Genomic DNA, 56,583 nt, shown 5'->3' on the forward strand with positions numbered 1-56,583 from the left:
GCCGCCCGCGCGGCCACCCCCCCCCCCCCCCCCCCCCCCCCGCCCGCCGCCGCCCCCCCCCCCCCCCCCCCCCCCCCCCCCCCCACGGGCGGCGGCGGGGAGCCGGTTGCGCCGTCCGCAGGCCCGGCAGGTGGTCAGAGCAGGCCGTGCCGTGTCAGCGCCCATTCCAGCTCCCTCACGGTCGGTTGCTCCAGCCACTGGCCGCCCACGTCGACGACCGGGTTCCTCAGGACGCCGCCGGTCATCCAGCGCAGCCGGCGTTCCGCCTCCGGATGGAGGTCGAGATCGACGTACTGGTAGGGCACCCCGGCGCGGTCGAGCAGTCGGCGGGTCATCTGGGTGATCCCGCACCACCGATTGCCGTACACGGTGACCGGTGCTGTCCCGACGGCCGGCCGCACCCGGACGGCCGGCTGCTTCGGGACCATGTACGTGGTCGCCATCGAGGCCTCCTTCGCACGTGTCGGCGCTCGATCGGTTCAGGCCGCCTCGCGGCGGCCGGTGAGCTCGTCGAGCGCGGTGAACAGCTCGTAGATGTCGGGCAGGTGGTCGACGCGCGGCGAGACGTGGGCCCACCGGATGACCCCGTCGGCGTCCACCACGTACAGCGCCCGGTCGCTGAAGCCGTCGGATTCGCGCCAGACGCCGTACCGGCGGGCCACCTCGCCCCGCGGGTGGAAGTCCGACAGGAGCGGGAAGCTGATCCCCCGGACGGCGGCCCACGCGCCGTGGCTGTACAGCGAGTCGACGGAGATCCCCACCAGCTCGGCGTCCCGGCTCTCGAATTCCGCGAGCTCCTGCTGGTACAGCTCCAGCTGCCGGCTGCACCCGGGGCTCCAGTCGAGCGGGTAGAACACCAGAACGACCGGTCGGCCCCGGAAGTCCGACAGGCTCACCGGCCGGCCCTCGGCGTCGGGCAGGGTGAACTCAGGCGCCCGGGTGCCCACGGTCAAGCCGGTCGATTCGGCAGGGCCGCCCATCGGCGGCGCGGTCAGGTACAGGTCGGCGACGTCCCCGAGGGCCGTTTCCGCTCGCCGGTCACGGCTGTCCCCGGCCGTCGGCGTCCGGTTCGCCACCTCCTGCACCATCGCGTGCAGCACGGAGAGTGCCTCCGACACCGGCGAGTCGTCGAGCTGCTCACCGAGCTCGGCGAAGCGCTCCTCCAGTCGGGGCAGGCGGGCGGGCTCCGCCGCCCGCGTGGAGTACGTGGTCCCCATCGAACCCCCTCGTCGACAGTCCCGGTCCCACCCGGGCACGTTGTACCTACTACCGACGGACTATAAAACTTACAGTGGCTGAGGGAATATTTCAGGAGCGTGGCACGTCGGTCGGAACGCTGCCCGGGGCGCCGGCACGGCGTCCCGGCCACGTCCCGACGTGAGGAGAGTCAGGGAGGTTCGGACATGTCACGTGCGGTCGGTATCGACCTGGGCACCACGAACTCGGCCGTCGCCGTCCTCGAGGGCGGCGACCCCACCGTCATCCCCAACAGCGAGGGAGGGCGCACGACACCGTCGGTCGTCGCCTTCAGCCGGAACGGCGAGGTCCTGGTGGGTGAGGTCGCCAAGCGTCAGGCGGTGACGAACGCGGCCCGCACGATCCGGTCGGTGAAGCGGCACATGGGCACCGACTGGGCCACCGACGTCGACGGCAAGCGGTACACCGCCCAGGAGATCAGCGCCCGCGTCCTGCAGAAGCTCAAGCGTGACGCGGAGGCGTACCTGGGCGAGCCGGTCACGCAGGCGGTGATCACCGTCCCCGCCTACTTCGACGACGCGCAGCGGACCGCGACGAAGGAAGCGGGCACCATCGCGGGCCTGGAGGTGCTGCGCATCATCAACGAGCCGACGGCTGCGGCGCTGGCCTACGGGCTGGACAAGGACGCCAAGGACGAGACCGTGCTCGTCTTCGACCTCGGCGGCGGCACCTTCGACGTCTCGGTGCTGGAGATCGGCGACGGCGTCTTCGAGGTGAAGTCCACGGCCGGCGACACGCGGCTCGGCGGTGACGACTGGGACCAGAAGGTCATCGACTGGCTCGTGGACACGTTCCGCACCGCGGAAGGGGTCGACCTGTCGAAGGACCCGATGGCGATGCAGCGGCTCAAGGAGGCCGCCGAGCGCGCCAAGATCGACCTCTCCGGCGCCACGCAGACCCAGATCACCCTGCCCTACATCACCGCTACCGCGGAGGGGCCCAGGCACCTGGACGTCTCGCTGACCCGCGCGAAGTTCCAGGAGCTGACCGAGGACCTGCTGCAGCGGTGTCGCGGGCCGTTCGAGCAGGCGCTGCGGGACGCCGGACTCGGTCCGCGGGACATCGACCACGTGGTCCTGGTCGGTGGCTCCACCCGGATGCCGGCGGTCGTGGAGCTCGTCCGCGAGCTCAGCGGCAAGGACCCGCACCAGGGTGTGAACCCCGACGAGGTGGTCGCCGTCGGGGCTGCCGTCCAGGCCGGTGTGCTCCGCGGCGACGTCAAGGACGTGCTGCTGCTCGACGTCACGCCGCTCTCCCTGGGCGTCGAGACGCAGGGCGGCGTGATGACCACGATCATCGAGCGGAACACGACCATCCCCACCCGCCGCACCGAGGTCTTCAGCACGGCGACGGACAACCAGCCCTCCGTCGAGGTGCACGTCCTGCAGGGCGAACGGGAGATGGCCGCCGGCAACAAGACCCTGGGCCGGTTCCACCTGACCGACCTGCCCCCGGCGCCGCGTGGTGTGCCGCAGATCGAGGTCACCTTCGACATCGACGCCAACGGCATCGTGCACGTCTCGGCCACCGACCGGGCGACGGGCAAGGAGCAGTCGATCACCATCACCGGGCAGTCGTCCCTCAGCCGCGAGGACATCGACCGGATGGTCCGCGACGCCGAGGCGCACGCCGAGGAGGACCGCCGACGGCGGGAGGAGGCCGAGGCCCGCAACGACGCGGACGCCCTGCTCTACCGGAGCGAGAAGCTGCTGGCCGAGCACCGCGACGTGACCGGCCCCGAACGCGACCAGCTGGAGGCGGCGGTCAGCGAGGTGAGGGGCCTCGTCGAGCACGGCGAGGTCACTGCTCTCCGCGCGGCGACCGAGCGGCTGACCGCGGCGGGCACCGCCTTCGCCGCCCGGCTCCAGGAGCAGCAGGCTCCCGACGGTGGCGCGGCGACGGCCGCCGGTGACGACGACGTGATCGACGCCGAGGTGGTCGACGAGGGCAGCCGGGCGTGAGCCCGGCTGCCCTCTGATGGGAAGGAGGTGGACGACCGTGGCGATGACCGCCGAGTGGCTGGACAAGGACTACTACCGCGTGCTCGGCGTCGCGGAGTCCGCGTCGGACAAGGAGATCACCCGCGCCTACCGCCGCCTGGTCCGGGGACTGCACCCCGACACCAACCCCGACGCCGGGGCCGGTGAGCGGTTCCGGGAGGTCACGTCGGCCTACGAGGTGCTGCACGACCCCGTGCGCCGGCGCGAGTACGACGAGGTCCGCCGGCTTGCTCCCGCCGGTCGGTCGACGGGCGGGCCGGGCTGGCCGCACGGTCGGTCCGTGCGGGTCAACCGGCGCGGTCCCCGGGCCGGGGGGCACCGGGTCACGGTCGAGGACCTGTTCGGCATGTCCGCCGACGACGGCGGGTGGGGGACCGGTCTACCCCGCCGCGGGGCCGACCTGGAGGTGGCGGTGGAGCTGCCGTTCGACCAGGCGGTGCGCGGCACCACTCGCCGGCTCCGGCTGGGGTCGCGGACCGTCACGGCGCGCATCCCGCCGGGGATCGCGGACGGGCAGACGCTGCGGCTGGCCGGACGCGGGGAGCCGGGTGAGAACGGCGGGCCGGCCGGTGACCTCGTCCTGCGGGTCCGGGTGGCATCGCACCCGTTCTTCCGGCGGGACGGCCGTGACCTCGCGGTCACCGTGCCGGTGACCTTCGCCGAGGCGGCCCTGGGCGCCGACGTCCGGGTGCCCACGCTCGACCGCCCGGTCAGGGTCCGGATCCCGGCCGGGACGCGGAGCGGGACGACCCTGCGGGTGCCGGGCCGGGGTGTGCCGGCCGCCGACGGCGCGGGCGACCTGCTGGTCACCGTCGAGGTCGACGTGCCGAGGGAGCTGGACGAGCGCCAGCGGGCTGCCGTGCAGGCACTGGCGGCGGCGACCCCCGGGGCGCCGCGAGCCCACCTCGGGGTGTGAGGCACCGGCCGACACCCCGCCACCGACAGATCAACGACAGTGAGGAGGTGTTCCACCGTGGCCGGCGCATTCGACCCGAACCGCTGGACACGCAGGACCCAGGAAGCAGTCCAGGCCGCCGTGGAGCGGGCACGGCAGGAGTCGCACCCCGAGGTCACGCCCGATCACCTGGTCGCGGCGCTCCTCGGGCAGGAGGACGGCGTCGTCCTGCCGCTGCTGCAGAAGGCCGGTATCGGCATCCCCGGACTGCGGGACCGCGTCACCGAGGCCCTCGACCGGCTGCCGCACGCCTACGGGTCCGAACCGCAGGTCGGTCGCGAGCTGCGTGCCGCGATCGAGGAGGCCGACCGGGTGCGCCAGCAGTTGCACGACGAGTACGTCTCCACCGAGCACCTGCTGCTGGCGGTCGCCGGCCACCTGCAGGTGTCGCGTGAGCAGCTGCTCGCCGGGCTCCAGCAGGTCCGCGGCAGCCACCGCGTGACCTCCCCGGACGCCGAGGAGCAGTACCAGGCGCTGGAGAAGTACGGGCGCGACCTGACCGAGGAGGCCCGCAAGGGCAAGCTCGACCCGGTCATCGGCCGGGACGAGGAGATCCGCCGCGTCGTCCAGGTGCTGTCCCGCCGGACCAAGAACAACCCGGTCCTCATCGGTGAACCCGGCGTCGGCAAGACCGCCATCGCCGAGGGGCTGGCCCGCCGGATCGTCGAGGGCGACGTCCCGGAGAGCCTGAAGAACAAGCGGCTGGTGGCGCTCGACCTGGCGTCGATGGTCGCGGGTGCGAAGTACCGCGGCGAGTTCGAGGAACGGCTCAAGTCGGTCCTGCAGGAGATCGCCGACGCCGAGGGCCAGGTGATCACCTTCCTCGACGAGATGCACACAGTCATCGGCGCCGGCTCGGCCGAGGGCTCGATGGACGCCGGCAACATGCTCAAGCCGATGCTCGCCCGCGGCCAGCTCCGGATGATCGGCGCCACGACGCTCGACGAGTACCGCAAGCACATCGAGAAGGACCCGGCTCTCGAGCGCCGCTTCCAGCAGGTCTTCGTCGGCGAGCCGTCGGTGCAGGACGCGATCGCCATCCTCCGCGGCCTCAAGGAGCGCTACGAAGTCCACCACGGGGTCCGCATCCAGGACGCCGCGCTGGTGGCCTCCGCGGTGCTCTCCGACCGGTACGTCACCGGCCGGTTCCTGCCCGACAAGGCGATCGACCTGATCGACGAGGCGGCCAGCCGGCTGCGGATCGAGATCGACTCACTGCCCACGGAGATCGACGTCATCGAGCGGCGGATCCGGCAGCTGGAGATCGAGCGGGTGGCCCTGGCCAAGGAGACCGACGACGCCAGCCGCGACCGGCTCGCGGCGCTCGACCAGGAGCTCTCCGACCTGCGCGAGCAGTCGGCGGGGATGAAGGCGCACTGGCAGGCCGAGAAGGAGGCGATCGGGCGCATCCGGGAGCTCAAGGAGGAGCTGGAGGCTCTGCGCGGCGAGGTCGAGCGCGCGGTCGACCTGACCCGGGCCGCGGAGATCCGGTACGGGCGGATCCCCTCGGTCGAGCGTGAGGTGGAGCAGGCGACCGAGCGGCTGGCCGAGCTGCAGTCCACCCAGAAGATGCTCAAGGAGGAGGTCGACGAGGAGGACGTCGCCGAGGTGGTCAGCCGCTGGACCGGCATCCCCGTCGCCCGGCTGATGCAGGGCGAGGTGGCGAAACTGGTCCGGATGGAGGACGTGCTGCACGCCCGCGTGGTCGGGCAGGACGCCGCCGTCCGCGCCGTCGCCAACGCCATCCGGCGCAGCCGGTCCGGGCTGGCGGACCGCAACCGGCCGATCGGCAGCTTCCTGTTCCTCGGCCCGACGGGCGTGGGCAAGACCGAGCTCGCCCGCAGCCTGGCGGAGTTCCTGTTCGACGACGAGCGGGCGATGGTCCGGATCGACATGAGCGAGTACATGGAGAAGCACTCCGTGTCCCGCCTGGTCGGTGCGCCGCCGGGCTACGTCGGCTACGACGAGGGCGGGCAGCTCACCGAGACGGTCCGCCGGCGTCCGTACGCCGTCGTCCTGCTCGACGAGATCGAGAAGGCCCACCCGGACGTCTTCAACGTCCTGCTGCAGGTCCTCGACGACGGCCGGCTGACCGACGGTCAAGGCCGCACGGTGGACTTCACCAACACCGTGCTGATCATGACGTCGAACCTCCCCGGCGACCCGGCGGACTTCTTCAAGCCGGAGTTCATCAACCGGGTCGACGAGATCGTGCGGTTCCGGTCGCTCACCGAGGACGACATCGAGCAGGTCCTCGAGATCCAGCTGCGGCAGCTGGAGACGCGGATGGCCGAGCGGAAGCTGACGCTGGAGGTCAGCGACGACGCCCGGCGCTGGCTCGCCCGTCGCGGGTACGACCCCGACTACGGCGCGCGGCCGCTGAAGCGGCTCATCCAGCACGCGATCGTCGACCCGCTGGCGCTGGAGCTGCTCTCGGGCGTCTATCGGGACGGCGACACCGTGCACGTCGACGTCGCCGGTGACGACATCGTCCTGAAGTGAGCCCACCGCCACGGCCCTGTCGCAGGGACGTGGCACCCATCCCTACGACCGCTGGAGGAGGAACCGCCCATGACCGAGATGAGGAGCCGGCTGCCCGAGGACGTCCGGAAGACCGTCGGGGAGGCGCTGCAGGGCGCCGTCGTCGACCTGGTCGACCTGGGGCTGGTCGCCAAGCAGGTGCACTGGACGGTGGTGGGGCCCCACTTCCGCAGCGTGCACCTGCACCTGGACGACGTCGTCGCCACCACCCGGCAGTACTCGGACGCGCTCGCCGAGCGTGCGGTCGCGATCGGCGTGCTGCCCGACGGCCGGTCGACGGCCCTGCAGGAGCAGTCGGCGCTGTCGCAGCCGCCGCTCGCCTGGATCCCGGCCGATGAGGCGATCAGCTTTCTCGTCCACGCGCTCGACGAGGTCGTGGCGCGGATGCGGGCACGCATCGACGACACACGGGACGACCCGGTGTCGCAGGACCTGCTGATCGAGACGACCGGTGCCCTCGAGAAGCAGCTCTGGATGTGGCGGGCGGAGAGCCTGCCCCGGTGAGGCGGACCGGGGAGGCGGCGGGCCGGCCGCTCGCGTCGGCCCGCCCCTGGCCGCCAGGTCCGGGATGTCGACGACGTCGAGGACCCCGGGCCCGCCGGGGGTCCTCGGCACCGCACGCATGCAGGGAGGCTGGGGCAGCGGACCGCAGCATCCCGGCGAGGTGCGCCGGACGACCCCGGGAGCGGCGCCAGGTGCGGCTAGGCCGCGACGGTGGGGTGCACGGCGTCCGCCAGCCAGGCCACGACCTCGTCGCGGTAGGGCGCGATCCCCTTGTACTCGGCGATGTCGGCCGGGAGCTCGGCGACGATCGCGGAGAGCTGCTCGCCCCAGCCCGGGACCGTGACGATCTCGGCCAACGGCGCCATGTACGTGCGGATGTTGAACGTCAGCGTTCCCGTCAACGGCAGCCGGGTGAGGTGCTCCAGCTCGATGCGCAGCTGCAGCCGGCCGAAGTCGCCGTCCCGCACCAGCTGGGGGATGTCGGCGTCCCACTCCGGCTTGGCCTCCAGGCTGATGTCGCGCCGCGGTGAGCCGTGGGCGGAGAAGGTCCAGTTGACCCGGCGGTAGGTCTGGTCGGCCGTGATGCCCCGCATGAACCGGGTGGCGCGGCTGGTCACGCCGTCCTCGTTGAGCCGGGGCACGGGGCCGTGGATCTCGTCGAGGTGCATGCCGATGTCGAACTTGACCGACCACGCGGCGGCCCAGGTGACCAGCGCGGCGTCGAACCACAGCCGGCCGCCGCGCTCGCTGACCATGAGGATGTCGTCGGGCACCTGGCAGCCGATCCAGGTGAGCGGATCGGTCGGCAGCGTGGCGGCATCGCCCAGGACGAACGACTGCTCGATGCCGAGGAGGTCGTTCCGCCAGGAGAAGGCCCCGGACCCGAGGTCGGTCAGGTGCATGGCGTCCGGGCGGGCGGTCACGAGTTCCCGGAGCAGGTACAGGAGCATGTCCCAGCACGCCGGCTCCATGTGCGGGAGCACCTGCCGCCGCCCGGGGTCGCGGGCCAGCACGTCGCGGCGCAGCGCCATCTGCTCGGCGTAGTCGTCGCCCAGGTCGACGACGTGCTCGCCCCAGGACCCGGCGGGCGTCGCCACGCGCCGGCGGGCGGGCTCGACGTTGACCGTGTACCGGAAGGACCGGTCGGTGGGGGCGAAGGGCCAGGGCAGCCGGGGCAGATCGCTCACAGGTCCAGCTCCAGGTGGGTGTCGGCCGCCCGCGACACGCAGGCGAGCATGTGGGTCGAGGACTGCCGGTCGGAGTCATCGAGAACCAGGTCCCGGTGCTCCACGCGGCCGGCGGCCACGGGGACCAGGCACTGGCCGCAGACGCCCTGGCGGCACATGTGGGGGACGTCGACGCCGGCGCCGAGCACCGCGTCGAGCAGGCTGGTGCCGCTGGGCACCGGGAGCTCCCGGCCGCTGTGCCGCGGCCGGGCGGTGAACGGCCGGCCGGGGGAGAGCTCCCGGGCCTGGAAGTGCTCGAGGTGCACGCGGGCCGGTGGCCAGCCGGCCGCGCGCGCCGTCGCGGTGAACAGGTCCAGGAGGGGGGTCGGGCCGCAGGCGTAGGCGTGCGTGCCCCAGGGCTGGACCGCCATGCGTTCGCGCAGCGCACCGGCCAGGGCCACCCGGCCCTGCGCCTCCACCAGGTCGTGACCGGCGAGTTCGCGGACCTCCTCGAGGTGGGCGGCCTCGCCCCGGCGGTATCCGTAGACGACCTCCACGGGGCGTCCCCACGCACGGGCGGCGGCCAGGTGCGACAGGATCGGCGTGACCCCGATGCCCGCCGCGACGAGGAAAGCCTTCCGCGCGGCCAGCTCCGGCCGGAACGCCGACCGGGGCGGCTCCACCGGCAGCAGGTCGCCGACCCGCAGCACGTCGTGCAGCCAGGCCGAGCCCCCGCCGTCCCCGGTGCGGAGGACGGAGATCCGGTAGTCGCCCGGGGCGATCCCGGAGCCGGTGAGCGAGTACGCGTTGCGGGTGCCGCCGGCGGTCACGACCACGTGGCTGCCGGGCGCGTACCCGGCCAGCGACCGGCCCTCCGGGTCGGTCAGCACGATGTGCCGCACCCGGTCGGTCACCGCCTCGATCCGCGTCACCCGCAGCAGCTGCGTCGCCGGAACGCTCATCCCGCCTCCCCAGGTGCCGTCACCGCGGAGGCCAGGTAGCTGCCCCGGTGCCCCGACGCGTGCTCGTGCACCTCGAGCCGCAGGCCGCACCCGGGGCAGTCGACCTCCGCGCCGGGAGCCACCGGGAGCCGTGCGGTGGTCTCGCAGTGGGCGCAGAACACCGGGATCGGCCCCCGGGCGACGGCGAAGGCGGTGATCTCCTCGGGCAGCAAGCCCAGCCCGCGGGCCAGGGCGACCAGGGCGAGGACGTCGGCCTCGGGCCCGGCCACCAGCACCCGGTCGCCGACGTGCATCCCGTCGAGGCGGCGGGCGAGCGAGGCAGCCGACGACCCGTCCACGCCCGGAAGCCCCCAGCGCCGCACCGGCCGGCCGTGCTCGCGCGCCTCGGCCGCCCACCGGTCGACGACCTCCGCGGCCCGGCCGCCGACCTGCACGAGGAGGAATGCGCGGCCGGTGAGGTCCAGCGAGGGGGGCTGCGCCGGCCACGAGGGGACGCTCGTGCGGCGCGGCCGGAGCTGCTCTCCCGTCAGGACGGCGGTCATGCCGCACCGCGCAGCCAGGCGACGGCGGCGGAGCGGAAGCGGGTGAGGCCCTTGTAGTCGGCCATGTCCTCCGGCAGCTCCTCGAGGACGGCGGCGAAGCGGTCGCGCCACGCGGGCACCCGCGCCAGGTCCTCCAGCGGCAGCAGGTAGGTGCGGATGAGGAACAGCACCGCCCCGGAGCTGGGCAGCCGGACCAGGTGCTGGATCTCGACGCGCAGGTGCAGCCGGGAGCCGAGGTCCTGCTCGAGGACCAGACGCCGGTCGGGGCCCCACTCGGGATAGGTCTCGGTCGCGGTGTCCAGCCGCCGGCCGACGGTCATCGTCCAGTTCGTGCGGCGGTAGGCCTCCCCGGGCTGGAGCCGCATGAGGAACTGGTGGGCGCGGTCGATGACGCCCTCGGGGTGCACACGGGGGACGGGCCCGTGGATCTCGGGGAAGCTCATGCCGACGTCGAAGCGCATCGACCAGTCCGCGGCCGCCGTGACGACGCCGGCGTCGGCCCACAGCGCTCCCTCGCGCTGGTCGAGGAGCACGAGGTCGTCCTGGACCTGCGGTGCGATGAACTCGAGCGGACCGGACGGCAGCGTCGCGTCGTCACCGAAGGTGAACTGCTGCCCGATGCCCAGCAGTTCGTTGCGCCAGCGCCAGCGGTCCCCGCCGAGGCGGTCGAGCGCGAACACCTCCGGGCGGGCCCGCTGCAGCTCGCCCATCACGTAGAGCATCGCGTCCCAGGCGGCCGGCCTCATGTGCGGCAGCTCCTGCAGCCGTGTGGGGTCCGCGGCCAGCAGGGCGGCGCACTCGGCGCTGTCGGAGGCGTAGTACTCGTCGACGTGCAGGACGTGCTCGCCCCAGCTGCCGGCGGCGGTCGGCCGTGGCGCGACCGCCGGCTCCACGTTGGCGCTGTACCGGTAGGTGTCGGTCGGGAAGGGGAAGGGGAACGAGGTGATGCGGGCGGGCAGGGCCCGGTCGCGGATGTCGGTGGCTGTCACAGGTCGAGCTCCAGGGTGGGGCCGGTGCTGCGGGAGACGCAGCACATGACGCTGTCGGCGGCGGCCTTCTCGGCCTCGCCGAGGAAGAGGTCGCGGTGCAGGGGGGAGCCGGAGACGACGGGGACGCGGCACTCGCCGCAGACCCCCTGCCGGCACAGGTTGGGCACGGGGACGCCGGCGTCCTCGAGGGCCTCCAGCAGGCTCACCCCGGACGGGACCCCGACCCGCCGTCCGGACCGCACGAGGGTCACCTCGAACGGATCCCCCGGGTCGAGCGCGGCGGCGGAGAAGCGCTCGGTGTGCACCCGCGCCTCCGGCCAGCCCAGCCACTCCGCCGTCCCGAGGACCGTGTCGAGGAGGGCGGCCGGCCCGCAGGCGTAGAGGTGGGTGCCGAGCGGGGCGGAGGCGAGCGCGGCCTCGATGCGGGCGACGAAGCCGGCCACCTCCGGGTGCTCCTCCAGGCGCGGGCCGCAGAGCTCGCGCAGCTCGTCCAGGTGCGCTCCAGCGCCCGGGCGGTAGCCGTAGAGCAGCGTGAAGTCCCGCTTCCAGCGGACCGCGGCGCGGGCGTGCGAGAGCAGCGGGGTGATGCCGATGCCGCCGGCGACGAGCAGGTGGTGCCGTGCGGTGGCGACCGGGGCGAACGCGCTGCGCGGCCCGTCGGCCGCCACGACGTCCCCGGCCACGAGCTCGTGCACCCAGCGCGAGCCGCCGGACCCGTCGGGGCAGAGCAGCACCGAGATCGAGTAGCGCACCGGGGCTGTCCCGGAGCCGGTCAGCGAGTAGGCGTTGCGCCGGTCGCCGCAGTGCAGCACCACGTGGCTGCCCGGTGGGAAGGCGGGTAGCGGTCCACCGTCGGCGGAGACGAACTCGACCGACCGGATGCCGGCTGCCGCCGCCCGCACGCCGGCCACCCGGAGCCGGAGCGCGCCCCGGCCGGTGCGCGTCGGGGCATCCGCGGGTGCAGGCGGGGAGATCGTCGTCATGCCGGCACCTCCACCGGAGCGGCGGGGGCGGCGTCCTCGGCGTCCACCATGTACCCGAGGTAGGCGCCCAGCCGCCGGGACACGTGGTGGTAGACGTGCAGCGTCCGCCCGCAGCCCCGGCAGACGCAGGTCGCGCCGAGGGCGGCCGGGGTCTCCGTCTCGTGCGCGCAGTGGGCGCAGTGGACCCGGCGGCGGGGAACCCCCGTCACGTGGGTCAGCACCTCGGCCGGGACCGCCCCCAGCCGGAGGGCCCGGGCGGGGGGGGGGGGGGGGGGGGGGGGGGGGGGGGGGGGGGGGGGGGGGGGGGGGGGGGGGGGGGGGGGGGGCGGCGGGGGACTGCCCCGCCACCACCCCCCCCCCCCCCCCCCCCCCCCCCCCCCCCCCCCCCCCCCCCCCCCCCCCCCCCCCCCCCCCCCCCCCCCCCGCCACGAGCAGCCGCCAGCCGACCACGGCCTCGCCGGCCCGGGCACCCACCCAGGCCAGCGCCTCGGCGGTGCTGAGCGCCCGCAGCACGCTCACCGCCGCGCCGGCGGCCGCGGCCTGCGCCGCCCAGGCGGAGACGACGGGGTCGGCGGCCTCGTCGAGACCCAGGACGGCGGCGCTGCGGACGCCGTGGGGGAAGGCCGGCGGCGCGGCCGCCCACCGCGGCACGCTGGTGTGCTCGATGCCCATGCCGATCAGGGGGCGAAGGACCGCTGGCCGGTGTAGAAGCCCAGCGCCCGGTCGGGGGTCTCGAAGCGGATCCGCGAACCCTTCGGGAAGAACAGCACGTCCTTGGGGCGAGCGATCACCTGCGCGCCGCTGTCGAGGTCGGTGAGGTGGAACTCGCCCTCCACCACGACCTTCATCTCGTCGTAGGTGTACGTGTAGTCCAGCGGCTCGCCCGCGAGCAGCTCGAAGAAGCCGGAGCACAGCTCCGAGCCCCCCGGGTTGGCGAACGTGTCGCCGATGGCTGCGTTGACGCCGGGGACCTCCATGCTCGGGAGCCCCTCGTAGGTGCCGCTCGCGTGTCCGAAGACGATGGTGCCGGTGGTGCTCATGTCCGCCTCCTCAGCGCGGGACCCGTCGGGGCGACCGATCCCTGTGGGTGGACGACATGTAACGCCAGTGGACGATTCTATGGGTGTCGGCGCTGTAACGAGTCGGTGACGAGGACCCTTCGCGGGTGCGGTGACGCCCCTCCCGTCCGGGTCATGCGGCCGCGGCGGAGCCCGCTCGTCCGCCGGAGCGGCCCCTATGCTCGCGCCGTGGAGGCAACCCCCGAGCCCGGCGGGCACGACGACGCGCCCGGCGGACAGCTGGAGGACGTCATCGCGATGCGCGTCCGCGAGTTCCGGCTGGCCAAGGGCGTCTCGCTGGCCGAGCTCGCGCGGACGACCGGCCTGAGCAAGGCGATGCTGTCCAAGATCGAGCACGCCCAGACCTCCTGCAGCCTGTCCAGCCTGGCGCGCCTGGCCGAGGCGCTGGCAGTGCCGGTCACGGCGCTGTTCCGGGGCGTGGACGCCGAGCGCGAGGCGGTCTTCACCCCGGCCGGCCACGGGGCGCAGATCGTCCGGCGGGGCAGCAACGTGGGGCACCTCTACCAGCTCCTGGGGGCGCTGCGCGGGGAGCACAAGCGGCTGGAGCCGCTGCTGGTCACGCTCACCGAGGCGAGCGAGGTCTTCCCGCTCTTCCAGCACCCCGGCACCGAGTTCATCTACGTGCTCGAGGGCGCGCTGATCTACGGCCACGGGGAAGCCCGCTACGAGATGCGCCCCGGCGACTCGCTGATCTTCGACGGCGAGGGGCCGCACGGGCCGGTCGAGCTGATCGAGCTCCCCATCCGCTTCCTGACCGTCACCGGTTACGGGCACGTCGTCTAGGTCGCGACCGGCCGCACCGCGCACCCGTGCGGCGGCAGCTCTCGCTTTCGTAACGCAGATTCACGTCCGCGTAACCACGAGGGCGTCCAGCACCATGAGACTGCGTTTCACGACGTGACACGCAACGACCGCCTCGCGCCCCGGTGCCCTCGGTGCCGGTCGGGCGGTGGTCGCCGGCGTGGCGTTCCGCACCCGTGTGTCCGGGTGCGATCCACCGATCTCGTGGCGTGGCCGGTCCCGCCCGACTCACCTGAGGAGAGTGGCTCATGCCTGCAGCCGACCTCGCCTGGCTCCTGGCGGCGTTCGCGCTCGTGCTCCTGATGTTCCCGGGCCTCGCCCTGTTCTACGGGGGCATGCTCGGCAGCAAGAACGTGCTCAACATGGTGATGATGGTCATGAGCACGCTGGCCGTCACGAGCGTCCTCTACGTCCTCTTCGGCTACGGGCTGGTGTCGGGCGACTCGCTCGGCGGCTGGGGCCTGATCGGCAACCCGGTCGACCACCTCGGTCTCGCCGGTTTCCACGACGACGGCGGCACCGGTGGCGCGGAAGGCGTCTACTGGACCGCCTTCTTCATCCTGTTCGCCGCGATCACGATCGCGATCGTGGCCAGCGGCGCGGCCGGCCGGATGAAGTTCGGCTCGTGGCTGGTCTTCTCCGCCGTCTGGCTGACCCTCGTCTACTTCCCGCTCGCGCACTGGGTGTTCGCCTTCGACGACGAGGAGAGCGGCGTCGTCGGTGGCTGGATGCGCAACGTGCTGCAGCTGCACGACTTCGCCGGTGGCACCGCGGTCCACATGAACGCCGGCGTCGCCGCCCTGGCGCTCGCGATGGTCCTCGGCAAGCGGCGCTCGCCGACGCACCGGCCGCACAGCCTGCCGCTGGTCGTCCTGGGCGCCGGGATCCTGTGGTTCGGCTGGATCGGGTTCAACGGGGGCTCGGCGGCCGGGGCGAACTTCCTCGCGCAGTACGTCGTCCTGACCACGCTGCTCGCCGGGTCCACCGGCATCCTCGGTTTCCTGCTGGTCGAGAGGCTGCGCGACGGCCACGCGACGACGCTCGGCATGGCGTCCGGGGCGATCGCCGGACTGGTCGGCATCACGCCTGCGGCCGACACGGTGAACGCCGCCGGCGCGCTGGTGGTCGGCTTCGTCGCCGGCGCCCTCGTCGCCTGGGCGGTGACCTGGAAGACGAAGCTGGGCATCGACGAGAGCCTCGACGCGTTCGCCGTGCACGGCGTCGGCGGCATCGCCGGAACGCTCTGCGTCATGCTCATCGGCGCGTCGAACTCGCCGGGCGGGGTGCAGGGCGTCCTGCTCGGTGGCAGCTTCGACATCGTCTGGCGCGAGCTGGTGGCGATCGTCGCGACCTGCACCTTCTCGTTCGTGATGACCTATGCCATCGCCTGGGCGCTGCAGCGCACGATCGGGCTGCGCGTCGACGAGGCGACGGAGGACGCCGGCCTGGACGTCGCCGTCCACGCCGAGTCGGCGTACGACTTCGACCGGGGCGTGAGCCCGACCCGGGTGGGCGCGACCGTCTACGGCCTCGACGAGGTGCCCCCCGCGCCGGTCGCCGTCGCCCCGACGTCGCCGCGCTGACCTGCGCCGCCCCCCGGCGCAGCCACGTGACACCGGAGGCCGGTCCCCGATGGGGCCGGCCTCCGGCGCGTCGCGCGAGGTCTGCGGCAACACGAACCTGGCGCGACCGTAACGCCGCGGAAACGGTGGGCGTGTTCACTCCTACGTGACAGAGGTTCATGTCAGTGAACAGCCGCAGGAGGATCCCGTGCCGCTCACCGCCACCCGTCCCGAGGCCCCGCCCGTCGCCGTCACGGCCGAACCCGAGGTGCTCGACCTCGCCACGCGGGCCCGCGCCGACGGCACGCAGTTCATCCTGGCGCTCTTCGTGGACCTCACCGGCAAGCCGTGCGCCAAACTGGTCCCGGTCGAGGCGGTCGAGGAGCTGCAGACCGAGGGTGTCGGCTTCGCCGGGTACGCCGTCGGCGCCATGGGTCAGGAGCCGAAGGACCCGGACCTCATCGCGATCCCGGACCCGGCCTCGTACATGCCGGTGCCGTTCATCCGTCCCGGCCTGGCGATCGTGCACTGCGATCCGCACGTCGAGGGCCGGCCCTGGCCGTACGCGCCGCGGGTGATCCTCAAGGAACAGCTCGCCCGCGCCGCGGAGCTCGGCCTGGACCTCAAGGTCGGCGCGGAGGTCGAGTACTTCCTCGTCGAGCGCGGGCCCGACGGCGCCCTGCGCCCGGCCGATCCGAGGGACACCTCCGAGCGCCCGTGCTACGACGCCCGCGGCCTCACCCGCATGTACGACCACCTGACCGAGGTCTCCCGGGCCATCAACTCCCTGGGCTGGGGCAACTACGCCAACGACCACGAGGACGGCAACGGGCAGTTCGAGCAGAACTTCGCCTACGCCGACGCGCTGACCACCGCCGACCGGGTGGTCACCCTCCGGTACCTGCTCTCGGTCCTCGCCGAGCAGCGGGGCATGACAGCCACCTTCATGGGCAAGCCGTTCACCGACCGCACCGGCAGCGGCCTGCACATGCACCTCTCGCTGTGGCGGGGTGGCGCACCGGTCTTCCCGGACGCCGAGGACCCGCGCGGCCTCGGGCTCTCGGCCCTGGCCTACTCCTTCGTCGCCGGTCTGATCGAGCACGCCTGCGGCCTGCAGGCGGTCCTCGCTCCCACCGTCAACGCCTACAAGCGCACCGGCGCGACGGGCACCCGGTCCGGCGCCACCTGGTCCCCGCGGACGGCGTCCTACGGCGGCAACGACCGGACCCACCTGCTCCGCGTGCCGGACGGCAACCGGGTGGAGCTGCGGGGTGGTGACGGCTCGGCCAACCCCTACCTCGCCGCGGCGACGGCGCTGGCGGCCGGGCTGGACGGGGTGCGCCGGGGGCTGGACCCGGGCGACCCGGGGGCCGCCACCAGCAGCCCGCTGCCTCCCACGCTGCTGCACGCGGTCGAGGCGATGGAGAGCGACCCGGTGGTCGCGGGTGCTCTCGACGTCGCCGGCCCGGGTGTCGCGGCCTACTTCGCCGGCGTCAAGCGCGAGGAGTTCTTCGAGTGGCACGGGCAGGTCACCTCCTGGGAGGTCGACCGCTACGTGACCGCCTTCTGACCAGCCGAATCGTCGAGAGGAACCACCCCCATGTGCGGGATCGCCGGGCTCCACCTGCGGGAGCCCTCCCTGTACCCCCGGCTCGGTGAGCTGCTGACCGGGATGCTCTGCCAGATCACCGAGCGAGGACCGGACTCCGCCGGGATCGCCGTCTACGGCGATCCGCGCTGGTCGCCGCCGGGGGAGTCGACGGTGTCGCTGCTCCCGGGAGACGCGAGCGCCCAGGAGGTCGGGACGGCGCTGCGCGAGCGGCTACCCGAGGCGGTGGTGGTCGACGCCGGGCAGACGCTGCTGGTGCACGCCGCGACCGACCCCGACACGCTCGTCGCCGCCGTCCGCGTGGCGGTCGGGCGGGTGGGGAAGGGCGAGGCGATCGTCATCGGCCAGGGGGAGGACCTCGCCGTCCTCAAGGGGGTCGGCCACCCGCAGGCCCTCGCCGCCGAGTTCGGCCTCGCCGCCGCGCAGGGCTGGCAGGGGGTGGCGCACACCCGGATGGCCACCGAGTCCGCGGTGACGCCGCAGGGCTCGCACCCGTTCTCGGTCGGCCCGGACCAGTGCCTGGTGCACAACGGATCCTTCGCCAACCACGCGACGATCCGCCGCGAGCTCCTGGCCGCCGGTATGACGTTCGACAGCGAGAACGACTCCGAGGTCGGCGCCCGGTTCGTCGCCGCACAGCTGGCCGCCGGCTACGACCTCGAGAAGTCGCTGAAGCTGCTCTGCGAGCGGTTCGACGGCTTCTACACCCTGCTGGTCGCCAACCGGGACAGCTTCGCCGTGGTCCGCGACGCCATCGCCTGCAAGCCCGCCGTCGTCGCCGAGACGCCGCAGTGGGTGGCCATGGCGTCGGAGTACCGCGCCCTCGCCGGGCTGCCCGGCATCGAGAACGCCCGCATCTTCGAGCCCGAGCCGGAAGAGGTCTACGCATGGCAGCGCTGAGCACGTCCCTGGAGTTCGCGGAGGGACGGGTGGAGCTGGCCGAGCCCACCCTCGTGGACCTGACCGTGTCCGACGTCCGCGCGCTCAACAGCGCGCTGCACGCGGTCGACGTCGCCGAGAAGGCCCCCACCTGGCGGGTCGCGAACCCCGACGGCCGGCACAACATCGCCGTCGGCCTGGACGCCGACATCGACGTCGTGGTCGACGGGCACGTCGGCTACTACTGCGCCGGCATGAACAAGGCCGCGACGGTGACCGTCAACGGCAACGCCGGCGTCGGGGTCGCCGAGAACATGATGAGCGGGACCGTGCGCATCCGCGGCAACGCCTCGCAGTCGGCCGGGGCCACCGCGCACGGCGGGTTGCTCGTCGTCGAGGGGTCGGCGGCGGCGCGCTGCGGCATCTCGATGAAGGGCGTGGACATCGTCGTCGGCGGCGACGTCGGCCACATGAGCGCCTTCATGGGCCAGGCCGGCCGGCTGGTCGTGTGCGGCGACGCCGGCGACGCGCTCGGCGACTCCCTCTACGAGGCCCGCATCTACGTGGCCGGCTCGGTGAGGTCGCTCGGGGCCGACTGCGTGGAGAAGGAGATGCGCGCCGAGCACCTCGCCGAGCTGGCCGGCCTGCTCCGTGCCTCCGGGGTCGACGCCGACCCGTCGTCCTTCCGCCGCTACGGCTCCGCCCGGCAGCTCTACAACTTCCACGTCGACAACGCCTCGGCGTACTGAGAAAGGGCACCCCGTGACCGACAACCCTGCCTTGCGCCAGCCCGCCCTGCCCCCCGACCCTGCCCTCCGCGAGTCCGCCACCTTCGACCGCGCGACCATCGCCGACATCCAGCGCGCCGCGGAGACCGGCATCTACGACATCCGCGGCGGCGGCGCCAAGCGCAGGGTGCCGCACTTCGACGACCTGCTGTTCCTCGGCGCCAGCATGTCCCGCTACCCGCTCGAGGGGTACCGGGAGCGCTGCGACACCGACGTCGTCCTCGGCGACCGCAACGCCACCTACCCGCTGCACCTCGCCACGCCGGTGACCATCGCCGGCATGAGCTTCGGTGCGCTCTCCGGCCGCGCCAAGGAGGCGCTCGGCCGCGGCGCCAGCGAGGTCGGCACCTCCACGACCACCGGCGACGGCGGGATGACCCCGGAGGAGCGCGGCCAGTCCAAGCACCTCGTCTACCAGTACCTCCCGTCCCGCTACGGCATGAACCCCGATCACCTGCGCATGGCCGACGCCATCGAGGTCGTGCTCGGGCAGGGGGCGAAGCCCGGCGGCGGCGGGATGCTGCTCGGCCAGAAGATCACCGAGCGGGTGGCGGGCATGCGGACCCTGCCGATGGGCGTCGACCAGCGCAGCGCCTGCCGGCACCCGGACTGGACCGGCCCCGACGACCTGGAGATCAAGATCCGGGAACTGCGGGAGATCACGGACTGGGAGAAGCCGATCTACGTCAAGATCGGTGCCACCCGCACCTACTACGACGTCAAGCTCGCCGCCAAGGCCGGGGCCGATGTCATCGTGCTCGACGGGATGCAGGGCGGCACCGCCGCGACGCAGGACGTCTTCATCGAGCACGTCGGCATCCCGACGCTCGCGGCGCTGCCGCAGGCCGTGCAGGCGCTGCAGGAGGAGGAGCTGCACCGGAAGGTCCAGCTCGTCGTCTCCGGCGGTATCCGCAACGGCGCCGACGTCGCCAAGTGCATGGCCCTGGGGGCCGACGCCGTCGCGATCGGCACCGCGGCCCTGATCGCCCTCGGCGACAACGCACCGCACCTGGACGCGGAGTACCGCCGGCTCGGGTCGGCGGCGGGGTACTACGACGACTGGCAGGCGGGCCGCGACCCGGCCGGCATCACCACCCAGGACGACGAGCTGGCGCAGCGTCTCGATCCGGTGCAGGGCGGCCGGCGGCTGGCGAACTTCATCCGGGTGATGACGATGGAGGCGCAGATCATCGCCCGCGCCTGCGGCAAGGCCCACCTGCACTCGCTCGAGCCCGAGGACCTGGTCGCGCTCACCATCGAGGCCGCCGCCATGGCCCGGGTGCCGCTGGCCGGCACCAGCTGGATCCCGGGGCACGGGCTGTGACCGCGACGGCCACCATCGCCGACGTCGTCGTCGTGGGCGGCGGGCTCGAGGGCACGTCCATCGCCTGGTCGCTGGCTCGACGAGGGGTGACCGACGTCGTCGTCTGCGAGCGGGACACGGTCGGCTCCGGCGGCACCGGCAAGTCCAGCGGCATCGTGCGGTGCCACTACGGGGTCTCCTCGCTGGCGGCGATGGCCACCCGCAGCCTCGAGCTGTTCGAGAACGCCGCGGACGTCCTCGGCGACGACGTCGGCTTCCGGCAGACCGGGTACGTCGTCGGCGTCGGCGAGCCGAACGTCGCCGCCCTGCGGGCCAGCCTGGCCAACCAGCGGGCGGTCGGGGTGCAGACCGAGGAGATCGACCGCGCCGAGGTCGCGCGCCTGTGGCCGGTGGCCGACCTGTCCGACTTCGCCGCCTTCGCCTGGGAGGCGCGCGGCGGCTACGGCGACGCGTACCAGACCGCCCAGGGGTTCGCTGCGGCCGCGCGGCGCCTCGGCGTCCGCATCCGCCAGGGCACAGCCGTCGCCGAGGTGCTGGCCGACGGCGGCCGCGCGACCGGTGTCCGGCTGGCCGATGGGACGGCGATCAGCGCCGGCACCGTCGTCGTCGCGGCCGGCCCCTGGTCGGTGCCGCTGCTGGCGGAGCACGGCATCGACCTGCCGATCAGGGTGCACCGCGAGCCGATCGTGCTGCTGGACCCCGGGGTCGACCTCGGCCCGGTGCCGGTCTTCTCCGACCTGGTGTCGCTGCAGTACATCCGCGCCGACGGCGGCGGGCAGCTGCTGTTCGGCAACAGCGACCTCTCCACGCCGGAGCCCGCCGACCCGGACGCCTACCTGAACCGCGCCACCGACGAGTTCCTCGAGATGGCGGTGGAGAAGATCTCGCACAGGTTCCCGGGGTTGGCGGACGCCTCGGTCGCCGGCACCTACGCCGGCTGCTACGACGTGACCCCGGACTTCAACCCGGTCATCTCGGAGACGCCGGTGGAGGCGCTCGTGGTCGCCGCCGGCTTCAGCGGGCACGGGTTCAAGATCTCGCCGGCGGTGGGACGGCTGGTCGCCGACCTGGTCGTCGACGGGAAGAGCTCGGACGCCGACATCCCCGACTCCGACTTCCGGTTGTCGCGGTTCGCGGAGGGCGCTCTCCTCACCAGCCCCTTCCCCTACGTCGGTGCGGGGGAGATGCGCTGACCGGGCGTCTCCTCATGTGTCGCCCTCGGCCCTGCGTCGCAGTCCCTGGCCCACACGGGTGGACGGGCCCCGAGCGCTCCGCTCGCCACGCGGCCGGCAGGGGGCCGACGGCACCACGGTCAGGGGCTCAGGAGCTCCCCGGTGCGGACCAGGTGGTCGGCGACGTCGCGCAGCTTGGTGTTCGTCGTCATCGACGCCGTGACCAGGAGGTGGAACGCCTGGTCGGCGGTCAGCTTGTGCCGTTCGATCAGGATGCCCTTGGCCTGCTCGATGACCGCGCGGGACGCGAGCGCGGTCTGCAGGTGGTCGGCCATCTCCTGGGCGCCCCGGTAGGCCCGCACGCTCGCGGCGGCGATGCCCGCGTAGGGAGCGAACCCGGTCGCCACCGCGCGGCTGGTCTCGTCGAAGGCTGCGACCTCGCGGGCGTAGATGTTGAGCGCGCCGGTGAGCTCTCGCTCGCCGGCGAACACGAGCGGCACCGACAGCGAGCTGAGGTTGCCGCGCTCGGCGGCCTGCCGCGCGTAGTCGGGCCAGCGGTGCTCGACACGGGTGTCGACGATCTCGGTCGCGACACCGGTGCGGGAAGCGTGCAGGCACGGCCCTGCGCCCCTCGCGTACTGCGCGCGATCCAGGTTCAGGGCGAGTGGGCCGGTGTCCACGACCGTCGTCGCCTCGCCCTCGATGACGAGGGTGACTGAAGCCTCCGGGGCGCCCGGCATGACGCTCTTGGCCTGGTCCGCCAGCGACTGCAGCAGGCTCTCCATCGACAGCTCGCGCAGCGACAGCCGCCCGAGGTTCTCCAGCGCAGCGGTGGCGTGGGTGGATCGGCGGTCGGGAATGCGGGCCACCAGGGCCTCCGGTCTGGCTCATACCGAAGGTGACCTCGGCGGCGCACCCGTACCGGGTGTCTCACTTCGCTGCGCCGCTGTTTTGACGCACCAGGGGTGCCCGGACGATGTCTGGGCTCAGGCAGAGCTTACGCGGCCCCTCCCGGGCCCACGCCCCCGACGCGGCGGTCCCGGCGTGCAGCGGCCTGTCGACCGGGCGGGCGACGAGACCTGCGCACCACGCCGTCGCGGTCCCCGCTGCGCGCGGCGGCAGGGCTCAGCCGGCGAGGACCGCGGGCCGGCGGCCGGCCCACGGGAGCGCCTCCTCCAAGAAGGCGGCGACGGACAGCAGCGTCGCTTCGGCGGCGTAGCGACCGCAGAGCTGGACCCCGACCGGCCACCCCTCGGCCGTCGGGATGCCGGGGACGCTGACCGCGGGCATGCCCGTCACGTTGGCGGGCGCGGTGAACGGCGCGAACGCGAAGATCCGGTCGTACCAGCCCCGCGCGTCCAGGCTCGGGTCGTTCTGGTCCAGGTGACCCAGGGCGGTGTTCGGGGCGGCCGTCGTCGGCGTCAGCAGCACGTCGTGGCGCAGGAAGAACTGGGCGATGGCGCGGGTGGTCGCGTTGAACACGCGGTCGGCGGCGTAGAGGTCCATCGCGGTGAGAGAGGCGCCGTACTCGGCGCAGGCCAGCGTCGCGTGCTCCAGCACATCGCTGCCCAGCTCCACGCCCAGCGCGGCGGCGGCCCCGTAGGCGCCGTCGGCCAGGAAGCTGCACCAGGCGGCGAGGTTGGCCGTGTCGAACGCCTCCACGTCGAACTCCGGTGCCGCCTCGACGACGGCGTGCCCGTCCGCCGCGAGGGCCTCGGCGGCGGCGCGGACGGCAGCGACGCAGGCGGGGTCGACCGGGACGCCGTTGGGCGCAGCGGTGGCGACGGCGATCCGCAGCTTCCGCGACGGCGGGCGTGCCGCGTCGCGGAAGCTGGTCACCGGCTCCGGCAGCAGGTACTTGTCGCCGGGCTCGGAGCCGTGCAGGGCGTCGAGCAGCCCGGCCGCGTCGCGGACGGTCCGGGTCACGGCGAACTCGACGCCGAGGCCGAGCAGCGGATCGGCGAAGTCGGGTGCGACGGTGATCCGCCCCCGGGAGGGCTTCAGGCCGACCAGGCCGGTAGCAGCGGCCGGCACGCGGATCGAACCTCCGCCGTCGTTCGCGTGCCCGACGGGAAGGGCACGCGCGGCGACCAGCGCCGCCGATCCACCGCTGGAGCCGCCGGGGGAGCGGGAGGTGTCCCAGGGGTTGCGGGTCGGGCCGTTGGCCACCGACTCGGTGGTGGCGTTGAAGCCGAACTCGGGGCAGGCGCTCACTCCGATGGCGGCCAGGCCGGCCTCCCGGAACCGCCGCATCAGCGCGGTGTCGTAGGGGAAGGGGATGCCGGGGCCGAGCAGCCGGGAGCCGTCCCGCTGGGGAACGCCCTCGGCATGCATGACGAGGTCCTTGATGACGAAGGGCACCCCGGCGAACGGGCCGTCGGCGCTGGCGGCCAGCGGCCTGTCGAACAGGTCGCCGACGAGGGCATTGAGCTCACCGTTGACCGACTCGACGGCGGTCCGGGCGGCCTTCTGCACCTCCTCGTGGGAGACCTGCCCGGTGCGGACCAGGCCGGCCAGCCCGGTGGCGTCGTGCTCGGTGTACTCGGAGACCTCCACGGTCACTCCTTCGTCGTCGGCCGGTTCTCGCGTCGGCGACGGATGCTGCCCGGTGGCCGGGCGGTGCACATCGGTGGAAATGCGGACCACCGGGCAGCTACCGGGTGGCTCGAGTGCGTGCTTGGATGCCGCATGGGGTCCGCTTCCGGCTCAGGGGCATCGCGGCTCGGCGCCGCCCTGGCCGTGCGGGACGCCGCGGATGCGGTGGTTCGCGGCGAGGCCCAGTCCGGTCGCGCCGATGCGGTGCTCGAAGCGTTGCTGTCCGTGGTCCGACCGTCGGCCGCGGCCGTCTCGCAGTGGGACCCGGTGCGCGGGCGGCACCGGACGGTGGCCAGCGCCGGCTACCGCGAGGACGCGCTCGCGCTCATGGAGGCGCATTTCCACGAGGACCCGCGGTTCCCGGTCGCCCGCAGCCAGGGGCGACCGCTGCGGGTGCACGACATCCGGCCCGACCAGCGTCGTGGGCTGATGTTCGAGGAGGTGATCCGACCGGCCCGGTTCACCGACGGCGTGACCCTGTGCCTGTCGGCGGCCGGGCGGTACGTCGGCTCGGTGCACGCCTCCACCGCGGACGGGGAGGTGGACGACGAGACGGCGGGCGTGCTCCGGTTGATGTCGGCGGACCTGACCTGTCTCCTGGATCCGTTGGAAGGTGCAGCGGTCCCGGTGGCGGAGGACGCGGGGGCCTTCGCCTGGTCGCCGGCGGACGGGCGGTGGCTGGTGCTGACGCCGTCCGGCCGGCCGTCGCTGGTCGCACCGGCATCTCCGCTGGCCGCCCTGCTCCAGCCGGCGCGGTGGCCCTCGCGGATGGGGCGTCACCTGCTGGTGATCACCGGCGCGGAGCTGCTCGCGGTGGAAGCGCGTCCGGCGGGCCGCTGGGTCGTGGTCGAGCACCGGGCGTCCGCACCACCGGCGGGGCTGTCGCTGCGCGAGCTCGAGGTGCTGGCCGCGCTGGCGACCGGCGCGACCAACCGGATGGTGGCGCGTTCCCTCGGAGTGGGGGAGCGGACTGTGGCCACGCACGTGGAACACCTGCTCGCCAAGCTCGACTGCGGCAACCGGGCCGGCGCCGTCGCCTTCGCGGTCGCGGTCGGGCTGGTACGCGCGGGGCGCGGTGCCGCACCGGCCCCCGCCCGGACGGGTTCCTCGACCGCGCCGGGCACGCGGGCGCGTACCCCTGCGCCACGACCGGCCTGACCGACGCGCGCCGCACCGGCGCGTGCGGCCGGGGCGGGCCCACGGACCCGCGCTCCCGCCGCGAGGCCGCCGGGGGGCTACTGTGGAGGGCGTACCGGCTGCTCGCCGGCACCGCCCCGCCCGGCAGCACGCCTGCTCGCGCGGTCGGTGCCGCCGCCATCGACCGGCGGCCGGCGGACCGAACCCGGCTCGGGGGCATGGCCCCCGCGTCGGTGCCCGGTGCACCAGCGGGTCCGGGTCCGCGCGGTACTGGGCGGTGCCGGTGCGGTTGCACCGTCCGCCCGCGGGGCCGCGTGCACGTCCTGCCGCGGCGACCGTGCCGGGCAGTGCAGAGGAGGAGTTCGTGGCTCGACCAGGACGGCGCTCGACGAGCGCCCGGCGCGGCGCCCCGCGCACCCAGCGGCGCGTGCGCGACGGCGACGTCGTCGCCGTGCTGGCCCGCGCGGTCCGGGACGTCGAGGCGGCGGTCAAGCGCGACCGCGTGACCCCCTCCGTGCGCGCGGAGTTCCAGGCGATCGCCCTGGTGCTGCGCGAGGAGCGCGCCCGGGTGCAGGCCGACCAGGACACCGGCGAGGCCCGCCGGGCCGAGCAGCTCAAGCGCCTGGACGGCATCGCGACGATCCTGGCCACCACCGCGGTGCGGAACTCCGGCCTGCTGGCGCTGCTCTCCGACGACGCCGTCGCCTCGGAGGCGGCGCGGTCGCACCGGCGGGAGCTGCTCGCCGCAGCCGGCGTCGAGGTGCCGGTGGAGGAGGACCCGACGCCGGCCCCGGCCGCCCCCGTGGCCGCCGCCACCTCCGCCGCCGCCGAGCGCCAGGTGGTGCCGCAGTCGGTCATCTCGCGGCAGCTGGCCAACCCGTTCCTCGCCCCCGACTTCGAGGCAGCCCGGCAGAGCACCGTCCGCCCGCGCCGGCTGGCCGGCTGGGAGCTCCTCGAGCCCCTGTTCAACTCCTTCGAGCGCGCCGGCGGCGGCGCCCCGGCGTGCATGCCGCTGCCGTTCCCGAGTTCCCAGTTCACCCCGGCGGGGCTGGAGCTCATGCCGCACCAGGGGCAGCTGGTCGCCGCGGCGGCGAACGGCCACCGCACCTTCCTGCTCGCCGACGAGCCCGGCCTGGGCAAGACGGCGCAGTCGCTGCTGGCGGCCGAGGCGGCGCAGGCGTTCCCGCTGCTCGTCGTCGTCCCCAACGTCGTCAAGACCAACTGGGCCCGGGAGGCCGCCCGCTGGGTGCCCCAGCGCCGGGCCACCGTGATCCAGGGCAACGGCGAGAACGCCGACGGCTTCGCCGACATCGTGATCGTCAACTACGAGGTGCTCGACCGGCACGTGGGCTGGCTGGGCGGCTTCGGCTTCGGCGGGATGGTCGTCGACGAGGCGCACTTCATCAAGAACAAGACCTCGCAGCGCTCCCAGCACGTGCTCGAGCTCTCCGAGCGGATCCGGACCCGCGCCGGGCGGCCGCTGCTGATGGCCCTCACCGGAACACCGCTGATCAACGACATCGACGACTTCCGGGCGATCTGGCAGTTCCTCGGCTGGATCGACGACGAGAAGCCGCTCGGGCGGCTGATGGAGTGCCTCGAGGAGACCGGCCTGACCCCGGCCGACCCGGGCTTCTACCCAGCGGCCCGCCAGTGCGTGATCGACCAGGGCATCGTGCGCCGTCGCAAGGTGGACGTGGCCGCCGACATCCCCGCCCGCCGCATCGCCGACCTCCCCGTCGAGCTCGACGACAAGGCCGGCCGGTCCATCCGGGCGGCCGAGCGGGAGCTCGCCCGACGGCTGGTGAAGCGCTACGAGAGCGCCCTGGCCGCCCGCGAGTCGGCCACCGAGGTCGAGGGCATCGACCGCGAACTGGTGCGCAAGGTCGCCGGCTGGGAGCTCAAGGACACCAGCACGAAGACCACCGGCGAGAACGTCTTCGGGATGATGCGCCGCATCGGCCAGGCGAAGGCCGGGCTCGCCGCCGACTACGCCGCGCAGCTGGCCCGCAGCGCCGGCAAGGTGGTCTTCTTCGCCAAGCACGTCGACGTGATGGACGTGGCCGAGGAGACCTTCGAGGGCATCGGCCTGCGGTACTCCTCGATCCGCGGTGACCAGACGCCCTCGGTGCGGCAGCGCAACATCGACGCGTTCGTCAACGACCCGGACGTCGCCGTCGCCGTCTGCTCGCTGACCTCGGCCGGGGTGGGGCTGAACCTGCAGGTCGCGTCGGACCTCGTCCTCGCCGAGCTGTCCTGGACCGACGCCGAGCAGACCCAGGCCATCGACCGCAGCCACCGCATCGGCCAGACCGAGCCGGTCACCGCGTGGCGGATCATCGCCGCGCAGACCCTCGACGCCCGGATCGCCGAGCTCATCGACAGCAAGGCCGGGCTGGCCGCGCGGGCCCTGGACGGCTCCGACGAGGAGATGCAGGCCTCGGCGGACGTCCAGCTGGAGGCGCTCGTCGCGCTGCTCACCGACGCCCTGGAGAACCGATGACCGACCAGCAGACCGCGGAACCGATCCTGGCCGCGGCGACGCGGGTGGCCGAGCTGCTGCTCGAGGTGCAGACCCGCGTCAACCGGCGGATCGACGCCGAGCTGGCCGAGCTGCTGCCCGGCGTCCAGCGGCAGGTCGGCGTCGCACCGGACGACGCCGCCGACCTGTCGGACCTGGTCAACGCGCGGATCACCGGCCTGAGCGTCGTCGTGACCCCGGCCGCGGTCGCCGCCGCCGTGCCGGTACCGCCTGACTCGGCCGCCACGACGCGGGCGGCCCGCCGGGCGGTGACCGGCGTCCTCACCGGTGCCGACGACCGCCTCGCCGTCATCGCCGGGCCGTGCTCGATCCACGACCCCGAGGCCGCCCTCGAGTACGCCGCCTTCATCGCGCGGATGCGCGAACGGCACGGTGCGGACCTCGAGATCCTCATGCGGACCTACACCGAGAAGCCGCGCACCGAGGTCGACTGGAAGGGCTTCGCCTACGACCCGTTCCTGGACGGGTCGAGCCGGATCAGCGTCGGACTCGTCGCCACCCGGATGCTCATGCGCCGCATCACGGCGGCGGGTGTGCCGGTGGCCGCCGAACCGCTGAACGCGCTGACGCCGCAGTACGTCAACGGGCTGGTCACCTACAACGGCGTCGGGGCGCGCAACGTCACCGACCAGACCGCCCGGGAGCGGGTGTCCGGCTTCTCCTCGGTCGTCGGGTTCAAGAACTCGCCCGAGGGCAGCGTCGACTCCGCGATCCAGGCGATGGTGACGGCGCGCGCGCCGCACGAGTTCCTGGGCGTGGACGCCCACGGCGTCTCCGCCCAGCTGTCGACGACGGGCAACGACACCGGCCACGTCATCCTGCGCGGCGCCAAGGACGGCCCCAACTACTCCGCCGCGCACATCGCCGACACCAAGCGCCGGCTGGCCGCGCGCGGGCTGCCGGAGGTCGTCGTCGTCGACGCCTCGCACGGCAACAGCCAGAAGAACCACCTGCGCCAGATCGAGGTGGTGCGCGACCTGGCCGGCCAGATCGCCGGCGGGGAGCAGGCCATCCGCGGCGTGATGGTGGAGAGCAATCTGGTCGCCGGCCGGCAGGACCTGGACCAGCGGCACCCGGAGCGGCTGGAGTACGGCTGCAGCGTCACCGACGCCTGCGTCGACCTGCCGACGACCGAGCTGATGCTGGCCGAGCTGGCCGAGGCGGCCCGGGCCCGGCGGGGCGCTGCCCGCTAGAAGACCCCCAGCCCGCAGGAGGGGCAGCGCGCCGCGGGGAGCTGGGGAGCCCGGAGCAGGGAGCCGGTGGCCAGGTGCTCCTTGCCGAGGGCGGTGACCCCGACCGACTCGCCCTCGGGGATCCAGTTGAGGTAGATCGACTGGCCGGCGATGTGTCCCCGCTCGAGCTCGCTGCTGCAGCGGGGGCAGGTGGCGGGCAGTGGCACGGCGGCTCCTCGGCAGCGCTACGGTCGGCGACCGTCATGCTGCCACAGGGGGCGTCCCCGTCCCGACGAGTCGAGCGAGGAGGCCCCGTGCCCGACGACGCACTGCTCCTGGTGGTGAACCGGGCGGCCGGTACCGCGCACGACGAGGCGGTCGAGGCGGCGGTGGCAGAGCTGCGCACCGGCGCCGACGTCGCCGTCGCCGCCACCGGTGACGCCGCGGAGCTGGACGAGGTGTTGCGCGACGACACCGGCCGCCGGGTGGTCGCGCTGGGCGGGGACGGGTCCGTGCACGCGGTGGTGGCCGCCCTCGACCGGGTGGGCCGGCTGACGCCCGAGGACCCCGTCGGCATCATCGCCTGCGGCACGGGCAACGACCTGGCCCGCAGCCTGGGGCTGCCGCTGGACCCGGCCGAGGGCGCGGCCGCGGTGCTGGCCGGCCGGCCCCGCCGGCTGGACCTCCTGCGCGACGACGCGGGCGGGATCGTCGTGAACGCCGTGCACGCCGGGGTGGGCGCCGAGGCGGCCGCCGAGGCCCACCGGCTCAAGAGGCGGCTCGGCGCGGCGGCCTACCCGCTGGGCGCCGCGATCGCCGGGGTGTCCGGCGCCGGGTGGGAGCTGTGCGTCGAGATCGACGGGGAGGTGGCCGCGACCGGCGAGTGGGCCGCCGACGGCCGGCTGGGCGTGCTGATGGTCGGGATCTGCAACGGCTCGACCATCGGGGGCGGCACCCCGCTGGCGCCGGACGCGCGGCCCGACGACGGGGAGGCCGACGTCGTCGTGAGCGTCGCCACCGGACCGGTGGCGCGGGTGGCCTTCGGGACGGCGTTGACCACCGGCGGTCACGTCGAGCGGGACGACGTGCTGGTGGCGCGCGCCCGGGAGGTGCGCCTGTCCGGGAGCACCGTCGCCGTCGACGCCGACGGGGAGCTCGACGAGATCGCCGTCGCCCGCACGTGGCGGGTGCAGCCCGCCGCCTGGTCGGTCCTCGTCCCGCGGTAGCGGGTCGGGAGCGGCTGCTCAGGCGCGGTTCCCGAGCCGGCGGCGGACGACCGCGGCCTGCTCCGGCGAGCCGATGAGGGCGCCGATCTCGGCCTGCTCGGCGGCCAGCCCCTCGGCGAGCGGCACCCGCCCGGCGAGGTCGACCAGCCGCTTGACCGCCCGGGTGGCGCTGCGGCTGTGCCCGGCGATCTCGCTGGCCAGCTCGAGCGCGGCGGCCAGCGGGTCGGCGGCCTCGCGGGTGGCCAGCCCGAGGCGGACCGCCTCGGCACCCGACACCTTCCGCCCGGTCAGCGCGAGCTCCTTGGCGACGTCGCGGCCGACCAGCTCGGGCAGCAGCTGGGTGCCGCACATGTCCGGCACGATGCCCCACAGGATCTCCATCAGCGACAGCTGCGCGTCGGGCGCGACCAGCCGGATGTCGGCACCGAGGGCGATCTGCAGGCCGCCGCCGAACGCGACGCCCTGGACCGCCGCGATCACCGGGGCGGGCACCAGCGACCACACGTGCACGGCCTGCTGGGCCAGCGCACCCGCCGCGCCCAGCGGCTCCCGGGCGACGACGACGCGCTCGCCGCCCTCGGCCATCGCGGCGAAGGAACCGAAATCCAGGCCGGCGCAGAAGGCCCGGCCGGCCCCGGTGAGCACCACCGCGCCGACGTCGTCCCGTTCCATCAGCCCGGTCCCGACGGCGACGAGCGCCTCGAACATCGCGGGGTCCAGCGCGTTCAGCTTCTCCGGCCGGTCCAGCCGCACCGTCGCCACGCCGTCGGCCACCTCGAGCGCCACCCGGCGCGACACGTCGTTGTCCACCTCCGCTGTCTACGGGCGGCCGGACCGGCGTGTCAACGAGCGCGGTGGGTGGGCCGACGCCCCTGCCTACGCTGCGCCATGACCTCCCTGCCCCGTACCGCTGCCCGGCTGCTGCTCGGCGCGACGATGGTGGGCGCCGGGGTGCTGCACCTGACCACCCAGCGGCAGGAGTTACAGGCCCAGGTGCCCGGCTGGTTCCCCGTCGACGAGGACCTGACGGTGCTGGGCTCGGGCGTCGCCGAGATCGCGCTCGGTGCGTCCTTCCTCGCGTTGCCGCGGAAGCGGCGGCTGGTCGGAGGGCTGCTGGCGGTGTTCTTCGTGGTGATCTTCCCCGGGAACGTCGCGCAGTACCTCGAGGGCACCGACGCCTTCGGACTGGACACCGACCGCAAGCGCCTCGCCCGGCTGTTCTTCCAGCCGCTGCTCGTGCTGTGGGCGCTGTACGGCGGCGGCTGGCTGCGGCGCGGCCGGAGGCGGGATCGACTCAGCCGACGAGCAGGTCCACCCACGACTCGGTGAGCCAGGACCGGAACTCGCCGACGCCCACCTCGGGGACAGGGCGCCCGGCCTCGGGTGGGTCGGGTCAGAGCTCCCGCCGCAGTCGCATCGTCCAGGGGCGCCCGTCGGGGTCGTAGACAGCGTCGTAGACCGGTGTGATGAGCCAGCGCTTCCACAGCGGCCCGTTGCGCCGGGGGTGGGCACGCAGCCGGCCGGTCGGTCGCGGTCCGCGGCGGCCGCTGTCGTGCCAGGCGTCGAGCGCCGCCGCGGATCGACGCATCGCCGCCACCGCGTCGTCGGCGTGCAGGAGGTCGGCGTCGTCGCCCTCGGCCCGGTCCAGGTGCTCGCGCATCAGGTCGAGCCGCAGCCGGCGGGCGAAGGTCCGTGCGCCGTCGCCCAGGCCACCGGGGTCGACCGGCTCCCGACCGTCGCGCGACTCGTCGAGCACGGCAGCGGTGAGCTCGGAGTCGTGGGTCCAGGAGCGCCGGTTGAGGTTCGCGCTGCCCACGGCGGCCCACACGTCGTCGACGATGCACACCTTGGCGTGCACGTAGACGGGGAAGCCGGCCTCGTTCTCCAGGTCGAACAACTGCACCCGCTCGCCCCCGGCGGCCAGCACGGTGCGCCAGGCCGCGTTGCGGCCGCGCAGGGTGGCCGGCCGGTCGAGGCGCCCCTCGCCGTCGACGTGCCGGGGGACGACGGCGATCAACCGCAGCTCCGGGGACCGGCGCAACGCGGCCGCGAAGATCCGCGCGACCTCGCTGGACCAGAGGTACTGGTCCTCGACGTACACCAGCCGACGGGCGCGGGCGAGCGCCTTCGCGTAGCCGTGGGCGATGCTGCGCTCGCCTTCCGGGGCGAAGGGATGCGCAGGGCGGCGGCGGGGGTACGTGCGCAGCAGCTGCACCGTGCAGGTGCCGCTCGGCGCCGGTGGAGGTGACGGCGGCGGGACGGGGTGGACCGGGCGGGCCGCCCCGAGCAACCGGTCGGTCACGCGCTGCCAGGGCCAGCGGACCGGCGGTGCCGGGTCGGCCCACCGTTCCCGGAACACGGTCGCCAGGTCGTGCACCGCGGGCCCGGTCAGCCGCAGCTGGACGTCGTGCCACGCCGGGGTCGGGCCGTACGCGGCGTTGAACCGCTGCCGCTGCGGGTCGCCGGTGTGCGCCGGCCCGTCCCGGCGGGTCCGGGCCGGATCGATGCCACCGAGGAACGCGACCTCACCCGTCGCGCCGGTGACCGTGACGAGCTTCTGGTGGTGCGACCCCAGGGGTCGCACCCGCGCGTCCAGCACCGCCTCACCCCCCGCCGCGTGCACCGCTCGCGCCAGCTCCCGGTGGGGGCCGAGGGTGAAGCCGAGCGCCGTCGCGTGCGACCGCCACAGCAGCAACCGGACGTCCGCACCGCGGCGGGCGGCGCCGACCAGTGCCGCGGCGAACGGCGGACCGTCGTCGTCGAGCAGCTCCTCCGGTTCGGCGCGCCAACTCGCCAGCAGGACGAGGTCCCCCGCGCCGGCGGCGTCCAGCACCGCGCGCAGCTGCCGGAGATAGGGGCGCCCGTCGACGACCGCGTCCACCGCGTTGCCCTCCCGCCACGCCGGTAGCGTGGTCGCGGAGTTCCCGCGTTGCCCGGCGGTGAGCAGCCACGGGTGCCCGCCGCCCAACCGGCGCACCCAGGGTGGCTCCCGACGCCGGCGCGGCCAGAACGGCATGTCGGGCGGATCACTCCTCGGTGCGTGGACGTGGCGGCCGCCCGGGGACGGGCCCGGCCGGCAACGCGCCTACCCCTGTTCCCGGACGGGCACACCGGGTACCGACGTGCGGGGGTGGGCGACGCTGCGCTGGTGCGTTCCGCCGATGCCCGGGGCTCGTGCCATGCCGCTACCGTGCCTCGACCAGCACCCCGGCGAGGAAGTCGGCCAGCTCGTCCTCCGCGTCCAGGGGCAGCACCGCCGCCACGTGCTGGTCGGGTCGCGCCAGGACCATGCAGCCGCGCTGCCGGTCGATGCCCCGCATCGCGAAGACGTCGCCGGCGGCGTGGTCGGGGGAGAATGCCTTCTCGTAGTCGATCAGCCCGAAGCCGCCCTTCCGCGGCAGCAGCACCGGCGGCAGCCGGTCGACGGCCAGCTCGCGGTGCCCCTGCTGGAAGACCGCGCGGACGTCGATCACCGAGTCGGGCTCGGCGCCGTCGGGGGTGTACCGGGCCAGGGGTGAGTTCTCGGACCCGAGGTGTTCCAGCAGCGCCCGGGCCCGCGACCCGGGGTCGGCGGGCTCCGTGGAGTCGGCGAAGACGTAGAGCCGCCAGGCGCCGTCGGCCCGGGCCGCGTGCCCCAGCTGCACCGGCTTGGCGTCGGCGACCCGGATCACCGGGGCGGAGTGGAAGCGCATGCCGACCGGGTAGCCCGCGGCGAGCGACTGGTGCTCGGTGCTCCCGGTGATCATCGACGGCGCGTAGCGCGTGGCGACGCCGGCGGTGAACCGGCCCTGCTGCACGAAGTAGCGCTGGAACTCCTCGGGGTCGACGCCGTGGTCGCTCTCGTCCTCTTTCGGGGGCGCGCTGAACATGCGGGCGAACTCGCGGTCGAAGTCGATGAGCTCCTGGGCGATCGCCTGCCGCTCCGCGGAGTAGGTGTGCAGCAGCTCCGGGCGGGCGGTGCCGCGCAGCACCGCGGCCAGCTTCCAGCCGAGGTTCCAGGCATCGGCCATGGAGACGTTCATGCCCTGGCCCGCCTTGGCGCTGTGCGTGTGGCAGGCGTCGCCGGCGATGAAGACGTGCGGCAGGCGCGTCGCGGTCTCCTCCGCCGGAACGTCGTCGAACCTGTCGCAGAGCCGCTGGCCGATGTCGTAGACCGACCACCAGCCGACGCCCTTCACCTCGATGCAGTACGGGTGCAGGATCCGGTTGGCCACCGCGGCGAGCTTCTCCGGCGTGACGGCGCGCCGGTCGCGGAGCTCGCGGTCGGCGACGGCGTCGAGCTCGATGTAGAGCCGGACCAGGTAGCCGCCCTCGCGCGGGATGATCAGCAGGTTGCCCTGGTTGGCCGAGTGGATCGCCGCCTTCAGCCGGATGTCGGGGAAGTCGGTGACGGCGAGGACGTCCATGACACCCCACGACTGGTTCATCGCATCGCCGACCAGCTCGCGGCCGATCGCCGTGCGGATGCTGCTGCGCGCGCCGTCGCAGCCGATGACGTACCGCGCCCGGACCGTCGAGACCTCGCCCGTCGCCCGCCCGCCCCGGAGGTGCTGCAGGGTGAGGGTGACCGGGTGGTCCGAGGTGCCGCTGGTGTCGACGTCGACGCCGGTGGCGTGCAGCCCGTAGGAGGGCGCCAGCCGACTGGCCGAGCGGGCCATGTGCTCGCGGAGCCAGGCCTGCATCCGCGCCTGGTTGACGATGACGTGCGGGAACTCCGAGAGCCCGTCCTCGACGTCCTGGACGCGACCGGTCCGCGCGATGCGGGTGCGGTCGGCCGGGTCGGGCCGCCAGAAGGCGACCTCGTTGACCCAGTAGGCCTCCGCGACGAGCTGGTCGGCCAGGCCGAAGGCCTCGAACATCTCGACCGTGCGGCAGGCCACTCCGTCGGCCTGGCCCACCTGCAGGGGCCCGTCCCGCCGGTCGACCACGACGGTGCGGATGTCGGGGAAGGCGGCCAGCTGCGCGGCGAGCACGAGCCCGGCCGGGCCGGTGCCGACGATGACGACGTCCGCCTCGGTGGGCAGCCCCTCCGGCCGGTCGGCGACCGACGGGTGCGGCTCCTCGACCAGCGGGTCGCCGGGCCGGTAGCCGTCGAGGTAGAACTGCACGTCTCGTCCCCTGACATCCGTACGTGTGCTGGCACCCGCGACGCTGCCCCACTTCCCGCGGAGGGGAATAGAGTTTTCTGCGGTGAAGAACAAGCCCGCGTACGCGATCGGCTCGGTGGACTCCGCTCTCCTGCTGGCCAGCCTTCTGCAGCAGGAGGGCCCCATGCGGGTGACCGACGTCGCCGGTCGGCTGGGCGTCTCCGCGTCCACGGCCCACCGGCTGCTCGGGATGCTCGTCTACCGGGACTTCGCCGAGCAGCTGCCCGATCGCCGGTACGGGCCCGGATCGGCCCTGCGTCCGGCCACGGCGCCCCCGGCGTCGGTCGCCCTCCTGCGGGACGCCGCCCTGCCGCGCCTGCGGCGGCTCGTCGACGCGGTGGGGGAGACGGCCAACGTCATGCTGCTGGCCGGTCGGGAGGTCCGGTTCGTGGCGACGGTGGAGAGCCACCAGGTGCTGCGCGTCGGCGACCGCACCGGGCGGGCGCTGCCCGCCCACCTCACCTCGGGCGGCAAGGCGGTGCTCGCCGCTCTCGGCGCCGAGCGCCGGGCCGACGTCCTCGCCGGCCTGGACGAGCCCGCGGCCGCCCGGCTGGAGCGGGAGCTGCGCACGGTCCGGCGTCGGGGCTTCGCCCTCAACGACCAGGCGACCGAGGCGGGGCTGACGGCGGTCGGGGTCGCCGTCCCGGCGGCGGGCGGGCTCGACGGTGCGGGGCTCTCCCTGGCCGCACCCTCCGCGCGGTACTCCCGCGACCGGCTGCCGGAGTGGGTCGGCCACCTGGCCGAGGCGGCGGGGGCGGTCGCGCGCGCGCTGGACGCGGGCCGGTCCGACGGCGGAACGGCCGGCGGCCGGCGCTGATCACCCGGCCCGGGCGTCCACCGCGGCCCCGCAGACCGGGCACACCTCGAGCTGCCGGCGTCGCCACCGCAGGACGGGCACGAAGAAGACCGTGAGCTGCCGGAACTGCCGGACCCGGGTCCACCGCGCGGTGTTGCCGCACCGGGGACAGGTGCGGGTCGCCCCCGGGCCCGCGTCCCGCTGCTTGGTCCCGAAGCCGAAGAGGAAGAACATCCCGTCAGCGTGGACGATCGCTGCGACGCGCGCGCGTCGTCCCCCGCGGCCCCTACCGGCCGGTAGGCGGTGTGACCTGCGCCCAAGGGCTAGGTTCGGACCGGAACACCGGGTCGTCGGCGCAGGGGAGTGGCACGTGGGCAGGTCGGTACTGGTGACCGGCGGTAACCGGGGGATCGGGCTGGCCATCGCCCGGTCGTTCGCCGAGCAGGGCGACTCGGTCGCGGTGACGCACCGCGGCAGCGGCGCCCCCGACGGGCTGTTCGGCGTCCGGTGCGACGTCACCAGCGCCGAGGACGTCGACCGCGCCTTCGGCGAGGTCGAGGAGCACCAGGGGCCGGTCGAGGTGCTGGTGAGCAACGCCGGCATCACCCGCGACGGCCTGCTCATGCGGATGAAGGAAGAGGACTTCGCCGACGTCGTCGACGCGAACCTCACCGCCGCCTACCGGGTCGCCAAGCGCGCGACCCCGAAGATGGTGCGCGCCCGGGCCGGCCGGATGGTGTTCGTGTCCTCGGTGGTCGGGCTGCTCGGCTCGGCCGGACAGACGAACTACGCGGCGAGCAAGGCCGGGCTGGTGGGCCTGGCCCGGTCGATCGCGCGCGAGCTCGGCAGCCGGAACATCACCGCGAACGTGGTGGCACCCGGGTTCGTGACCACGGACATGACCGCGGAGCTGCCCGAGGCCCGGCAGCAGGAGATCCTGGGCCAGGTGCCGCTGGGCCGGTACGCCGACGCCGACGAGGTCGCCGGCGTCGTGCGCTTCCTGGCGTCGGACGCGGCGGCTTACATCACCGGGGCGGTCGTCCCGGTCGACGGCGGACTCGGAATGGGGCACTGATGGGCATCCTGGACGGCAAGAAGATCCTGGTCACCGGGGTCCTCACCGAGGCGTCGATCGCGTATGCCACCGCGCGGATCGCGCAGGAGCAGGGCGCCACCGTCGTCCTGTCCAACTTCGGCCGCGCCCTGTCGCTGTGCCAGCGGATCGCCAAGCGGCTGCCGCAGGAGGCCGCCGTCGTCGAGCTCGACGTGACGAACACCGAGCACCTGACCACGCTGGCCGACCGGCTGCGCGAGCAGGGCTTCGACCGCCTCGACGGCGTGGTGCACTCCATCGGCTTCGCCCCGCAGGAGGCGATGGGCGAGGGCTTCCCCGAGGTGGCCTGGGAGCACGCCGCCACCGCGTTCCAGGTGTCGAGCTGGTCCTACGCCTCGCTCACCCAGGCCTGCCGGCCGCTGCTGGCCAACCCGTCCTCGGTCGTCGGGCTGACCTTCGACGCGACCGTCGCCTGGCCGGTCTACGGCTGGATGGGCGCGGCCAAGGCGGCGCTGGAGTCGGTCAGCCGCTACGTCGCCCGCGAGCTGGGCCCGGAGGGCGTGCGGTCCAACATCGTCGCCGCCGGCCCGCTGCGCAGCATGGCCATGAAGTCCATCCCGGGCAGCAAGCAGTTCGAGGAGGCGTGGGAGGGACGGGCCCCGCTGGGCTGGTCGGTCACCGACACGGAGCCCGCCGGCAAGGCCGTCGTCGCCCTGCTGTCGGACTGGTTCCCCGCGACCACCGGCGAGATCGTCCACGTCGACGGGGGCTTCCACGCCGTCGGCGTGTGAGTGCATCCGTCGACGCCCCGCAACAGGAAGAACCCACGTGCCCCGCGCAATCGTCGACATCACTCCTGCCGGTCAGCGACCCGACGAGGACCCCTCGCTCGCCGTCCGCAACAACGGCGGCGTCGCGCCGTCGGCCGAGCCTGCCCCGCCCGGCCGGCGGGAGGCGCTGCTGCTCCTGTCGTTCGGCGGCCCGGAGGGCCACGACGACGTCATGCCCTTCCTCGAGAACGTCACCCGCGGGCGGGGCATCCCGCGCGAGCGGCTGGCGGAGGTCGCCGAGCACTACCACCACTTCGGCGGCGTGAGCCCGATCAACGACCAGAACAAGGCGCTGCTCGCGGCGCTGGAGGCCGAGCTCCGCTCGGCGGGGATCGACCTGCCGGTCTACTGGGGCAACCGCAACTGGGCGCCCTACGTCGAGGACGTCTGGCAGCAGATGACCGACGACGGCATCCAGCACGCCTACGTGCTGGCGACGTCGGCCTACGCCTCCTTCTCCGGCTGCCGGCAGTACCACGAGGACATCGCCCGCGCCCGCGCCGCGCTGACCGGCGACGCCGCCGCCCCGGGCGGCCCGACCGCGGAGAAGCTCCCGCACTACTTCGACGCCGACGGCTTCGTGCGGGCCAACGCCGACGCGCTCGCCGCGGCGCTGGCCGAGCTCCCCGAGGAGCTGCGCGCCTCCGCCCGCCTCGTGGCGACCGCGCACAGCATCCCGGACACGATGGCCGCCGTCGCCGGACCGGAGGGGCACGCCTACGAGGCGGAGCTGATGGCCGCCGCGCAGCAGGTCGTCGACCTCGCCGCCCCGGGCCGACCGTTCGACCTGGTGTGGCAGAGCCGCAGCGGCCCGCCGTCGGTGCCGTGGCTGGAGCCGGACGTCAACGACCACCTGGAGGGGCTGGCGGGGGCGGGGGAGACTGCCGTCGTCCTCTTCCCGGTCGGCTTCGTCAGCGACCACCTCGAGGTGATCTGGGACCTCGACAACGAGGCGAAGGAGACCGCCGAGCGGCTGGGCCTCGCCTTCGCCCGCGCGGCGACGGCGGGGACGCACCCGGCGTTCGTGACCTCGCTGCGCGGGCTGCTCGAGGAGCGACGCGCCGGGGGCGAGCCGCGCCTGGGCACCAACTGCCCGGCGTCCTGCTGTTTCGTCCCGCCGCGCCCGAGCCGTCCCGCCGCCGGCTGACCCGCTCTGGGGGTCGTGCTCCCGCTCCGGGGGCCCTGCAGGACCCGCGGGGCGCGCGGAACACCCCCAGAGCGTGGCGGGGTCGTGCCCTACCCCCGATGCAACGGCTGCACGGTGCAGGGCACGGCACGTGGCCGCGGTGTCATCGGGGGACGTCGTTGTACGCGGCGGTGACCGCCTCGCGCACCGCGTCGGAGAGCGGACGCAGGGCGGCGTCGCGGGCGGCGATCTGGGCCTGGTTGACCGCTGCCCCGGGTGCGTCGGTGGCCGCGAGGTCGAGCACGGCCGCCAGCCGCTGCGCCCGCCCGAGCACCGACAGCGCCAGCGGGTCGTGGTCGAACGGCAGGCCGGGGGCCGGCTTGGGGCGTGCCAGGTCGGCCAGCAGCGCGGGGACCTCGGGGTGCCAGCGTGCCAGGTCCAGGTCCGCCAGCGTCCGGGCGGCGTCGGTGACGGCGAGGTCGAGCGCCCCGGAGACCGCGCGCAGCCTGCCCTCCGCAGGCGGCGGCGGGGGCGCCGCACCGTCGAGCGGGAACGCCGTCCAGGTGACGACCTCCGGGCCGGTCCGCGGGACCAGGACCAGCCGGGTCCCGACGGCGGCCTGCCCCGCCTCCAGCGCCGCGGCGGCCAGGCCCGGCACCGCAGGCAGCCCGCGCACGTCGCCGGGTACCGGCAGCACCAGCCGCAGCCGCTGCTCGCCCAGGCCGCGCAGCGCGGTCAGCGCCTCGCCGAGCGGCACCGTCCCGGCGCTCCCGGGCATGCCGGCCACGAGGTGGGCGTGCTCGCCGGTCAGCGCCTCCAGCGTCACGTCGTAGGAGGCGCGCCCGCCCAGCCAGGCGGTCGTCCAGACCGCGAGCCGGCCGGCGGGGTAGTCGTGCACCGGTCGAGGCTACGTCGGCGCGGCCGGGCCGCCGCGCGGCCTCCCGGGGCCGCGGCTCTGCCAGACTTGGTGCATGGCGTGGTTGCTGTGGTTGATCGGTGCAGGGGCGCTGGCCGTCGGCGAGATGCTCACCCTCGACCTGGTGCTGCTCATGCTCGCCGGTGGCGCACTCGGTGGCATGACCGTCGCGCTGCTGGGTGGCGCGCTGTGGTTGCAGCTCGCCACCTTCATCATCGTGTCGGGGGTGCTCCTGGTGGCGGTGCGCCCCTTGGCGAAGAGGCAGCTGACCGATCGCACCCCGCTCCAGCTCGACGGCGTCGACACGCTCATCGGCAAGACGGCGGAGGTCTCCGAGCCCGTGGACGCCTCCGGTGGCCGGATCCGGCTCGGGGCCGACGAGTGGAGTGCGCGCAGCCAGCACAGCGCGGAGTCCTTCGGCGTCGGTGAGACGGTGCGCATCCTGCAGGTGGACGGTGCGACGGCGGTCGTCGGCGACGCGCTGGAGTGACGCCTGTCCCCAAGGTGCTGACCCGGGGGACCCGGCAGGGCAGGATCAACGGTGACCCCCGACGAAGGGAGCTCGCCGTGGATGCGGCACTCATCGCACTGATCGTCATCGCCGTGCTCGTGATCATCGTGATCGCCAAGAGCGTGACGATCGTCCCCCAGGCGCAGGCCAAGGTCGTCGAGCGACTGGGCCGGTACAGCCGGACCCTGTCGCCGGGCCTGTCGATCCTCGTGCCGTTCATCGACCGCGTGCGGGCCACCATCGACCTGCGCGAGCAGGTCATCTCGTTCCCGCCGCAGCCGGTCATCACCGCCGACAACCTGCAGGTCGGCATCGACACCGTCGTCTACTTCCAGGTGACTGATCCGCGACTGGCCGTCTACGGCATCGCCAACTACATCACCGGCATGGAGCAGCTGACCACGACCACGCTGCGCAACGTCGTCGGTGGCCTCAACCTCGAGGGCGCCCTGACCGGCCGCGACGGCATCAACAGCCAGCTGCGCTCGGTCCTCGACGGCACGACCGGGCCGTGGGGGCTGCGCGTGGCGCGCGTGGAGATCAAGGCGATCGACCCGCCGCCGTCCATCCAGGACTCGATGGAGAAGCAGATGCGCGCCGACCGCGACAAGCGCGCCATCATCCTGACCGCCGAGGGTGCCCGTCAGTCGGCGATCACGACCGCCGAGGGTGAGAAGGCCGCGGCGATCCTCTCCGCGGAGGGCAAGAAGCAGTCGGCGATCCTCGAGGCGGAGGCCGAGCGGCAGAGCCGGATCCTGCGCGCCGAGGGTGAGCGCGCCGCGCTCTACCTGCAGGCGCAGGGGCAGGCGAAGTCGATCGAGACGGTGTTCCAGGCCATCCACGACGGCAAGCCCGACCAGGGGCTGCTGGCCTACCAGTACCTGCAGACGCTGCCGCAGATCGCCCAGGGCGACGCCAACAAGATGTGGATCGTGCCCAGCGAGTTCAGCAAGGCGCTCGAGGGGCTGGCCAGCCTGGGCGGCGCCGAGGGCGGGAAGTCGTGGATGGACGTCGAGCCGTCCGGCGACGGCGGCGGCGGCCCGAAGGACGGCGGCCTGGACACCAGCAGCTGGTTCGAGTCGCAGCTGCCGCGGGCAGCCGACCAGCCGGAGGCCAAGATCGAGCTGTCGTCGATCACCGACAGCGCCCCGGCGGTGCCGACACCGCCGCCGCTGTCGCAGGTGAAGCAGGACGTGCGGGAGTCCGGTCCCGCGGCGGACCCGCGCAACCGTCCGGCGGAGATCGACCCGCCGGACGCCGACCCGCCGTACGGCTCGCAGCAGTAGCAGCACGAGACACCGGAAGCTCTGCCTGCGCCCTCTCCGGGCGCGGGCAGAGCTTCCGGTGCTCGCTGGGTCTAGTCCTTGAGCAGGCCCTCGCGGAGCTTGGCCAGCGTCTGGCTGAGCAGCCGGGAGACGTGCATCTGGGAGATGCCGATGTCGGCGGCGATCTGCGACTGGGTCATGTTGCCGAAGAACCGCAGGATCAGGATCCGCCGCTCCCGGGCCGGGATGGTGGCCAGCAGCGGCTGCAGCGACTCGCGGTACTCCACGCCCTCGAGCGCCGCGTCCTCCTCGCCCAGGGTCGCCGCCAGGGTGGGGGAGTCGTCCTCACCGGAGAGCCGCTCGTCCAGCGAGCTGCTCCGGTACGCGTTGGCCACGGCGAGCCCCTCCAGCACCTCGGCGCGGGGGATGCCCAGGTGCTCGGCCAGCTCGCTGGGGGTCGGGGCCCGGCCGTTCTTCTGCGCCAGCTCGCCGACGGCGGCGTTCAGCGACAGGTGCAGCTCCTGCAGCCGGCGCGGTACGCGCACCGACCAGCCCTGGTCGCGGAAGTGCCGCTTGATCTCGCCGGTGATCGTCGGGACGGCGAACGAGAGGAACTCCACGCCCCGTGTCGGGTCGAACCGGTCGATCGCGGCGATCAGCCCGAGCGTGCCGACCTGCAGCAGGTCGTCGAAGGGCTCGCCGCGGTTGCTGAACCGCCGGGCGAAGTGCCGCACCAGGGGCAGGTGCTCCTCGACGAGGATCTCGCGCAGCCGTTCCCGGCGGGGGTCGTCCTTGTCGAGGGTGGCCAGCTCGGCGAACAGCGGCGCCGTGCGCTCGGCCCGGCGCCGGTTCTCCGACAGCGGTGGCGCATCGGGCTCGGGGGCGGCCGGCGGGCCGGGGAGGCCGGGCGCGGGCTCGTCCGGGGTCTCGACCGGCTGCTCGGCCGAGGGGTCGACGGGCGTGCCTTCGGTGGCGTCCAGGGGTTCCTCCTCGATGGAGTCGGCGGCGGCGGCCGACCTGCTCACCGGGCCACCGAGAGGTTCTCGTCGCCCACGCCCGCCGGGTGCTGCCCCGGCAGGTACTTGGCGAGGGCGATGACGGCGACCGGCGAGTCGCTGCCGGTCCCGCCCGGGACCTCGCGCTCGGTGGAGCGCCGGCCCTCGACCGAGTCGACCAGGGCGGCGAGGACCGCCCACCCGAAGCCGTCGGTGGGGACCTCCGTGCCGTCCGCGGTGGGCACCCAGGCGTTGATGTGCAGGCCGGCCCGCGTGGTCTCGAAGACGACCGTCAGCGGCGCGTCCCCCTGGACGATCGTCGACAGGGTGGCGCAGGCCTCGTCGACCGCGAGACGGAGGTCCTCCACCGCGTCGAGGTCGTAGTCCATCCGCATCGCCAGGTCACCGGCCATGGCCCGGACCGCGGGCAGCTGGGTCGCGGTGGTGGGCACCCGCAGCTCCAGTCGCTCCGCACGCCGTCCGTCCTGCGCGAGGGGGGCCCTCGAATCGACCATCCGTCGTCCGCTCCTTCGTTCCCGGCGCACTCGACCTTCGAGCCGCGGTGGTGCCCCGTGCCGGTCGGCCCGGCCACCGGTGGCGGCGCGGACCGGCACCGATCGGTGCACAAGACTGCTGCCTACCCGACCGGCGCCGGCGCCCAAACGTGGCCTGGACCACGGCGTTCGCGTGCCGGGCACGCGGTTGCCGCCACCCGCAGCCTGTTGTTGGCTGGCCCGAGATGAGCACCGGTCCCGGCAGTCTGCCACCCACCGACGACGGCGCCCTGGACGAGGGCTCCGCCGTGCTGCTCGCTGCCATGGAGACGTCGCCCGACGCGCTGTTCTGCCTGGCGGCCGACGCCGCCCGACCGCTGTGGGCCAACGCCCGAGCCCGCGGCCTGGAGGCCCGGCGCGGCGGCCTGCCCGAGGTCTCCGGGCGCCCGCTGGCCGACCTCGTCGAGGCCGCTGCGCGCAGCGGGCACACCGAGACCCTCAGCGGCGCGCTCGGGCCGGAGGGGCCGATGGTGACGGCCACGGTGCGGCCCATGACGGTCGCCGGCGAGCCGGGTGCCTTCGTGGTGATCGAAGCGCTCGCGGCCGACGACGTGCACCGCGCGCAGCAGGCGCTGCTCCCGCCGTCGCTGCCGATGCTCCCCGACGTGGTCCTGTCCGGCAGCTACCACCGGGCCACCGAGCTCTCCGCGGCCGGTGGCGACTGGTACGACGCCGTGCCGCTGGGCAAGGGCCGCGTCGCCCTGGTGGTGGGCGACGCCGTGGGGCACGGGGTGGCCGCGGCCGGCGCGATGAGCCGGCTGCGCGGGGCGATGCGCTCCACGGTGCTCGGCGACCCGGAGCCGGCGGCCGTGCTCGCCGCTCTCGACGCGTTCGCCGCCCAGATGGACGACGTCGAGGGGGCGTCGGTGTTCTACGGCGTCCTCGATGTCGCCACCGGGCGGCTGGTCTACAGCGCGGCCGGTCACCCGGCCCCGCTGGTCGTGCACGCCGACGGGAGCAGCACGTTCCTCGAGGTGACCGCCCGGCCGCCGCTCGGCAGCCTCCCCGGGGCGCCGGCGCCGCTGCACGAGGCCCAGCTCGCCCAGGGCGCGACGCTGGTGCTCTTCTCCAACGGTGTGGTCGCGGGGCTCGACGAGCCACCCGCCGAGGCGCTCGAACGGCTCGGTGCGGCCGCGCGCGAGGTGCTGGACGATCCGGGGGCCCTCGGCGTCGATGCCGCGGCCGGGCTGGCCGGGGCGATCGCCGAGGGCGTGCGCCGGCCGCACGGCTGGCTGGACGACGTCGCCGTCCTGGTCGCCCACCGGCGGGCCACCGCGCACGAGGCCCTCCAGCTGGACCTGCTCGCCGTGCCCTCCGCGCTGCCCGGCGTGCGCCGGCGCCTCAACGCCTGGCTGACCGACCTGGGCATGGGCGAGCAGGACCGGGTGGGTGTCATGGTCGCCGTCGGCGAGGCGTGCGCGAACGCCGCCGAGCACGCCTACCGGGGTACCGAGCCCGGGCCCATGTCGGTGACCGCCCAGGTCGACGTGGACGGGGTGCTCACCGTGACCGTGCGGGACCAGGGCACCTGGCGCCCGCCGGACCGCGACCCGGGTGACCGTGGCCGCGGGCTGCTGATCATGCGCCAGCTCGTCGACGGCGTGACCCTGGCCGAGGACCACGGGACGACCGTCACGCTGAGCTTCCGGCTGCGGCGGACCCCGGACGAGGAGATCGACGCGCACCGCGTCGTCGACGGTGCGGACGTGGTGGTCGAGCGCGAGGGTCCGCGCCCGGTCGTGCGGGCCCGGGGGGCCGTCGACGCCGCGGCCGCGGAACAGCTGCGGATCCGGATGCTGGAGGCCAGTCACGGCGGCGCCACCCCGATGGAGCTCGACCTCTGCGACGTCGGCCTGTTCAGCAGCGCCGCCGTCCGCGTCGTCCTGGCCGTGGCCCGCATCGCCCGGGACGAGTCCTGGCGCCTCGTCGTCCAGGCCCCCGCGGGCGGCGTGACCCGGCACGTGCTGGAGATCAGCGGTCTGGACGGGCTGGTCGAGCTGCGCTGAGGCGTGACTCTCCGTCCCGGGGGGTTTGCGGAGTGCCTGCGGTGCCCATTCCCCGCCCGTGAGACTGCGGCGCAGCGACGTGCACGGGCCCGGCTACCGACGCCGCAGAGCCGGGCGCGGCTTCGCGTACTACGACACCGACGGCAGCCTCATCAAGGACGAGCGGCTGGACCGCATCCGGGCCCTCGCCGTCCCGCCGGCCTGGAGGGACGTCTGGATCTGCCCGTGGCCCAACGGGCACATCCAGGCCACCGGGGTGGACGCCGCCGGGCGGCGGCAGTACCGCTACCACGACGCCTGGCGTGCCCGGCGCGACGCGGAGAAGCACGAGCGGGTGCTGGAGATCGCGCGCCAGCTGCCCGATGTGCGCGACGCGGTGCGGGCCGGGCTGCGCACCCGCGGCCTCACCCGCGAGCGCGTCCTGGCCACCGCCATCCGGCTGCTGGACCTGGGCGCCTTCCGCGTGGGCAGCGAGCAGTACGAGGAGGAGAACGGCACGTTCGGCCTGGCGACCCTGAAACGGGCGCACGTGTCGGTGCGCGGCGAGCGGACCTTCTGCTCCTACCTCGCGAAGGGGGGCATCGAGCGGGAGGTGGAGATCACCGACCGGTCCACGGCGACCGTCGTCCGCCAGCTGCTCGAGCGCCCCGCCGACGCCGGTGAGGACCTGCTCGCCTACCAGACCGAGGACGGCACGTGGCGGGACGTGACGAGCGCGGAGATCAACGCCTACCTCAAGGAGATCAGCGGCGCGGAGATCTCGGCCAAGGACTTCCGCACGTGGACGGCGACGGTGCTGATGGCCGCCGCGCTCGCCGAGGTGCCCCCGCCGACGTCGAAGACGGCCCGCAAGAAGGTCGTCAGCGCCGCCTACAAGCGGGTCAGCGAGCAGCTGGGGAACACCCCCGCCGTCTGCAAGGCCAGCTACGTCGACCCGCGCGTCGTCGACCGGTTCGAGCACGGCGAGACGGTCGCCGAGGCCCTGCGCGACGCCGACGAGGTCCTGTCGTCGGGGGGTGTGGCCGACCGGGACACGCAGAAGGTGCTGGAGGAGGCCGTCTGCCGGCTGCTCTCGGCCTAGTGACGACGAAGGCCCCGCTCCGGTGTGGAGCGGGGCCTCCGGACGAGGTCCTTCTTCAGCGGGCGTCGGCGATGGTGAAGAGGTCGATCAGCCCGGTCACCTCGAGCGGCCGGGTGACGGCGCGGGTCGTGGCGATCAGCCGCAGGGCGACCTCACGGCTGCGGGCGGACTTCTGCGTCTCGACGAGCACGGCGAGACCGGCCGAGCCCAGGAACTGGACACCGGACAGGTCGATCACCAGCTCGCGCGGCTGCTGCTCGAGCTGGCTGTCCAGGGTCGAGCGCAGCACGGGAGCGGTGAAGGTGTCCACCTCGCCGACGACCGTGACCGTGACAGCGCCGTCCTCGTCGGTGGAGGTCGAGAGCGTGATCACGTCGTCGAAGGGTGCCTCGGTGCCCTCGGTCGACACGTCGGGCTGCCCCTCGGCGGGCAGGTCGGAAGTGGTCACGGACAGTGGCTCCTCTCGGCGGAACCCGGACGACGGGCCGCCCGGACAATCTACCGCTGCACATCTCCGGGGGCCCGGGCCCCCGGCTCGCGGTGGTCGAATGTGTTGCGTGCCGGACCACCGGGCCCAGCACGTCGCGGCTACCTGCTGAACCGCTGACTCAACGTAGACAACCTGCCGCGCGCGCGCCAACCCACCCCCCGGACGGCACCCGAAGGGGCGCCGAGGGGTGGGTCGCTGGTGTGCGGGGGAGCGTCAGCCGTCGGTGACGTGGACGGCGGACTCCTCGGGGCCCTCGCCGCCCACGGGCTGGTCCGCGGTGGCCTCGACGTCGTCTGCGGTGCGGTTGGTGCCGGAGTCGCTCTCGGGCGTGGTCGAGGTGTCCTGCTCCAGCTGCGCGTCGGCCCGCTGCGGGTCCTCGGCGGGGCGGACGTCGGCCGCGTCGTCGGGGAGCTCGCGATCCAGCCGGCCGGCGAGGGACTCGCCCTGGGACTGCTCGAAGGCGGTGGTGCCGAAGTCGACCGTGGCGGTCGCGCTCTCGTTCGGCATCGGCTGGAACTGCGGGTCCTCCTTCCACGCCTGGGTGGGGGAGTCGTCCTGCGCGACGTCCGGGATGCCGTCGTCCGAGGGGAAGATGTCCCGGGCCGTCTGCCCCTCGGTCTGGGTGGTGCCGTCGTACGTACCGGGGTCGGTGCCGTCGTTGGCGGGGTTGGTCATCGGGCCTCCGTTCGTCGGCGGGCGTGCCCGCGCTCTCGCCCCCGGAGGGGCCGTGGGCCGGTCGGGGGACCAGCGTCGTTCCACCGCCCTACCCGGGGGCCGTGCGGCCATGCGCCGGTGTGCGTCGCGGCACTGCCGCCCCTCGCGGCATGGGAGCGCGTCCGCGGGGTAGCAGGGGGCCATGGCGATCGCAGACGAGGTCCAGCGGGTCGGGGCGCCGCTCCGCCGGTGGGTGCGCACCCAGAAGCGCGAGTACACCAACGGGGAACCCAGGCCGCTGGGCGGTGACCTGGGCGCCATGGGCGTGTACGCGGGCGTGGTGGCCGGTGGCGCCGTGGCGGTGCGGGCCGCGGGCAAGCAGCTGCCCGAGCGGATCCCGCTCGGTGACGCCGTCCTGCTCACCATCGCCACCTTCCGGCTGGCCCGCCGCATCGCCAAGGACCCGGTGACCAGTCCGCTCCGCGCGCCGTTCGTGCGCTTCGAGGGCGCCTCGGGGCACGCCGAGGTGGCCGAGGAGGTGCGGGAGCACGGCGGCGTGAAGCACGCCGTCGGTGAGCTGCTCACCTGCCCCTTCTGCCTGGCCCAGTGGGTGGGCACGGCGTTCGTCTTCGGGTACGTGACCGCACCCCGGGCCACCCGGCTGGCCGCGCTGACGATGACGACGGTCGCGGGCTCCGACGTCCTGCAGTTCGTGTACGACTCGATCCAGAACGGTGCCCTGGCCCCGGCCGACGAGGGGGCGGACGACCAGGGCTGAGGAGGCGACGGTCCTCCGTCGGGGGGAGTGGCCGCGTCGTTCGCCCTGCCGCGGAGGGCGCTCCGGACCTATCCTGCGATCTTGACCCGACTCCGGGTCGGGGACGCCCGGCGGAACGGGTGCGAGGGAGGGCGGCATGCGATCGATCTGGCGAGGCGCCGTGTCGTTCGGCCTGGTCAGCATCGGCGTGAAGCTGTACTCGGCCACCGAGGACAAGGACATCCGCTTCCACCAGGTGCACGCGGCCGACGGTGGCCGGGTGAAGTACCGGCGGGTGTGCTCGATCGACGGCGAGGAGCTCGAGTACTCCGACATCGCCAAGGGCTACGAGCTGCCCAGCGGGGAGGTGGTCATCCTCACCGACGAGGACTTCGAGGGGCTGCCGCTCACCACCCGCCGGGAGATCGAGGTGCTGGAGTTCGTCGACCAGTCCGAGATCGACCCGATCATGTTCGAGAAGACGTACTACCTCGAGCCCGACGGTCCCGCGGCGCGTCCCTACGTGCTGCTGCGCGACGCGCTGGAGAACGCCGGCCAGGTGGCGATCACCAAGATCGCGTTGCGGCAGCGGGAGTCGCTGGCGGCGCTGCGGGTGCGCGACGGCGTCCTCGTGCTGCACACCATGCGGTGGCCCGACGAGATCCGCACGCCCGACTTCGCCTTCCTCGACGAGGACATCTCGGTGCGGCCGCAGGAGCTGAAGATGGCCGAGGCCCTCATCGGCTCGATGACCACGGACTTCGACCCGGGTGAGTTCACCGACGACTACCGCGAGGCGATGACCGCCCTGCTGGAGGCGAAGCAGACCGGAGGCGAGGTGGCCCAGCCGGTGGAGACCCCCGACGACGGGGCCGCCGTCGTCGACCTGATGAGCGCGCTCCGGCGCAGCGTCGAGCGCGCCCGGGGCAGCGCGACCGCGGACGAGGAGCCCACGGCGCCGCCGGCGAAGAAGCCGGCGTCGCCCCGCAAGGCCGCCGCCGACAAGGCCGACGGGAAGGCTCCGGCGAAGAAGGCCGCCGCGAAGAAGGCCGCGCCGAAGAAGGCGGCCGGCCCGGCGGAGAAGACGACCGCCCGGGCCGCCGGCGACGACAAGCCGCCGGCCAAGCGGGCCCGCCGCAGCGCCTGAGGTGGTGGCTCCCGAGCCGGCCGACCTCCCGCTGCCGATGCTGGCCGTCCCCGGCGACCTGCCCGCCGACGACGGCGGGTGGGGCTACGAGTTCAAGTGGGACGGCGTGCGTGCCCTGGCCGCGGTGCGGGACGGGCGGCTGACGCTGGCCTCGCGCAAGGGTGCGGAGATCACCGTCCGGTATCCGGAGGTCGCCCGGCTGCCCGGCACGCTCACCGGTCGGGACGCCGTCGTCGACGGGGAGATCGTGCTGATGGACGGGCAGGGCCGCCCCGACTTCGGTGCGCTGCAGAACCGGATGCACCGCACCGGTCCCGAGGTGCCGCGGATGGCGGCCGCCGCTCCGGTCAGCTACCTCGTCTTCGACCTGCTGGAGCTCGACGGGCAGGACCTCCGCGGACGCCCGTACGCCGAGCGCCGCTCGCTCCTCGACGAGCTCGACCCGGCCGGGCGCCGTTGGGTGCTCACGCCGTGGTTCCCGGGCCGCGGCGCCGACGTGCAGGCCGCCAGCGAGGAGAACGGGCTGGAGGGGATCGTGGCCAAGCGGCTGGACTCCCCGTACCGCGACGGCGTCCGCAGCCCCGACTGGCGCAAGGTCAAGAACTTCTCCACCCAGTCCGCCGTCGTCGGCGGGTGGCGGCCGGGCCAGGGACGGCGCGCCGGCACCATCGGTTCGCTGCTGGTCGGCGTCCCCGACGACGAGGGGCGGTTGGTCTACGTCGGGCACGTGGGCACCGGGTTCACCGACCAGGGGCTGCGCGACCTGCAGCGGCTGCTCACCCCGCGCCGCACCTCGCCCTTCGCCGGCGCACTGCCGCGCGAGGTCACCCGGGACGCGCGCTGGGTGGAGCCCGACCTCGTCGGCGAGGTCGCCTACGCGGTGTGGACGGCGGACGGGCGGCTCCGGCACCCGGTCTGGCGCGGGGTCCGCGACGACCTGGAGCCCGACGACGTGGTGCGGGAGTCGTGAACGGCCGGCGCCGCGGTAGCGGACCGTGAGCCCCGCCAGGCAGCGGGTGGAGATCGCCGGGCGGCAACTGGCGGTCTCCAACCTGGACAAGGTTCTCTTCCCCGAGGTGGGTTTCACCAAGGCCCAGGTCATCGACTACTACGTGCGGATCGCCCCGGTGCTGCTGCCGCACGTGGCCGGCCGGCCCGTGACCTTCACCCGGTGGCCCGACGGGGTCGAGGGCCCGGCGTTCTTCGAGAAGAACAGCGCGCGGCACGCCCCGGAGTGGGTGCGCCGGGTGACCCTGCCGAGCCCGGGCAGCTCGCGCGGCCGCGAGACGCTGGACATGGTGCTGCTGGCCGACGTCCCCGATCTGGCGTGGGCGGCGAACCTGGCCGCCCTGGAGGTGCACGTCCCGCAGTGGCGGGTGGACGACGACGGGGTGGCGCAGCTGCCCGACCTGCTGGTGCTCGACCTCGACCCGGGCCCGGAGACCGGCATCGCCGAGTGCTGCGAGGTGGCCGAGCGGCTCGGCGTGCGGCTGGAGGCCGACGGCCTGGACCCGGTGGTGAAGACGTCGGGCTCCAAGGGCATGCAGGTGTACGCGCCGATCGAGGTCACCGACCGCGAGCAGCCCAGCCGCTATGCGAAGAAGTTGGCACAGGAGCTGTCGGCCGAGACCCCCGACGACGTCGTCTGGCGGATGGAGAAGGCGCTGCGGCCGGGCAAGGTGCTCGTCGACTGGAGCCAGAACAACCCGGCCAAGACCACCGTCGCCCCGTACTCGCTGCGGGCGCGGGCGGGGGCGACGGTCTCCACGCCGATCGGCTGGGACGAGGTCGACGCGGTCCGCGACGGCTCCCTGGATCCCGCGGCCCTGCGGTTCACCACGGAGCAGGTGCTGGCCCGCGTCGAGGAGTACGGCGACCTCTTCGACGTCGCCGGCGCCCGGCGCGCCCCGCTGCCGGAGGTCTGACCTCGGCCTACTCCCCGGAAGAGGAGCGGCCGGCCGGTGCCGCGGTCCGGTCGATCCACGTGCGCACTGCGGCGCGCGCGTCCTCGACCGAGTAGCGGTGCGGCCAGGTGACCAGCTGGAAGGCCAGCCCCTCGCTGAGCGCCTGGAGCTCCCTGACCGCCGCCTCCCGATGCGGATCGGGCGCGTCGGGGAGCACCAGGCGGACGACGAGGGCGTGCAGGCGGCGCAGGTCGTCGTCGACGGTGTCGGCCACGGCGCGGAAGGACGGGGACACGCGGGCGCGGGCCAAGAAGGCGTAGTAGACCGCGGCCTCCTGCCGGGTCTCCTCCGTCAACGGCATGGCCGCGGTGAGGAGCTGCTCGGCCACCTCTCGAGGCGACCCCTGCGGATCCAGGCGTGCGACGCGCGCGGCCGTGCGCTCCACCACGAGCCGCATCGCGAACAGGTGCAGCGCCTCCTGGCCGTCGAAGAAGGGCGTCACCGCGCCGAGCGACAGCCCTGCCTCCGCGGCCACGCTGCGCACGGTGGCCCCGGCCAGGCCGTCGCGGGCGACGACGCGCCAGAGCGCCTCGGCGATGGTCCGCCGGCGCTCGTCGGGATCCACGGACCGGGGCATGCGCCGATGTTAGTGGAACAGATGTTCCGCTACGCTGCCGGGCATGGCGGACCGCGTCCGGAGCCCTGCCGCACGCCGCGAGGCGGGCGCGCTGGCGGCCGCCGCACTGACCCGCGGGCCCGCCGAACTGCTCGACTTCCTCCTGCCGCTCTGGGCGGGCGCCGCCCTCGGGGCCGCCGCGGTGGAGGTCGGCCTGCTCGTGGCGACCGAGCTGGCCGTCTCCGTGGTCGCCAGGCCGCTGGCCGGCGTGCTCGCGGATGCGCGAGAGCGTCGGACCGTCGCCGCCGTCGGCGCGCTGCTGTACGCGCTCTCCACCGCCGGGTACGCGTTCGCCGGCGCGCTTCCCCTCGCGTTCCTGGCCGCGGTGGTCGGCGGAGTGGGAGGTGCGCTGCTGTGGGTGCCGCTGCGCGCCATGGTGGGTGAGCGGCTGGCGGTGGACCCCGCCGTCTTCGCGCGGCTGCTCTCCTGGCAGGAGACCGGCGTCTGGGTGGCCTTCGTGGCCGGGTTGTCGCTGCTGCCGGCGCTGGGCTACCGGGGGCTGTTCCTCGGTTGCGCCGCCGCCTGCCTGGTGGGTGCCGGCTTCCTGTACTCCGCGCCGATCCGGCCGGGCGCGGTGGCCGGTGCCGGGCCGCCTGCCGCCCTGCGGCGCACCGGCCGGAGACTGCGCCCGCTGCTGCTGACCGTCGCGGCCACCATGGCCGCGGAGTCCGCCGTCGGCATCCTGCTGCTCCTGCACCTGCAGCGCGGGCACGGTCTGGAGCCGGTGGAGATCGCGCTGGTCTACCTCCCGGGCGCCGTCGTCATGGGCCTGCTGCCCGGGCCGCTGCACCGCCTCGCCGTGGCGTTCGGCCGCCGCCGGGTGCTGGCGCTGGGATCGGTGGCCAGCGCGCTCTTCGCGGTCGGGTTGTCCTTCGCACCCACCCCGGGCGTGCTGGCGGCGGCGTGGGTCCTGAGCGCGGCGGCCTGGGCGGCGGTCATCCCCGTGCAGCAGGCGGTCGTCGCCGAGGCCGCGGGCGCCGGCATCGGCCGCGGCATGGGCCTGTACGAGGCGGCCACGCTGGTGGGTGCCGCCGTGGGTGCGGTGCTGGCCGGCGCGCTCTACCAGGGCGGGTCGTGGACGACGGCCTGCCTGGTCCTCGCGCTGCCCAGCCTGGCCGGCGCGGTGCTCGGGCCGTGGGCGGTGGGCCGGCTGGGGGTGCGGGACCGGCCCGTCGCCGCCCCGCCGGAGGTGGCGGTGGCTCCCGTGCCCGCCGGCGCACCCGCCGTCCCGGACGCAGCCGCCACCGCACCGGCGGCCGCCGTCGGGGACACCGCCGGGTCGGGCGGCCGGACGGCGGGCCGCCGCACGGTCGGCGCGAGCTCCCGCGGCCCGCGCCGGCAGCTGTCGCTCCTGGCCGCCCGCGCGGTGTTGTTCGTCCTCGTCCAGGTGGTGCTGGCGCTCGTCGACCTCTCCTGGGTGGTCGACGTGGCCTCCGCCGAGCACGGGTGGGACGCCCTCCTGCGCGGCGCGCGGCCCGGGCTGGAGGGATTGCCCGGCTTCGTCCACGGGGCGGGCCGGATCTGGGTGGTCGTGTTCGCCGTCGACGTCGTCTGGACGGCGTGCACCGTGCTCGCGGCCCTCCGCCGGGGCGGCCCCGACCGCGCGTCGCAGGGGTCTGGGACGATCTAGCACCGTGTCTGCTGCCCGCCCGCTCGACGACCGCACCGCCGACCTGGGACGACTGGTCGTCCGCTGCCCCGACCGGCCGGGGATCGTGGCGGCGATCAGCGGCCTGATGGCCGACGTCGGCGCGAACATCACCGACTCCCAGCAGCACTCCTCCGACCCGAGCGGCGGCACCTTCACCCTGCGCCTGGAGTTCGTGCTGGCCGACCTGGCCGCCCGGCGGGCGGAGCTGGAGCAGCGGCTGGCCGAGCTGACCCGCACGTGGCAGCTCACCTGGCGGCTGGTGGAGGCCGCGCACCGCCCGACCGTCGCGGTCTTCGTCAGCCGCACCGACCACGTGCTGCAGGAGCTCATCTACCGGGTGCGCGCCGGTGACCTGCGGGCCGACATCACCACCGTCATCAGCAACCACCCGGACCTGGAGCCGGTGGCCGCCGCGGCCGGCATCCCGTTCCACCACGTGCCGGTCACCCCGGGCACGAAGGCCGAGGCCGAGGCGCGGGCGCTGGAGATCGTGGGCGACGTCGACCTGGTGGTGCTGGCCCGGTACATGCAGATCGTCTCGCCGGAGTTCTGCGCCCGGTTCCCCGAGCGGCTGATCAACATCCACCACAGCTTCCTGCCGGCCTTCGTGGGCGCGAACCCGTACCAGGCCGCCCACGACCGCGGGGTGAAGCTCATCGGTGCCACCGCGCACTACGTGACCGCGGAGCTGGACGCCGGGCCGATCATCGAGCAGGAGGTCGCCCGCGTCGACCACCGCGCCACGGTGGAGGACATGCGCCGGGTGGGCCGCTACGTCGAGCGGCAGGTGCTCGCGCAGGCGGTGACCTGGCACGTGGAGGACCGCGTCATCGTCGAGGGCGACCGCACCATCGTCTTCGCCTGACCCGCAGGACGATCAGGTCACCTGATCGTTCGGGGTCCTGGCTCAGTGCTGGAAGTGAGCCAGGACCCCTGATGATCAGGTGACCTGATCATCAGGGCCTCCGCAGGGGGACACGTCCGCGATCGTTCACCCGCTTGTCTTGACTCGTTCAAGAAAAGCGCGTTGGATGGTTCTCGATGGAGACGACCTGGGCGCACGAGCTGCGGGAGGCCGGGCTGCGCGTGACGCGGCCCCGCCTGTCGGTGCTGAGCGTGCTGGCCGATCATCCCCACGCCGACGCCGACACGATCGTGACCGGCGCGCGGCAGCTGCACCCCTCGCTGTCCCCCCAGGCCGTGTACGGCGTGCTGAAGGCCCTCGTCTCCACCGGCATCGCCCGCCGGATCGAGCCCGCCGGGGCGCCCGCGCTGTTCGAGCTGCGGGTGGGGGACAACCACCACCACCTGGTCTGCCGCGCGTGCGGCGCGGTCGCCGACGTGGACTGCGTCGTGGGTGCGGCCCCCTGTCTGAGCCCGTCGGACACCGCCGGCTTCGTCGTGGACGAGGCCGAGGTCGTGTTCTGGGGGCTCTGCGCCACCTGTCGGAGCCGTGACCGGGAGGTCGCGGCAGGCACCGACTCCATGCAGGTCGAACACCAGCACCACATCCGAGGAGGAGCAGGAGCATGACCGACGTCGCATCGCAGGGCACGGCGCCCAGCCAGGCCGGCAAGCCGGTCCTGACCAACCGTCAGGGCCACCCGGTCTACGACAACCAGAACCAGCGCACCGTGGGCGCCCGTGGCCCCGCGACCCTGGAGAACTACCAGTTCCTCGAGAAGATCAGCCACTTCGACCGGGAGCGCATCCCGGAGCGCGTGGTGCACGCCCGCGGCGTGACCGCCTACGGCTACTTCGAGGCCGACGGCACCGTCGGTGACGAGCCGGTCAGCAAGTACACCCGCGCCAAGCTGTTCCAGGAGAAGGGCAAGCGCACCGACGTCGCGCTGCGGTTCTCCACCGTCGCCGGTGGCCGGGACTCCTCGGAGATGGCGCGCGACCCGCGCGGCTTCGCCGTGAAGTTCTACACCGAGGACGGGAACTGGGACCTCGTCGGCAACAACCTGGGTGTCTTCTTCATCCGGGACGCCATCAAGTTCCCCGACTTCATCCACTCGCAGAAGCCCGACCCGGTCACCTTCGAGGCCAGCGTCGCCGAGCGGGCCTTCGACTTCTTCAGCCAGACCCCCGAGGCCATGCACATGGTCTCGCTGGTCTTCAGCCCCCGCGGCCTGCCGGCCAGCTACCGGCACATGCAGGGCTTCGGCGTGAACACCTACAAGTGGGTCAACGCCCAGGGCGAGACCGTGCTGGTCAAGTACCACTGGCTGCCCAAGCAGGGCGTGAAGTCCTACACCGCCGAGGACGGCGCCAAGATCCAGGCGCAGACCCTGGGTGCCCACACCAAGGACCTCTACGACTCGATCGCCGCCGGCGACTTCCCGTCGTGGGACCTGCACGTGCAGATCATGAGCGACGACGAGCACCCCGAGCTCGACTTCGACCCGCTCGACGACACCAAGGTGTGGCCGGAGGAGGTCTTCCCGCTCCGCAAGGTCGGGACGATGACCCTCAACCGGATGCCGGAGGACTTCTTCTCCGAGAACGAGCAGATCGCCTTCGGTACCGGCGTCCTGGTCGACGGGCTGGACTTCTCCGACGACAAGATGCTGGTCGGCCGGACGTTCTCCTACTCGGACACCCAGCGCTACCGGGTGGGCCCGAACTACCTGCAGCTGCCGGTGAACCGGCCCAAGGTCGAGGTCCGGACCAACCAGCAGGGCGGCCCGATGTCCTACGGCCGCGACATCGTGGGTGACAACCCGCACGTCAACTACGAGCCGTCGATCACCGGCGGCCTGCGTGAGGACACCTACCCCACGCACGACGAGCAGGGCCCGGTCATCACCGGCCGGCTCACCCGCAAGCGGATCCCGCGCACCAACGACTACAAGCAGGCCGGTGAGCGCTACCAGCTCTCCGAGCAGTGGGAGAAGGACGACCTGGTCACCAACCTGGTCGGCGCCCTGCAGCAGTGCCGCCGCGAGATCCAGGAGCGGATGGTCTGGCACTTCTTCATGTGCGACGACGAGTGGGGCCAGCGGGTCGGCGAGGCCCTCGGCATCTCCGCCGACGATGTCCGGGGCCTGGAGCCGCTGCAGACGCAGACCCTGTCCGAGGAGGAGCTGCAGCGCGCGGCCAACCTCGGCAAGAACGGTCCGCGGGACGTGACCGGTCACGTCATGACGCACTGCGTGCCGAACGAGCGCGTGGTCGTCGCCTGACAGGCACCACAGCACCACCGCGGCGGGCCGCGACCGGGATCATCCCGGTC

Annotated in this window: 54 protein-coding genes; 32 read left to right on the forward strand and 22 right to left on the reverse strand. The window is 74.0% G+C overall.

Annotated elements, in window-relative coordinates:
• Nucleotides 1-134: 134 nt before the first annotated feature.
• On the reverse strand, nt 135-443 hold the full coding sequence (locus ACI799_RS15775) for a glutaredoxin family protein (RefSeq protein WP_456600473.1): 309 nt from the start codon (nt 441-443) through the stop codon (nt 135-137).
• Between the two features lie 36 nt (nt 444-479).
• Nucleotides 480-1,217, reverse strand: a complete 738-nt coding sequence (locus ACI799_RS15780; protein ID WP_456613445.1) for a peroxiredoxin — start codon at nt 1,215-1,217, stop codon at nt 480-482.
• A gap of 186 nt (nt 1,218-1,403) precedes the next feature.
• Here ACI799_RS15780 and dnaK point away from each other — a divergent pair, with 186 nt between their 5' ends.
• From dnaK to ACI799_RS15800, 4 genes are all read left to right on the forward strand, one after another.
• The gene (gene dnaK, locus ACI799_RS15785; RefSeq protein ID WP_456613446.1) at nt 1,404-3,218 is read left to right on the forward strand and encodes a molecular chaperone DnaK; all 1,815 of its coding nucleotides are present in this window, start codon (nt 1,404-1,406) and stop codon (nt 3,216-3,218) included.
• Nucleotides 3,219-3,261: 43 nt separating this feature from the next.
• Nucleotides 3,262-4,173 (forward strand): DnaJ C-terminal domain-containing protein, encoded by a 912-nt coding sequence (locus ACI799_RS15790; RefSeq protein WP_456613474.1) that lies wholly within the window; start codon nt 3,262-3,264, stop codon nt 4,171-4,173.
• A gap of 57 nt (nt 4,174-4,230) precedes the next feature.
• Nucleotides 4,231-6,714: an ATP-dependent Clp protease ATP-binding subunit gene (locus ACI799_RS15795; protein ID WP_456613447.1), complete on the forward strand. Its 2,484-nt coding sequence runs from the start codon at nt 4,231-4,233 to the stop codon at nt 6,712-6,714.
• Nucleotides 6,715-6,783: 69 nt separating this feature from the next.
• Nucleotides 6,784-7,257 carry a Dps family protein gene (locus ACI799_RS15800; protein ID WP_456613448.1) on the forward strand — a complete coding sequence of 158 codons (474 nt, stop codon included), beginning with the start codon at nt 6,784-6,786 and terminating at the stop codon, nt 7,255-7,257.
• A gap of 197 nt (nt 7,258-7,454) precedes the next feature.
• On the opposite strand, the gene ACI799_RS15805 is transcribed toward ACI799_RS15800, so the two are convergent.
• The 7 genes from ACI799_RS15805 to ACI799_RS15835 form a co-directional block, all read right to left on the reverse strand.
• Nucleotides 7,455-8,444, reverse strand: a complete 990-nt coding sequence (locus ACI799_RS15805; RefSeq protein WP_456590518.1) for a heme-dependent oxidative N-demethylase family protein — start codon at nt 8,442-8,444, stop codon at nt 7,455-7,457.
• Entirely contained in the window at nt 8,441-9,385 is a 945-nt protein-coding gene (locus ACI799_RS15810) for a PDR/VanB family oxidoreductase (RefSeq protein ID WP_456613449.1), read from the reverse strand. The genes ACI799_RS15805 and ACI799_RS15810 overlap by 4 nt, the downstream gene beginning before the upstream one ends.
• Entirely contained in the window at nt 9,382-9,927 is a 546-nt protein-coding gene (locus ACI799_RS15815; protein WP_456613450.1) for a dimethylamine monooxygenase subunit DmmA family protein, read from the reverse strand. The genes ACI799_RS15810 and ACI799_RS15815 overlap by 4 nt, the downstream gene beginning before the upstream one ends.
• Entirely contained in the window at nt 9,924-10,916 is a 993-nt protein-coding gene (locus ACI799_RS15820) for a heme-dependent oxidative N-demethylase family protein (RefSeq protein WP_456613451.1), read from the reverse strand. The genes ACI799_RS15815 and ACI799_RS15820 overlap by 4 nt, the downstream gene beginning before the upstream one ends.
• Nucleotides 10,913-11,899 carry a PDR/VanB family oxidoreductase gene (locus ACI799_RS15825; protein ID WP_456613452.1) on the reverse strand — a complete coding sequence of 329 codons (987 nt, stop codon included), beginning with the start codon at nt 11,897-11,899 and terminating at the stop codon, nt 10,913-10,915. The genes ACI799_RS15820 and ACI799_RS15825 overlap by 4 nt, the downstream gene beginning before the upstream one ends.
• Nucleotides 11,896-12,369, reverse strand: a complete 474-nt coding sequence (locus ACI799_RS15830) for a dimethylamine monooxygenase subunit DmmA family protein (protein WP_456613453.1) — start codon at nt 12,367-12,369, stop codon at nt 11,896-11,898. The genes ACI799_RS15825 and ACI799_RS15830 overlap by 4 nt, the downstream gene beginning before the upstream one ends.
• Nucleotides 12,370-12,576: 207 nt before the next feature.
• Nucleotides 12,577-12,939 carry a cupin domain-containing protein gene (locus ACI799_RS15835; RefSeq protein ID WP_456590512.1) on the reverse strand — a complete coding sequence of 121 codons (363 nt, stop codon included), beginning with the start codon at nt 12,937-12,939 and terminating at the stop codon, nt 12,577-12,579.
• Between the two features lie 207 nt (nt 12,940-13,146).
• Between ACI799_RS15835 and ACI799_RS15840 the strand changes: the two genes are divergently transcribed.
• From ACI799_RS15840 to ACI799_RS15870, 7 genes are all read left to right on the forward strand, one after another.
• Nucleotides 13,147-13,761, forward strand: a complete 615-nt coding sequence (locus ACI799_RS15840; protein WP_456600463.1) for a helix-turn-helix domain-containing protein — start codon at nt 13,147-13,149, stop codon at nt 13,759-13,761.
• Nucleotides 13,762-14,027: 266 nt separating this feature from the next.
• On the forward strand, nt 14,028-15,362 hold the full coding sequence (locus ACI799_RS15845; RefSeq protein WP_456590510.1) for an ammonium transporter: 1,335 nt from the start codon (nt 14,028-14,030) through the stop codon (nt 15,360-15,362).
• A 187-nt stretch (nt 15,363-15,549) separates the two neighbouring features.
• Nucleotides 15,550-16,911, forward strand: a complete 1,362-nt coding sequence (gene glnT, locus ACI799_RS15850; protein WP_456600462.1) for a type III glutamate--ammonia ligase — start codon at nt 15,550-15,552, stop codon at nt 16,909-16,911.
• Nucleotides 16,912-16,941: 30 nt separating this feature from the next.
• Nucleotides 16,942-17,850, forward strand: coding sequence for a hypothetical protein (locus ACI799_RS15855; RefSeq protein ID WP_456613454.1), 909 nt, complete (start codon nt 16,942-16,944; stop codon nt 17,848-17,850).
• Nucleotides 17,838-18,578, forward strand: a complete 741-nt coding sequence (locus ACI799_RS15860; RefSeq protein WP_456590507.1) for a GltB/FmdC/FwdC-like GXGXG domain-containing protein — start codon at nt 17,838-17,840, stop codon at nt 18,576-18,578. The genes ACI799_RS15855 and ACI799_RS15860 overlap by 13 nt, the downstream gene beginning before the upstream one ends.
• 13 nt (nt 18,579-18,591) lie before the next feature.
• Nucleotides 18,592-19,941, forward strand: coding sequence for an FMN-binding glutamate synthase family protein (locus tag ACI799_RS15865; RefSeq protein WP_456590506.1), 1,350 nt, complete (start codon nt 18,592-18,594; stop codon nt 19,939-19,941).
• On the forward strand, nt 19,938-21,134 hold the full coding sequence (locus ACI799_RS15870) for an NAD(P)/FAD-dependent oxidoreductase (protein WP_456613455.1): 1,197 nt from the start codon (nt 19,938-19,940) through the stop codon (nt 21,132-21,134). The genes ACI799_RS15865 and ACI799_RS15870 overlap by 4 nt, the downstream gene beginning before the upstream one ends.
• Before the next feature lie 119 nt (nt 21,135-21,253).
• On the opposite strand, the gene ACI799_RS15875 is transcribed toward ACI799_RS15870, so the two are convergent.
• Nucleotides 21,254-21,982, reverse strand: a complete 729-nt coding sequence (locus ACI799_RS15875) for an ANTAR domain-containing protein (RefSeq protein ID WP_456590504.1) — start codon at nt 21,980-21,982, stop codon at nt 21,254-21,256.
• A gap of 256 nt (nt 21,983-22,238) precedes the next feature.
• A complete protein-coding gene (locus tag ACI799_RS15880) occupies nt 22,239-23,669 on the reverse strand; it encodes an amidase (protein WP_456590503.1) in 1,431 nt (476 codons plus the stop codon).
• Nucleotides 23,670-23,933: 264 nt separating this feature from the next.
• On the opposite strand from ACI799_RS15880, the gene ACI799_RS15885 reads away from it, so the two are divergent.
• From ACI799_RS15885 to ACI799_RS15895, 3 genes are all read left to right on the forward strand, one after another.
• Nucleotides 23,934-24,866: a helix-turn-helix transcriptional regulator gene (locus ACI799_RS15885; RefSeq protein WP_456613456.1), complete on the forward strand. Its 933-nt coding sequence runs from the start codon at nt 23,934-23,936 to the stop codon at nt 24,864-24,866.
• Between the two features lie 343 nt (nt 24,867-25,209).
• Entirely contained in the window at nt 25,210-27,348 is a 2,139-nt protein-coding gene (locus ACI799_RS15890) for a DEAD/DEAH box helicase (RefSeq protein ID WP_456590501.1), read from the forward strand.
• Nucleotides 27,345-28,580, forward strand: coding sequence for a 3-deoxy-7-phosphoheptulonate synthase (locus tag ACI799_RS15895; RefSeq protein WP_456613457.1), 1,236 nt, complete (start codon nt 27,345-27,347; stop codon nt 28,578-28,580). Before ACI799_RS15890 ends, ACI799_RS15895 begins: the two co-directional genes overlap by 4 nt.
• On the opposite strand, the gene ACI799_RS15900 is transcribed toward ACI799_RS15895, so the two are convergent.
• Nucleotides 28,577-28,786, reverse strand: coding sequence for a PF20097 family protein (locus ACI799_RS15900; protein WP_456600458.1), 210 nt, complete (start codon nt 28,784-28,786; stop codon nt 28,577-28,579). The genes ACI799_RS15895 and ACI799_RS15900 overlap by 4 nt on opposite strands.
• 87 nt (nt 28,787-28,873) lie before the next feature.
• On the opposite strand from ACI799_RS15900, the gene ACI799_RS15905 reads away from it, so the two are divergent.
• On the forward strand, nt 28,874-29,785 hold the full coding sequence (locus ACI799_RS15905; RefSeq protein WP_456600457.1) for a diacylglycerol/lipid kinase family protein: 912 nt from the start codon (nt 28,874-28,876) through the stop codon (nt 29,783-29,785).
• 18 nt (nt 29,786-29,803) lie between these two features.
• Here ACI799_RS15905 and ACI799_RS15910 read toward each other — a convergent pair whose 3' ends face one another.
• Entirely contained in the window at nt 29,804-30,595 is a 792-nt protein-coding gene (locus ACI799_RS15910; RefSeq protein ID WP_456600456.1) for a crotonase/enoyl-CoA hydratase family protein, read from the reverse strand.
• Between the two features lie 78 nt (nt 30,596-30,673).
• On the opposite strand from ACI799_RS15910, the gene ACI799_RS15915 reads away from it, so the two are divergent.
• Nucleotides 30,674-31,114 carry a DoxX family protein gene (locus ACI799_RS15915; protein ID WP_456613458.1) on the forward strand — a complete coding sequence of 147 codons (441 nt, stop codon included), beginning with the start codon at nt 30,674-30,676 and terminating at the stop codon, nt 31,112-31,114.
• A gap of 64 nt (nt 31,115-31,178) precedes the next feature.
• Here ACI799_RS15915 and ACI799_RS15920 read toward each other — a convergent pair whose 3' ends face one another.
• On the reverse strand, nt 31,179-32,801 hold the full coding sequence (locus ACI799_RS15920) for a phospholipase D family protein (RefSeq protein WP_456613459.1): 1,623 nt from the start codon (nt 32,799-32,801) through the stop codon (nt 31,179-31,181).
• A 169-nt stretch (nt 32,802-32,970) separates the two neighbouring features.
• Complete coding sequence (locus ACI799_RS15925) at nt 32,971-34,893, reverse strand: FAD-binding monooxygenase (protein WP_456613460.1); 1,923 nt, start codon at nt 34,891-34,893, stop codon at nt 32,971-32,973.
• Nucleotides 34,894-34,975: 82 nt separating this feature from the next.
• On the opposite strand from ACI799_RS15925, the gene ACI799_RS15930 reads away from it, so the two are divergent.
• Nucleotides 34,976-35,749 carry an IclR family transcriptional regulator gene (locus tag ACI799_RS15930; protein WP_456590495.1) on the forward strand — a complete coding sequence of 258 codons (774 nt, stop codon included), beginning with the start codon at nt 34,976-34,978 and terminating at the stop codon, nt 35,747-35,749.
• Here the strand turns inward: ACI799_RS15930 and ACI799_RS15935 are convergent, their stop codons facing one another.
• Nucleotides 35,750-35,962, reverse strand: coding sequence for a zinc-ribbon domain-containing protein (locus tag ACI799_RS15935; protein WP_456590494.1), 213 nt, complete (start codon nt 35,960-35,962; stop codon nt 35,750-35,752).
• Between the two features lie 154 nt (nt 35,963-36,116).
• On the opposite strand from ACI799_RS15935, the gene fabG reads away from it, so the two are divergent.
• Genes fabG through ACI799_RS15950 form a run of 3 tightly spaced genes read left to right on the forward strand, consistent with a single transcriptional unit; the run spans nt 36,117 to nt 38,759 of the window.
• Nucleotides 36,117-36,803, forward strand: a complete 687-nt coding sequence (gene fabG, locus ACI799_RS15940; RefSeq protein ID WP_456590493.1) for a 3-oxoacyl-ACP reductase FabG — start codon at nt 36,117-36,119, stop codon at nt 36,801-36,803.
• Complete coding sequence (gene fabI, locus ACI799_RS15945; protein WP_456590492.1) at nt 36,803-37,573, forward strand: enoyl-ACP reductase FabI; 771 nt, start codon at nt 36,803-36,805, stop codon at nt 37,571-37,573. Before fabG ends, fabI begins: the two co-directional genes overlap by 1 nt.
• Before the next feature lie 37 nt (nt 37,574-37,610).
• Nucleotides 37,611-38,759, forward strand: a complete 1,149-nt coding sequence (locus tag ACI799_RS15950; protein ID WP_456613461.1) for a ferrochelatase — start codon at nt 37,611-37,613, stop codon at nt 38,757-38,759.
• 142 nt (nt 38,760-38,901) lie between these two features.
• Here ACI799_RS15950 and ACI799_RS15955 read toward each other — a convergent pair whose 3' ends face one another.
• Nucleotides 38,902-39,636 (reverse strand): hypothetical protein, encoded by a 735-nt coding sequence (locus tag ACI799_RS15955; protein ID WP_456613462.1) that lies wholly within the window; start codon nt 39,634-39,636, stop codon nt 38,902-38,904.
• A 73-nt stretch (nt 39,637-39,709) separates the two neighbouring features.
• Here ACI799_RS15955 and ACI799_RS15960 point away from each other — a divergent pair, with 73 nt between their 5' ends.
• Both ACI799_RS15960 and ACI799_RS15965 read left to right on the forward strand, forming a co-directional pair.
• Nucleotides 39,710-40,144, forward strand: coding sequence for an NfeD family protein (locus ACI799_RS15960; RefSeq protein ID WP_456590489.1), 435 nt, complete (start codon nt 39,710-39,712; stop codon nt 40,142-40,144).
• Between the two features lie 77 nt (nt 40,145-40,221).
• Entirely contained in the window at nt 40,222-41,451 is a 1,230-nt protein-coding gene (locus ACI799_RS15965; protein WP_456590488.1) for an SPFH domain-containing protein, read from the forward strand.
• A gap of 71 nt (nt 41,452-41,522) precedes the next feature.
• Here the strand turns inward: ACI799_RS15965 and ACI799_RS15970 are convergent, their stop codons facing one another.
• On the reverse strand, nt 41,523-42,455 hold the full coding sequence (locus ACI799_RS15970) for an RNA polymerase sigma factor SigF (RefSeq protein WP_456590487.1): 933 nt from the start codon (nt 42,453-42,455) through the stop codon (nt 41,523-41,525).
• The gene (locus ACI799_RS15975) at nt 42,452-42,940 is read right to left on the reverse strand and encodes an ATP-binding protein (protein WP_456590486.1); all 489 of its coding nucleotides are present in this window, start codon (nt 42,938-42,940) and stop codon (nt 42,452-42,454) included. The genes ACI799_RS15970 and ACI799_RS15975 overlap by 4 nt, the downstream gene beginning before the upstream one ends.
• A 224-nt stretch (nt 42,941-43,164) precedes the next feature.
• Here ACI799_RS15975 and ACI799_RS15980 point away from each other — a divergent pair, with 224 nt between their 5' ends.
• Together ACI799_RS15980 and ACI799_RS15985 are read left to right on the forward strand one after the other, a co-directional pair.
• Nucleotides 43,165-44,985 (forward strand): ATP-binding SpoIIE family protein phosphatase, encoded by a 1,821-nt coding sequence (locus ACI799_RS15980; RefSeq protein ID WP_456613463.1) that lies wholly within the window; start codon nt 43,165-43,167, stop codon nt 44,983-44,985.
• Between the two features lie 58 nt (nt 44,986-45,043).
• Nucleotides 45,044-46,066, forward strand: coding sequence for a DNA topoisomerase IB (locus tag ACI799_RS15985; RefSeq protein WP_456590484.1), 1,023 nt, complete (start codon nt 45,044-45,046; stop codon nt 46,064-46,066).
• A 55-nt stretch (nt 46,067-46,121) separates the two neighbouring features.
• Here the strand turns inward: ACI799_RS15985 and ACI799_RS15990 are convergent, their stop codons facing one another.
• Together ACI799_RS15990 and ACI799_RS15995 are read right to left on the reverse strand one after the other, a co-directional pair.
• Nucleotides 46,122-46,514 carry an STAS domain-containing protein gene (locus ACI799_RS15990; protein ID WP_091933845.1) on the reverse strand — a complete coding sequence of 131 codons (393 nt, stop codon included), beginning with the start codon at nt 46,512-46,514 and terminating at the stop codon, nt 46,122-46,124.
• A 255-nt stretch (nt 46,515-46,769) separates the two neighbouring features.
• Nucleotides 46,770-47,231, reverse strand: a complete 462-nt coding sequence (locus tag ACI799_RS15995; RefSeq protein ID WP_456613464.1) for a hypothetical protein — start codon at nt 47,229-47,231, stop codon at nt 46,770-46,772.
• A 181-nt stretch (nt 47,232-47,412) separates the two neighbouring features.
• Here ACI799_RS15995 and ACI799_RS16000 point away from each other — a divergent pair, with 181 nt between their 5' ends.
• The 4 genes from ACI799_RS16000 to ligD (ACI799_RS16015) all read left to right on the forward strand — a co-directional run bounded on the left by ACI799_RS16000 (nt 47,413) and on the right by ligD (ACI799_RS16015) (nt 51,039).
• Nucleotides 47,413-47,988 (forward strand): DUF1360 domain-containing protein, encoded by a 576-nt coding sequence (locus ACI799_RS16000; RefSeq protein ID WP_456590482.1) that lies wholly within the window; start codon nt 47,413-47,415, stop codon nt 47,986-47,988.
• A 136-nt stretch (nt 47,989-48,124) separates the two neighbouring features.
• Nucleotides 48,125-49,114 carry a non-homologous end joining protein Ku gene (gene ku / locus ACI799_RS16005; protein ID WP_456613465.1) on the forward strand — a complete coding sequence of 330 codons (990 nt, stop codon included), beginning with the start codon at nt 48,125-48,127 and terminating at the stop codon, nt 49,112-49,114.
• Between the two features lie 4 nt (nt 49,115-49,118).
• Nucleotides 49,119-50,084 (forward strand): non-homologous end-joining DNA ligase, encoded by a 966-nt coding sequence (ligD, locus tag ACI799_RS16010; RefSeq protein WP_456613466.1) that lies wholly within the window; start codon nt 49,119-49,121, stop codon nt 50,082-50,084.
• A 25-nt stretch (nt 50,085-50,109) separates the two neighbouring features.
• Complete coding sequence (ligD, locus tag ACI799_RS16015; RefSeq protein WP_456590479.1) at nt 50,110-51,039, forward strand: non-homologous end-joining DNA ligase; 930 nt, start codon at nt 50,110-50,112, stop codon at nt 51,037-51,039.
• Between the two features lie 7 nt (nt 51,040-51,046).
• On the opposite strand, the gene ACI799_RS16020 is transcribed toward ligD (ACI799_RS16015), so the two are convergent.
• Nucleotides 51,047-51,655 (reverse strand): TetR/AcrR family transcriptional regulator, encoded by a 609-nt coding sequence (locus tag ACI799_RS16020; RefSeq protein WP_456613467.1) that lies wholly within the window; start codon nt 51,653-51,655, stop codon nt 51,047-51,049.
• Nucleotides 51,656-51,698: 43 nt separating this feature from the next.
• Between ACI799_RS16020 and ACI799_RS16025 the strand changes: the two genes are divergently transcribed.
• The 4 genes from ACI799_RS16025 (at nt 51,699) to ACI799_RS16040 (ending at nt 56,533) form a co-directional block, all read left to right on the forward strand.
• Nucleotides 51,699-53,324 carry an MFS transporter gene (locus ACI799_RS16025; RefSeq protein WP_456613468.1) on the forward strand — a complete coding sequence of 542 codons (1,626 nt, stop codon included), beginning with the start codon at nt 51,699-51,701 and terminating at the stop codon, nt 53,322-53,324.
• A gap of 4 nt (nt 53,325-53,328) precedes the next feature.
• Entirely contained in the window at nt 53,329-54,210 is an 882-nt protein-coding gene (gene purU, locus ACI799_RS16030) for a formyltetrahydrofolate deformylase (RefSeq protein WP_456590476.1), read from the forward strand.
• Nucleotides 54,211-54,386: 176 nt separating this feature from the next.
• Nucleotides 54,387-54,878 (forward strand): Fur family transcriptional regulator, encoded by a 492-nt coding sequence (locus tag ACI799_RS16035; RefSeq protein WP_456590475.1) that lies wholly within the window; start codon nt 54,387-54,389, stop codon nt 54,876-54,878.
• Entirely contained in the window at nt 54,875-56,533 is a 1,659-nt protein-coding gene (locus ACI799_RS16040) for a catalase (RefSeq protein ID WP_456590474.1), read from the forward strand. Before ACI799_RS16035 ends, ACI799_RS16040 begins: the two co-directional genes overlap by 4 nt.
• Nucleotides 56,534-56,583: the final 50 nt, after the last annotated feature.

The sequence above is a fragment of the Blastococcus sp. SYSU DS0753 genome, from assembly GCF_054051175.1.

What these genes read in the sequence shown, in the direction of transcription:
- ACI799_RS15935 (WP_456590494.1), bottom strand. Translation starts at nt 35,962, where the DNA reads ATGTTCTTCCTCTTCGGCTTCGGGACCAAGCAGCGGGACGCGGGCCCG.
- ACI799_RS16020 (WP_456613467.1), bottom strand. Translation starts at nt 51,655, where the DNA reads ATGCCCCGGTCCGTGGATCCCGACGAGCGCCGGCGGACCATCGCCGAG.
- ACI799_RS15845 (WP_456590510.1), top strand. Translation starts at nt 14,028, where the DNA reads ATGCCTGCAGCCGACCTCGCCTGGCTCCTGGCGGCGTTCGCGCTCGTG.
- ACI799_RS15780 (WP_456613445.1), bottom strand. Translation starts at nt 1,217, where the DNA reads ATGGGGACCACGTACTCCACGCGGGCGGCGGAGCCCGCCCGCCTGCCC.
- fabI (WP_456590492.1), top strand. Translation starts at nt 36,803, where the DNA reads ATGGGCATCCTGGACGGCAAGAAGATCCTGGTCACCGGGGTCCTCACC.
- ACI799_RS15810 (WP_456613449.1), bottom strand. Translation starts at nt 9,385, where the DNA reads ATGAGCGTTCCGGCGACGCAGCTGCTGCGGGTGACGCGGATCGAGGCG.
- ACI799_RS16035 (WP_456590475.1), top strand. Translation starts at nt 54,387, where the DNA reads ATGGAGACGACCTGGGCGCACGAGCTGCGGGAGGCCGGGCTGCGCGTG.
- ACI799_RS15980 (WP_456613463.1), top strand. Translation starts at nt 43,165, where the DNA reads ATGAGCACCGGTCCCGGCAGTCTGCCACCCACCGACGACGGCGCCCTG.
- ACI799_RS15815 (WP_456613450.1), bottom strand. Translation starts at nt 9,927, where the DNA reads ATGACCGCCGTCCTGACGGGAGAGCAGCTCCGGCCGCGCCGCACGAGC.
- ACI799_RS15995 (WP_456613464.1), bottom strand. Translation starts at nt 47,231, where the DNA reads ATGACCAACCCCGCCAACGACGGCACCGACCCCGGTACGTACGACGGC.
- ACI799_RS15855 (WP_456613454.1), top strand. Translation starts at nt 16,942, where the DNA reads ATGTGCGGGATCGCCGGGCTCCACCTGCGGGAGCCCTCCCTGTACCCC.
- ACI799_RS15790 (WP_456613474.1), top strand. Translation starts at nt 3,262, where the DNA reads ATGACCGCCGAGTGGCTGGACAAGGACTACTACCGCGTGCTCGGCGTC.
- ACI799_RS15800 (WP_456613448.1), top strand. Translation starts at nt 6,784, where the DNA reads ATGACCGAGATGAGGAGCCGGCTGCCCGAGGACGTCCGGAAGACCGTC.
- ACI799_RS16025 (WP_456613468.1), top strand. Translation starts at nt 51,699, where the DNA reads ATGGCGGACCGCGTCCGGAGCCCTGCCGCACGCCGCGAGGCGGGCGCG.
- ACI799_RS15960 (WP_456590489.1), top strand. Translation starts at nt 39,710, where the DNA reads ATGGCGTGGTTGCTGTGGTTGATCGGTGCAGGGGCGCTGGCCGTCGGC.
- ACI799_RS15920 (WP_456613459.1), bottom strand. Translation starts at nt 32,801, where the DNA reads ATGCCGTTCTGGCCGCGCCGGCGTCGGGAGCCACCCTGGGTGCGCCGG.
- ACI799_RS16000 (WP_456590482.1), top strand. Translation starts at nt 47,413, where the DNA reads ATGGCGATCGCAGACGAGGTCCAGCGGGTCGGGGCGCCGCTCCGCCGG.
- ACI799_RS15915 (WP_456613458.1), top strand. Translation starts at nt 30,674, where the DNA reads ATGACCTCCCTGCCCCGTACCGCTGCCCGGCTGCTGCTCGGCGCGACG.
- ACI799_RS15975 (WP_456590486.1), bottom strand. Translation starts at nt 42,940, where the DNA reads ATGGTCGATTCGAGGGCCCCCCTCGCGCAGGACGGACGGCGTGCGGAG.
- ACI799_RS15835 (WP_456590512.1), bottom strand. Translation starts at nt 12,939, where the DNA reads ATGAGCACCACCGGCACCATCGTCTTCGGACACGCGAGCGGCACCTAC.
- dnaK (WP_456613446.1), top strand. Translation starts at nt 1,404, where the DNA reads ATGTCACGTGCGGTCGGTATCGACCTGGGCACCACGAACTCGGCCGTC.
- ACI799_RS15775 (WP_456600473.1), bottom strand. Translation starts at nt 443, where the DNA reads ATGGCGACCACGTACATGGTCCCGAAGCAGCCGGCCGTCCGGGTGCGG.
- ACI799_RS15825 (WP_456613452.1), bottom strand. Translation starts at nt 11,899, where the DNA reads ATGACGACGATCTCCCCGCCTGCACCCGCGGATGCCCCGACGCGCACC.
- ACI799_RS16040 (WP_456590474.1), top strand. Translation starts at nt 54,875, where the DNA reads ATGACCGACGTCGCATCGCAGGGCACGGCGCCCAGCCAGGCCGGCAAG.
- ACI799_RS15895 (WP_456613457.1), top strand. Translation starts at nt 27,345, where the DNA reads ATGACCGACCAGCAGACCGCGGAACCGATCCTGGCCGCGGCGACGCGG.
- ku (WP_456613465.1), top strand. Translation starts at nt 48,125, where the DNA reads ATGCGATCGATCTGGCGAGGCGCCGTGTCGTTCGGCCTGGTCAGCATC.
- ACI799_RS15860 (WP_456590507.1), top strand. Translation starts at nt 17,838, where the DNA reads ATGGCAGCGCTGAGCACGTCCCTGGAGTTCGCGGAGGGACGGGTGGAG.